At 69.3% G+C, this 57,671-nt stretch carries 49 protein-coding genes, 2 tRNA genes and 1 riboswitch (1 of these 52 running past the window's edge); of the genes, 24 read left to right on the forward strand and 27 right to left on the reverse strand.

What is annotated here, in order from left to right; all coding sequences use genetic code 11:
• Both TN53_RS18345 and TN53_RS18350 read right to left on the reverse strand, forming a co-directional pair.
• Positions 1–572 (reverse strand): AfsR/SARP family transcriptional regulator (locus tag TN53_RS18345; protein WP_046259620.1); only part of this gene is annotated, 572 nt, incomplete at its 3' end.
• Between the two features lie 353 nt (positions 573–925).
• A complete protein-coding gene (locus TN53_RS18350) occupies positions 926–3,025 on the reverse strand; it encodes an asparagine synthase-related protein (protein ID WP_046259621.1) in 2,100 nt (699 codons plus the stop codon).
• 683 nt (positions 3,026–3,708) lie between these two features.
• Here TN53_RS18350 and TN53_RS18355 point away from each other — a divergent pair.
• The 4 genes from TN53_RS18355 (at position 3,709) to TN53_RS18370 (ending at position 8,953) form a co-directional block, all read left to right on the forward strand.
• On the forward strand, positions 3,709–5,133 hold the full coding sequence (locus TN53_RS18355) for a hypothetical protein (protein WP_046259622.1): 1,425 nt from the start codon (positions 3,709–3,711) through the stop codon (positions 5,131–5,133).
• Positions 5,134–5,233: 100 nt separating this feature from the next.
• Positions 5,234–6,475, forward strand: a complete 1,242-nt coding sequence (gene lhgO, locus TN53_RS18360; RefSeq protein WP_234441626.1) for an L-2-hydroxyglutarate oxidase — start codon at positions 5,234–5,236, stop codon at positions 6,473–6,475.
• 242 nt (positions 6,476–6,717) lie between these two features.
• Complete coding sequence (trmB, locus tag TN53_RS18365) at positions 6,718–7,530, forward strand: tRNA (guanosine(46)-N7)-methyltransferase TrmB (protein ID WP_095046571.1); 813 nt, start codon at positions 6,718–6,720, stop codon at positions 7,528–7,530.
• Positions 7,531–7,642: 112 nt separating this feature from the next.
• Positions 7,643–8,953 carry a PrsW family intramembrane metalloprotease gene (locus TN53_RS18370; RefSeq protein ID WP_046259624.1) on the forward strand — a complete coding sequence of 437 codons (1,311 nt, stop codon included), beginning with the start codon at positions 7,643–7,645 and terminating at the stop codon, positions 8,951–8,953.
• Positions 8,954–9,190: 237 nt separating this feature from the next.
• Here the strand turns inward: TN53_RS18370 and TN53_RS18375 are convergent, their stop codons facing one another.
• From TN53_RS18375 to TN53_RS18400, 6 genes are all read right to left on the reverse strand, one after another.
• Positions 9,191–10,138 carry an aldo/keto reductase gene (locus TN53_RS18375; protein WP_046259625.1) on the reverse strand — a complete coding sequence of 316 codons (948 nt, stop codon included), beginning with the start codon at positions 10,136–10,138 and terminating at the stop codon, positions 9,191–9,193.
• Positions 10,139–10,293: 155 nt separating this feature from the next.
• Positions 10,294–11,352 carry a M23 family metallopeptidase gene (locus TN53_RS18380; RefSeq protein WP_046259626.1) on the reverse strand — a complete coding sequence of 353 codons (1,059 nt, stop codon included), beginning with the start codon at positions 11,350–11,352 and terminating at the stop codon, positions 10,294–10,296.
• An 11-nt stretch (positions 11,353–11,363) separates the two neighbouring features.
• Positions 11,364–11,521: riboswitch (cyclic di-AMP (ydaO/yuaA leader) on the reverse strand.
• A gap of 243 nt (positions 11,522–11,764) precedes the next feature.
• A complete protein-coding gene (locus TN53_RS18385; RefSeq protein ID WP_046259627.1) occupies positions 11,765–12,850 on the reverse strand; it encodes a PP2C family protein-serine/threonine phosphatase in 1,086 nt (361 codons plus the stop codon).
• 107 nt (positions 12,851–12,957) lie between these two features.
• Positions 12,958–13,031, reverse strand: a tRNA-Met gene (locus TN53_RS18390).
• Positions 13,032–13,107: 76 nt separating this feature from the next.
• Complete coding sequence (locus tag TN53_RS18395; protein WP_046259628.1) at positions 13,108–14,331, reverse strand: alginate lyase family protein; 1,224 nt, start codon at positions 14,329–14,331, stop codon at positions 13,108–13,110.
• A 112-nt stretch (positions 14,332–14,443) separates the two neighbouring features.
• Positions 14,444–15,559: a dihydrofolate reductase family protein gene (locus tag TN53_RS18400; protein WP_046259629.1), complete on the reverse strand. Its 1,116-nt coding sequence runs from the start codon at positions 15,557–15,559 to the stop codon at positions 14,444–14,446.
• Positions 15,560–15,628: 69 nt separating this feature from the next.
• On the opposite strand from TN53_RS18400, the gene TN53_RS18405 reads away from it, so the two are divergent.
• Together TN53_RS18405 and TN53_RS18410 are read left to right on the forward strand one after the other, a co-directional pair.
• Entirely contained in the window at positions 15,629–16,141 is a 513-nt protein-coding gene (locus tag TN53_RS18405) for a MarR family winged helix-turn-helix transcriptional regulator (protein WP_046259630.1), read from the forward strand.
• 121 nt (positions 16,142–16,262) lie between these two features.
• Positions 16,263–16,898, forward strand: a complete 636-nt coding sequence (locus TN53_RS18410; protein ID WP_046259631.1) for a GTP cyclohydrolase II — start codon at positions 16,263–16,265, stop codon at positions 16,896–16,898.
• A 23-nt stretch (positions 16,899–16,921) separates the two neighbouring features.
• Here the strand turns inward: TN53_RS18410 and TN53_RS18415 are convergent, their stop codons facing one another.
• Complete coding sequence (locus TN53_RS18415) at positions 16,922–17,575, reverse strand: response regulator (RefSeq protein WP_046259632.1); 654 nt, start codon at positions 17,573–17,575, stop codon at positions 16,922–16,924.
• On the reverse strand, positions 17,563–18,717 hold the full coding sequence (locus tag TN53_RS18420; RefSeq protein WP_046259633.1) for a sensor histidine kinase: 1,155 nt from the start codon (positions 18,715–18,717) through the stop codon (positions 17,563–17,565). Before TN53_RS18420 ends, TN53_RS18415 begins: the two co-directional genes overlap by 13 nt.
• Positions 18,718–18,923: 206 nt before the next feature.
• Between TN53_RS18420 and TN53_RS45195 the strand changes: the two genes are divergently transcribed.
• Positions 18,924–19,550, forward strand: coding sequence for a restriction endonuclease (locus tag TN53_RS45195; protein ID WP_095046572.1), 627 nt, complete (start codon positions 18,924–18,926; stop codon positions 19,548–19,550).
• Between the two features lie 510 nt (positions 19,551–20,060).
• Here the strand turns inward: TN53_RS45195 and TN53_RS18430 are convergent.
• Positions 20,061–21,134: a hypothetical protein gene (locus TN53_RS18430; protein ID WP_046259634.1), complete on the reverse strand. Its 1,074-nt coding sequence runs from the start codon at positions 21,132–21,134 to the stop codon at positions 20,061–20,063.
• Positions 21,135–21,429: 295 nt separating this feature from the next.
• Here TN53_RS18430 and TN53_RS18435 point away from each other — a divergent pair, with 295 nt between their 5' ends.
• The 3 genes from TN53_RS18435 to TN53_RS18445 all read left to right on the forward strand — a co-directional run bounded on the left by TN53_RS18435 (position 21,430) and on the right by TN53_RS18445 (position 23,730).
• Positions 21,430–21,651, forward strand: coding sequence for a hypothetical protein (locus TN53_RS18435; RefSeq protein ID WP_159038151.1), 222 nt, complete (start codon positions 21,430–21,432; stop codon positions 21,649–21,651).
• Between the two features lie 420 nt (positions 21,652–22,071).
• Positions 22,072–22,575 (forward strand): hypothetical protein, encoded by a 504-nt coding sequence (locus TN53_RS18440; RefSeq protein ID WP_234441627.1) that lies wholly within the window; start codon positions 22,072–22,074, stop codon positions 22,573–22,575.
• A gap of 66 nt (positions 22,576–22,641) precedes the next feature.
• The gene (locus tag TN53_RS18445; RefSeq protein WP_046259637.1) at positions 22,642–23,730 is read left to right on the forward strand and encodes a helix-turn-helix domain-containing protein; all 1,089 of its coding nucleotides are present in this window, start codon (positions 22,642–22,644) and stop codon (positions 23,728–23,730) included.
• A gap of 150 nt (positions 23,731–23,880) precedes the next feature.
• Here TN53_RS18445 and TN53_RS44120 read toward each other — a convergent pair whose 3' ends face one another.
• The gene (locus TN53_RS44120; protein ID WP_159038152.1) at positions 23,881–24,834 is read right to left on the reverse strand and encodes an RNA polymerase sigma factor; all 954 of its coding nucleotides are present in this window, start codon (positions 24,832–24,834) and stop codon (positions 23,881–23,883) included.
• A gap of 487 nt (positions 24,835–25,321) precedes the next feature.
• Between TN53_RS44120 and TN53_RS47315 the strand changes: the two genes are divergently transcribed.
• Complete coding sequence (locus tag TN53_RS47315; protein ID WP_159038153.1) at positions 25,322–25,771, forward strand: phosphoribosyltransferase; 450 nt, start codon at positions 25,322–25,324, stop codon at positions 25,769–25,771.
• On the opposite strand, the gene TN53_RS47320 is transcribed toward TN53_RS47315, so the two are convergent.
• Complete coding sequence (locus tag TN53_RS47320; RefSeq protein WP_159038154.1) at positions 25,746–26,228, reverse strand: hypothetical protein; 483 nt, start codon at positions 26,226–26,228, stop codon at positions 25,746–25,748. The genes TN53_RS47315 and TN53_RS47320 overlap by 26 nt on opposite strands.
• Before the next feature lie 24 nt (positions 26,229–26,252).
• Here TN53_RS47320 and TN53_RS45200 point away from each other — a divergent pair, with 24 nt between their 5' ends.
• Positions 26,253–27,317 (forward strand): serine/threonine protein kinase, encoded by a 1,065-nt coding sequence (locus TN53_RS45200; protein WP_095046573.1) that lies wholly within the window; start codon positions 26,253–26,255, stop codon positions 27,315–27,317.
• A 198-nt stretch (positions 27,318–27,515) separates the two neighbouring features.
• On the opposite strand, the gene TN53_RS47325 is transcribed toward TN53_RS45200, so the two are convergent.
• From TN53_RS47325 to TN53_RS18470, 3 genes are all read right to left on the reverse strand, one after another.
• Entirely contained in the window at positions 27,516–28,142 is a 627-nt protein-coding gene (locus tag TN53_RS47325; RefSeq protein ID WP_159038155.1) for a hypothetical protein, read from the reverse strand.
• A gap of 93 nt (positions 28,143–28,235) precedes the next feature.
• A complete protein-coding gene (locus tag TN53_RS18465; protein ID WP_199924604.1) occupies positions 28,236–28,775 on the reverse strand; it encodes a GNAT family N-acetyltransferase in 540 nt (179 codons plus the stop codon).
• The gene (locus TN53_RS18470) at positions 28,772–30,055 is read right to left on the reverse strand and encodes a Tat pathway signal sequence domain protein (protein ID WP_095046574.1); all 1,284 of its coding nucleotides are present in this window, start codon (positions 30,053–30,055) and stop codon (positions 28,772–28,774) included. The genes TN53_RS18465 and TN53_RS18470 overlap by 4 nt, the downstream gene beginning before the upstream one ends.
• Before the next feature lie 241 nt (positions 30,056–30,296).
• On the opposite strand from TN53_RS18470, the gene TN53_RS18475 reads away from it, so the two are divergent.
• From TN53_RS18475 to TN53_RS18505, 7 genes are all read left to right on the forward strand, one after another.
• On the forward strand, positions 30,297–30,743 hold the full coding sequence (locus tag TN53_RS18475; protein WP_046259640.1) for an ATP-binding protein: 447 nt from the start codon (positions 30,297–30,299) through the stop codon (positions 30,741–30,743).
• Positions 30,744–30,970: 227 nt separating this feature from the next.
• On the forward strand, positions 30,971–31,162 hold the full coding sequence (locus TN53_RS18480) for a hypothetical protein (RefSeq protein ID WP_046259641.1): 192 nt from the start codon (positions 30,971–30,973) through the stop codon (positions 31,160–31,162).
• A gap of 188 nt (positions 31,163–31,350) precedes the next feature.
• Positions 31,351–31,530, forward strand: coding sequence for an FxLD family lanthipeptide (locus TN53_RS18485; RefSeq protein ID WP_046259642.1), 180 nt, complete (start codon positions 31,351–31,353; stop codon positions 31,528–31,530).
• Positions 31,531–31,747: 217 nt separating this feature from the next.
• Positions 31,748–34,702 (forward strand): lantibiotic dehydratase, encoded by a 2,955-nt coding sequence (locus TN53_RS18490; RefSeq protein WP_046259643.1) that lies wholly within the window; start codon positions 31,748–31,750, stop codon positions 34,700–34,702.
• Positions 34,699–35,973 carry a lanthionine synthetase C family protein gene (locus TN53_RS18495; RefSeq protein WP_046259644.1) on the forward strand — a complete coding sequence of 425 codons (1,275 nt, stop codon included), beginning with the start codon at positions 34,699–34,701 and terminating at the stop codon, positions 35,971–35,973. The genes TN53_RS18490 and TN53_RS18495 overlap by 4 nt, the downstream gene beginning before the upstream one ends.
• Positions 35,974–35,994: 21 nt before the next feature.
• Positions 35,995–38,076, forward strand: coding sequence for a methyltransferase, FxLD system (gene fxlM / locus TN53_RS18500; RefSeq protein ID WP_046259645.1), 2,082 nt, complete (start codon positions 35,995–35,997; stop codon positions 38,074–38,076).
• An 88-nt stretch (positions 38,077–38,164) separates the two neighbouring features.
• A complete protein-coding gene (locus TN53_RS18505; protein WP_095046575.1) occupies positions 38,165–39,298 on the forward strand; it encodes a hypothetical protein in 1,134 nt (377 codons plus the stop codon).
• Between the two features lie 7 nt (positions 39,299–39,305).
• On the opposite strand, the gene TN53_RS18510 is transcribed toward TN53_RS18505, so the two are convergent.
• From TN53_RS18510 to TN53_RS18530, 5 genes are all read right to left on the reverse strand, one after another.
• Positions 39,306–41,012, reverse strand: a complete 1,707-nt coding sequence (locus tag TN53_RS18510; RefSeq protein WP_046259646.1) for a relaxase/mobilization nuclease domain-containing protein — start codon at positions 41,010–41,012, stop codon at positions 39,306–39,308.
• Complete coding sequence (gene mobC / locus TN53_RS18515; RefSeq protein WP_046259647.1) at positions 41,009–41,656, reverse strand: plasmid mobilization relaxosome protein MobC; 648 nt, start codon at positions 41,654–41,656, stop codon at positions 41,009–41,011. The genes TN53_RS18510 and mobC overlap by 4 nt, the downstream gene beginning before the upstream one ends.
• Before the next feature lie 126 nt (positions 41,657–41,782).
• A complete protein-coding gene (locus TN53_RS18520; protein ID WP_234441628.1) occupies positions 41,783–42,553 on the reverse strand; it encodes a DUF2637 domain-containing protein in 771 nt (256 codons plus the stop codon).
• A 193-nt stretch (positions 42,554–42,746) separates the two neighbouring features.
• Positions 42,747–44,027 (reverse strand): DUF3631 domain-containing protein, encoded by a 1,281-nt coding sequence (locus tag TN53_RS18525; protein ID WP_199924605.1) that lies wholly within the window; start codon positions 44,025–44,027, stop codon positions 42,747–42,749.
• 233 nt (positions 44,028–44,260) lie between these two features.
• Positions 44,261–44,491 carry a hypothetical protein gene (locus tag TN53_RS18530; protein ID WP_003999991.1) on the reverse strand — a complete coding sequence of 77 codons (231 nt, stop codon included), beginning with the start codon at positions 44,489–44,491 and terminating at the stop codon, positions 44,261–44,263.
• Between the two features lie 94 nt (positions 44,492–44,585).
• Here TN53_RS18530 and TN53_RS18535 point away from each other — a divergent pair, with 94 nt between their 5' ends.
• From TN53_RS18535 to TN53_RS47335, 4 genes are all read left to right on the forward strand, one after another.
• A complete protein-coding gene (locus tag TN53_RS18535) occupies positions 44,586–45,272 on the forward strand; it encodes a helix-turn-helix domain-containing protein (protein ID WP_046259650.1) in 687 nt (228 codons plus the stop codon).
• On the forward strand, positions 45,269–46,789 hold the full coding sequence (locus TN53_RS18540) for a site-specific integrase (protein WP_046259651.1): 1,521 nt from the start codon (positions 45,269–45,271) through the stop codon (positions 46,787–46,789). The genes TN53_RS18535 and TN53_RS18540 overlap by 4 nt, the downstream gene beginning before the upstream one ends.
• Before the next feature lie 67 nt (positions 46,790–46,856).
• Positions 46,857–47,825 (forward strand): hypothetical protein, encoded by a 969-nt coding sequence (locus TN53_RS47330; protein WP_159038156.1) that lies wholly within the window; start codon positions 46,857–46,859, stop codon positions 47,823–47,825.
• Positions 47,826–48,036: 211 nt separating this feature from the next.
• Positions 48,037–48,411 (forward strand): hypothetical protein, encoded by a 375-nt coding sequence (locus TN53_RS47335; RefSeq protein WP_159038157.1) that lies wholly within the window; start codon positions 48,037–48,039, stop codon positions 48,409–48,411.
• Positions 48,412–48,522: 111 nt separating this feature from the next.
• On the opposite strand, the gene TN53_RS18550 is transcribed toward TN53_RS47335, so the two are convergent.
• From TN53_RS18550 to TN53_RS47340, 6 genes are all read right to left on the reverse strand, one after another.
• Positions 48,523–49,155 carry a suppressor of fused domain protein gene (locus TN53_RS18550; RefSeq protein ID WP_234441631.1) on the reverse strand — a complete coding sequence of 211 codons (633 nt, stop codon included), beginning with the start codon at positions 49,153–49,155 and terminating at the stop codon, positions 48,523–48,525.
• 265 nt (positions 49,156–49,420) lie between these two features.
• Positions 49,421–49,493: transfer RNA gene (locus TN53_RS18555), tRNA-Lys, on the reverse strand.
• Positions 49,494–49,602: 109 nt separating this feature from the next.
• Complete coding sequence (locus TN53_RS18560) at positions 49,603–51,156, reverse strand: amino acid permease (RefSeq protein ID WP_046259653.1); 1,554 nt, start codon at positions 51,154–51,156, stop codon at positions 49,603–49,605.
• Between the two features lie 63 nt (positions 51,157–51,219).
• Complete coding sequence (locus TN53_RS18565) at positions 51,220–54,249, reverse strand: FG-GAP repeat domain-containing protein (protein ID WP_234441629.1); 3,030 nt, start codon at positions 54,247–54,249, stop codon at positions 51,220–51,222.
• 305 nt (positions 54,250–54,554) lie between these two features.
• Complete coding sequence (locus tag TN53_RS18570; RefSeq protein ID WP_046259654.1) at positions 54,555–56,717, reverse strand: DEAD/DEAH box helicase; 2,163 nt, start codon at positions 56,715–56,717, stop codon at positions 54,555–54,557.
• A gap of 262 nt (positions 56,718–56,979) precedes the next feature.
• A complete protein-coding gene (locus TN53_RS47340) occupies positions 56,980–57,498 on the reverse strand; it encodes a hypothetical protein (RefSeq protein ID WP_046259655.1) in 519 nt (172 codons plus the stop codon).
• Between the two features lie 127 nt (positions 57,499–57,625).
• Between TN53_RS47340 and TN53_RS18580 the strand changes: the two genes are divergently transcribed.
• Positions 57,626–57,671, forward strand: the 5' end (the start) of a protein-coding gene (locus TN53_RS18580; RefSeq protein WP_046259656.1) for a metallopeptidase family protein. The gene runs 305 nt beyond the window's last position; only the first 46 of its 351 coding nucleotides appear in the window; it begins with the start codon at positions 57,626–57,628; its stop codon lies off the right edge, out of view.

Here is a 57,671-nt window from a genome sequence, read left to right on the forward strand (position 1 = left end):
CGGATGAGGAGGGCGTGCAGCGGCTCGTCGTACGGGTGCGTTGTCGTCAGTTCCGGTACGGCGTCCTGGGCTCGGCCGAGTCGCAGGGCCGCGTCGGCTCGGGCGCGGAGCGCTTCCAGGCGCCGTGTCTCCGGGCGGGTCGCGGGGGTGCGGTCGGGGAGGTCGGCTAGGGCGGGGCCGCGCCACAGGGTGAGGGCCTCGTCCAGGGCGTGGGCGGCGGCTCGGGGGTCGTCCCGATGGAGGGCTGCGGAGCCTTGGCGGGTGAGCCGTTCGAAGACGAAGAGGTCTACGTCGTCGCGGGTCGCGGTGAGGCGGTAGCCGCCGGGGGCTGAGGTGACCGTGTCCTTGCCGAGGGTGCGGCGGAGGCGGCCGACGAGGGCGTGGAGGGCGGCCGGGGCGTCGTGGGGTGGGGTCTCGGCCCAGATGTCTTCGATCAGGGTGTCGGGGGCGGTGACGGTTCCTGGGCGGAGGGCGAGGGCGGTGAGCAGGGCACGTAGGCGGGGGCCGCCGAGGGGTACGACGGTGCCGTGGTCGTCCTCGGCCTGGGTGACGCCCAGGATTCTGTACCGCACCGGGTCATTGTCGCCGGGGTGGCTGCGGGGGGCACGGGTTTTGGGGACGTGGGCGTGGGTGGGTGCGGGGTGGTGGGGGTGCGCGCCGGGCTGTTTTCGCCCCCGCCGCCCCTACCCGTCCCATCCCTGGGGGCTGCGCCCCCAGACCCCGCTTCGGCCCTGAACGGGCCTCGTCCTCAAACGCCGGACGGGCTGACATTGCCTGGACCGGCGTGGTGAGGCGAAGCCCCAGCGGGTGGGTGGGGTCCGGGACGGGGCGCCCTTGTCCTCGGACGCCGGGCAGGCTGAGATCGGCCGGACCCTCGTCCTCGTCCTCGTCCTCGGGCGCCCGGACCGCAGCAAGCGGCTCGTCCCTAACCCCTCCGCGCCGTCGCCCCTGCCCCCAGTGCCCCCCGCTGGGGCGTGATGCCCGCCGGTACCGCGCGTGCGCGTGCCGGGGTTCCCGTCCAGCAGGTTCCGCGGCGGGCCAGCAGGCGGCGGAGCCACAGTTCCAGGGAGACCAGGTCGGCGAGGCCGTCCAGGGGGAGGGGCTCGCCCTCTGCCGCCGCGCGGAGCGCCTTGCGGACGACCCTTGCCTCCACCAGGCCCGCCTCGGCGAGCAGCGGTGTGCCGAACAGGGACATCAGGGAGTCCGCCGCCACCCGAAGGCCGGTGCGCGCGGCCACCGCCGCCGAGGCGTGGGACGGTGCGCCCCAGCCGGGCGGGAGGTCGGTGATCCCCGCGCCCTGCAGGACCGTGCGCAAGATCGCGGCCCGCGCGCCCGGTTGGACCCGCAACGCCTCCGGGAGGGCTCGGCAGGCGCGGACGACCTGGTTGTCGAGGAACGGGGCGTGCAGGCGTTGGAAGCGGATCTCGGCGGCCTGCTCCAGGATCCGCACATCGGCGGCGGTTCGCGCCAGAGCCGCACGCGCGCGGTAGTCGCCGGGGCGTTGGCCCGGGCCGACCCCGGAGCGGCTCGTCGCACCTTGCAGGCGAACCGATACTTCAGCCAGCGCCTCCCCCGTCAGCCAGCGTGCCGCGGGGCCGGGTCTGGCCCAGGCGAGGGCGGCCAGTGACGCCCCCACGGCACCCCCCGGCTCGTCGAAGCGGCGGTCCATCAGCCGGTCGGCGAGGATCTCCAGTCCCGTCCGGTACGGCGTACGGGCGAGGCGGCGAGCCGCTCCGTACACGCGCGCGGGGACCATCACCGAGCCGTCCGCCTTCGCCAGCGCCGCCACCGGACGGACCAGATGGCGTCGCTTGCGGTCCATCAGGAGGTCGGCCAGGCGGGCCGGGTGTGCGTCCAGGACCTGCCGGGCGCCGTATCCCGTGAAATGGTCCGCGCTGCCCGACGCCAGGCGCGCGCGGTGGCGGGCTGCCGTCACCAGGGACGGGCCCGGCTCGTCCGTCAGCGGGCCGTCCAGGTCGGCGTACGGCAGTGTCTCCTCGCCGCCGGCCACCACCACGTGGTGCAGCCGCGGGTTGGCCGCCAGCGAGCCCGCCCGCTCCACCTCGGCCTCCCGGCCGCGTACCGCCAGGTCGTTGAAGGTGACCGCCAGCAGTCGCTCGCCCGCACCCGTGCCGTGCCCCAGCACCGTCCCCGGCATGCCCGGCAGGCCCGCCGCCAGCAGCGCCAGCGTGCCCGACGCCGGCCCGCCCGACAGGTCCGCCCCGATTCCCGGGACCGGCATCCCGCGCGCGGCACGACGTTCGGCGGGGCCCATCCCCGGGACCGGGCCCGGGTCTATGTCGGCGCCGGGCACGTGCCGAGGAGCCGACAGACGCGCGCGTACCGCCTCCACCAGCGCGTCCCGCACCGCGTCCACCGCGCTGTCCGGGTCGGCCGAGGGTGCCGCGACCGCGAGGGAGGCGACCGCCTCGTACCCCGCGATCTCGCGCGCCCCGTTGCGCAGGATCAGCGCATGCCCCGGCGGAATGCGCCGTACGCCGTCGTACGGAGTGGAGTCGTGCAGCGCGGCCGGGACGTCGGGGGCCGCCAGGAGGGCGGCCAGATGCCCGAAGTCGAGGTTGGCCTCGATGAGGTCGGCCAGCGGGAGGGCCGCCGTCGCATAGGCGGTGCCGCCGGCCCAGGGGGTGTAGAACACCGGGCGGGCGCCCGCGAGATCGCCGCAGACGGTGATCCGGCGGCCCACCTGGACGACGGCCGTGTAACTGCCGGACCAGGCCGTCAGATGCCGAAGGGCGCCTCCGCGCGCGGCGAAGAGACCGACCCGCAGTTGTTCGTCCGTCGCCCCGCAGGTACCGAGGACGGCGATTCGATTCTGCGCGTCGGCCTTCACCACCCGCACCTCGTCGGGGCGCCAGTCACCGACCGCCCACAACGGATCAGGGTCGCCCCACAGCAAGTGGGACCCCACCGGATGCACGGTCTCGCCGTCGCCGCCGGTCGCCCCCGCGGAGCCGGTCACGGCTGCGCCCGCTGCGGTGCTGCTCCACCCCACCAACCACCGCATCGACGCCTCCACAGGCTGTGGACAACCAGTGCACCGTACGAACCGGTTCCCCATGCTGCCATGAAGGAGGCGCACCGGAGAGGCACCGGAGCCGCTTGAGCTCCGTCGAATGCGCCCCCGTACACATGCCAGTGAAGAGGCGAACGCCCGTACAGGGCAAGGCGACTGCGGCGCGAATGCGCCCCCGAAACGCTCCCCCAAGACGCCCTTCGCGCCGTCAATTTCCATGGTAGGAGCGGTAATTGCCCTGGAGATGGGGGGTCTGTTTTCAGCCAACTTGGCGGAGCGGGGACAGGCTCGCGCACGCTCCGTACAGGCTCTGCGCACCGCATCGGTAGCGCGCAGTCCGGGGAACGGAGTTCGCCCCCCGGACCGTTCCGCCACCCGCGGGGATGTAGGTGGCGGAATCCCCCAGCCCACTGGATCCAGTACAGCGGGCCGACCCACGCACGATCCATGGAACCGCTCCCGCGATGGCCGGAGAAGAGCGCACGCACGGGCGCACGGCCACACATCGGGGGCACGTCGCGACGGTGCGTAGGGAGCCCGTACGTGCGTACGGACCACAATCCCGCCATCCGGAACAATGCCTCTTAACGCATGGGATGCGGCGAACTACGCTGGGTTTACGAATGCCGGGTGGTTATGCCAGCACGGCAGCCGTCTGTGTCGAGGGGTGGCTCATGTCCAGGGAGCAACGCGGGCCGAACGAAAAACTCGGCGCCGTTCTCGCCCTCGCGGGAATCAGCAACGCAGGGCTCGCACGACGCGTCAACGATCTTGGCGCTCAACGCGGGTTGACTCTTCGCTACGACAAGACCTCGGTGGCGCGCTGGGTGTCGAAGGGCATGGTGCCGCAGGGCGCCGCGCCGCACCTCATCGCCGCCGCGATCGGCCAGAAGCTCGGCCGCCCGGTGCCGCTCCACGAGATCGGTCTGGCGGACGCGGATCCCGCACCCGAAGTGGGCCTCGCCTTCCCCAGGGACGTCGGACAGGCCGTCCGCTCGGCGACGGAGCTGTACCGGCTCGACCTCGCCGGCCGCCGTTCGGGCGCCGGTGGCATCTGGCAGTCGCTGGCCGGATCGTTCGCAGTAAGCGCATACGCAACGCCTGCCTCACGCTGGCTGATAACCCCGGCCGACAGTTCGGTCGCGCGTGAGGTGAACTCCGCGGAGGCCTCGGGCGCACCGCTCAAAGTCGGCCACAGCGATGTGCAGAAGCTGCGGGAGGCCGCCGAGGACGCCAGGCGCTGGGACTCCAAGTACGGAGGCGGCGACTGGCGTTCGTCCATGGTGCCGGAGTGCTTACGGGTGGAGGCGGCACCGCTGCTGCTCGGCTCGTACTCCGACGAGGTGGGCCGGGCTCTGTTCGGCGCCTCCGCCGAACTGACCCGTCTCGCGGGCTGGATGGCCTTCGACACCGGTCAGCAGGAGGCCGCGCAGAGGTACTACATCCAGGCGCTGCGACTGGCCCGCGCGGCAGCCGACGTGCCCCTCGGCGGGTATGTGCTGGCGTCGATGTCCTTGCAGGCGACCTACCGCGGGTTCGGCGACGAGGGCGTGGACCTCGCGCAGGCCGCGCTGGAGCGGAACCGGGGTCTGGCGACCGCCCGCACCATGAGCTTCTTCCGGCTCGTCGAGGCACGTGCGCACGCGCGTGCGGGTGACGCGCAGGCGGCGGGGGCGGCGCTGAAGGCGGCGGAGGGGTGGCTGGAGCGGTCCCGGGACGGGGACCAGGATCCGTCGTGGCTGGGCTTCTACTCCTACGACCGGTTCGCCGCGGATGCCGCGGAGTGCTACCGCGATCTGAAGGCGCCCCGCCAGGTGCGGCGGTTCACCGAGCAGGCCCTGTCGAAGCCGACGGAGGAGTTCGTCCGGTCGCACGGGCTGCGCCTGGTCGTCTCGGCGGTCGCGGAACTGGAGTCGGGCAATCTAGACGCGGCGTGCGAGCAGGGGGTGCGGGCGGTGGAGGTCGCGGGGCGTATCTCGTCGGCCCGCACCACCGAGTACGTCAAGGACCTGCTCCACCGGCTGGAGCCGTACGGTGACGAGCCGCGCGTGGTGGAGCTGCGGGAGCGCGCACGGCCTTTGCTGATGGCTCCGGCCTAGGGCCCTTCTGACGGATCAGCGCGGCCGCGCTGATCCGTCAGAAGGGCCCCGGAGTGGGTCCGCCCGCATCCCCGCGTTTGAAGGCACTGTCAGTGGCGCAGTGCACTATCTGAAGCGGGAGGTGGTGCAGGTGCGGGCGGAGGTCGCTTACGACTGTGACGTGCTCGTCATCGGGGGCGGGATCGTCGGGTTGTCGACCGCGTATGCGATCACTCGGGCCGCGCCGGGGACGCGCGTGACCGTGCTGGAGAAGGAGCAGGGGCCGGCCCGGCACCAGACCGGGCGGAACAGCGGGGTCATCCACAGCGGGATCTACTACCGGCCGGGGTCGCTGAAGGCGCGGTACGCCGTCAGGGGCGCGGCCGAGATGGTGAAGTTCTGCGCGGAGTACGGGATCGCGCACGCCGTCACCGGCAAGCTGATCGTCGCCACCGAACAGGCGGAGCTGCCCCGGTTGCACGCACTGGTCCAGCGGGGGCGGGAGAACGGGATTCCGGTGCGCGAGCTGGGACCCGCGCAGATCACGGAGTACGAGCCGCAGGTGCGTGGCCTCGCCGCCATACACGTCGGGACGACCGGCATCTGCGACTTCGTCGGGGTCGCCCGGCAGCTGGCGGAGGCCTCGGGGGCGGACATCCGGTACGGCGCCCGGGTCGTCCGCATCGACCGGCGCCCGGAGCTCGGGGTGGCCGTGCGGACGGCCGACGGGGACGTCGTGCGGGCGCGGGTGCTGGTGAACTGTGCCGGGCTGCACTGCGACGAGGTGGCGCGGCTGACCGGGGACGAGCCCGGGATGCGGATCGTGCCGTTCCGGGGTGAGTACTTCACGCTGGCACGCCCCGAGCTGGTGAAGGGGCTGGTCTATCCGGTGCCCGATCCGGCGTTCCCGTTCCTCGGGGTGCATCTCACGCGCGGGATCGACGGCGGCGTCCACATCGGGCCCAACGCGGTGCCGGCACTGGCCCGGGAGGGGTACGGGTGGGGGGTCGTACGACCTCGGGAGCTGGGCGCGACGCTGGCCTGGCCGGGGTCGTGGCGGATAGCGCGGCGGCACTGGCGGTACGGGGCGGGTGAGCTGCGGCGGTCGGTGTCCAGGGCGGCGTTCGCGGATGCGGTGCGCAGGCTGCTGCCGGCGGTCGAGGACAGCGATCTGGTGCCGTCGGCCGCGGGGGTGCGGGCGCAGGCGGTGCTGCGGGACGGGACGCTTGTCGATGACTTTCTGATCAAGGAGGGGCCGCGGACCGTGCATGTACTGAACGCGCCGTCTCCGGCTGCGACCGCCTCGCTGCCGATCGGGCGGGAGGTGGCGAGGAGGGCGCTGGCGTCGCTGGGGGGCGTGTGACGGGGCGGGGTGGTTGCGGTCCGGGGTTCTCGCCCCCGCCGCCCCTACCCGTCCGGTCCGGTCCCGTCCCGTCCCCAGGGGCTCCGCCCCGTCGACCCCGCTGGGGCTCCGCCCCAGACCCCGATCGGCCCGAAGGGCCTCGTCCTCAAGCGCCGGGCGGGCTGAAATGCCTGGACCGGTGTCGAGAGGCACAGCCTCCCCCGGAATGTGCTCGCCCCCGTCCCCGTAAAATCGACCTCACTGTGTCTGACTCCCGCAACGCACCCGACGCGTCCCAGCCCGCCCACACCCCCGGTGTGCCCGTCCGGCACAGCCGGGCCAAGGGCGAGCCCCGCTTTCCCGACGGGCCCAAAGCCGATCCCGCCGGGTCGCACTTCGAGCGGCGGATCCGGAGTTTTCAGCCGCGGCGGAGCAGGGTGACGGCGGGGCAGGCCGACGCGTTGCAGCGGCTGTGGCCCAAGTGGGGGCTGGACATCGACGGACAGCAGGTCTTCGACCTGGCCGAACTGTTCGGGAACGACAACCCCGTCGTGCTCGAGATCGGGTTCGGGATGGGCGAGGCCACCGCGCGGATGGCGGGTTCCGACCCCGGCACCAACATCCTCGCCGTCGACGTGCACACCCCCGGTCAGGGCAACCTGCTCAACCTCGCCGACCAGAGCGGACTCTCCAACGTCCGCGTCGGCAACGGCGACGCCATCATCCTGCTGCACGAGATGCTGGCCCCGGACTCGTTGGACGGGCTGCGCGTCTATTTCCCCGACCCCTGGCCCAAGAAGCGGCACCACAAGCGGCGGCTGATCCAGCCGGAGTTCCTCAGCCTCGCCGCGACCCGGCTGAAGCCGGGGGCCGTGGTGCACTGTGCCACCGACTGGGAGCCGTACGCCGAACAGATGCTCGAGGTGCTCACGGCGCACCCGGACTTCGAGAACACACAGGCCGACGGCGGTTTTGCGCCGCGTCCGGACTACCGGCCGCTGACCCGTTTCGAGGGCCAGGGACTGGACAAGGGACATGTCGTGAACGACCTGTTGTTCCGCCGCGTACAGCGGTAAGGACAGCAGTAAGGGCAGGAGCAGGAACCGCACGACGACCAACCCCCCACCGGCGCCCGAGACCACCTCGCCCACCTGCGGGCGGCGCCCCTGACTCGTTAGGGTCAATGCCGTGGCCACCTTTCCCCCGTACCCGACGCATCCCACCGGTCCCCCCGGCGGCGGTGTGCTCCGGCACGCGCACTGGTGGCAGCGCAAGGGGATCCGCTACGGCGCGCTCATCACCCTGCTGGCGCTCTCCGGGCTCGTCATCCTCGCCCTGGTGCGCGAACAGACCGGCACCGAGGGCTTCCTGGTCGGGCTCGGTCTCGCGATCCTGCCCGTGCCGCTGCTGATAGCCGCCTTCCGCTGGCTCGACCGGGTCGAGCCGGGCCCCTGGCGCAATCTGCTGTTCGCGTTCTCCTGGGGCGCCTGCGCGGCGGCTCTGATAGCGATCGTCGCCAACAGCTTCGCGACCAGATGGATAGCGACGGCGACCGCGGATCCGTCCAGCGCCGACACCCTCGGCGCGACCGTGATAGCGCCCGTCGTCGAGGAGACGGCCAAGGCCGCGGCCGTCCTGCTCGTCTTCCTCTTCCGCAGACGGGACTTCACCGGGATCGTCGACGGCGTGGTGATAGCGGGGGTCACCGCCACCGGTTTCGCCTTCACCGAGAACATCCTCTACCTCGGCACCGCCTTCGGCACCGACCAGCTCAGCGGCGACAGCGGCATCGCCTCCGTCACCGCGGCCACGTTCTTCGTCCGCGTCATCATGTCGCCGTTCGCGCACCCGTTGTTCACGGTCCTCACCGGCATCGGCTTCGGCATCGCGGCGCTGTCGGCGGACCGCCATCACGTACGGCGTGTGCTGCTGCCGCTCTCCGGTCTGCTGCTCGCGATGGGCATGCACGCCGTCTGGAACGGCTCCTCGACCTTCGGCGAGTACGGCTTCTTCGCCGTGTACGCGGCCTTCATGGTCCCCGCGTTCGGCCTGCTGACCTGGCTCGTCATCTGGACCCGGCAGCGCGAACTGCGCACCGTGCGCGAGGAACTGCCCGCCTACGCCGTCGCCGGCTGGCTCACCCCCGCCGAACCCTTCGCCCTCGGCTCGATGCGGGCGCGCCGGATCGCCCGCCAGTACGCCCGCGCCCACGCCGGGAAGCCGGCGGCGCGGGCGGTCGCGCAGTACGAGGCGTACGCGACGTCCCTGGCGTTCCTCCGTCACCGGGGGCGCCGCGGCCGGGCCGGCGCCGACTTCGTCGTACGGGAGCGGGAACTGCTGCACGAGTTGTGGCTACGGCGGGAAGCGGCGCGTCCGGCCCTGGACCACGCGGCCCGGATGACGGCCCCGCCGATCCCGGTCATGATCCCGCCGACGCACTGGCCCGTGCACGGGCACCCGGCCGTGCAGTACCCCGGCTACAACCCGTACCGGACCTGAGAACCGAGGCACACCGGCGCCACTCCCCGGCCACGCACCGCGACACACCCCAGCGAGCCGCACCGGCGCCACTCCCCGCCGACGTACCGCGACACACCCCGCCGAGACGCTCCACCGGCACACACCGGTGCCACTCCCCGGCCAGGCACCGCCGAACCGCACCGGCGCCACTCCCCGCCAACGCCGCGACACGCCCCGCGAGCCGTACCGCGAGCCGGACCGCCGGCCCCCGAAGGACTACGCCGACGCCTGCGTCAGCCGCGTCACCTCGTCCTCCGTCAGCCGGACCTCCGCCACCTTCACCAGCGCGGGCAGCTGCTCCACCGTCCGTGCGGACGCGATGGGTGCCGCCACCGTCGGCTGGGACGCCAGCCACGCCAGGGCCACGGTCGCCACCGGCACGCGGTGGGCCTCGGCGATGTCGTCGAGGGCGGCGAGGACCTTGCGGCCGCGCTCCGTCTCCAGGTGCTTGCCGGCGCCGGCGGCGGCGCGGGCGCCCTCCACCGCTTCACCGTCGCGGTACTTGCCGGTGAGGAACCCGGAGGCCAGCGCGAAGTACGGGACGGCGGCCAGTCCGGTCCGTTCGGCGAGATCCTGGAGCTCGCCCTCGTACGTCTCGCGCGAGACCAGGTTGTAGTGCGGCTGGAGCGCCACGTACCGGGCCAGTCCCTCGCGCTCGGAGAAGGCGAGGGACGCCTCCAGCCGCTCGGCGGAGATGTTGGACGCGGCGATGTGCCGCACCTTGCCCGCCTTCACCAGCTCGTCGAGCGCGCCGATGATCTCCTCGACCGGCACTTCCACCTTGTCGAAGTGGGTGTAGTAGAGGTCTATGTGGTCGGTGCCGAGGCGGCGCAGCGAGGCGTCCGCCGCCGCCTTGATGTTCGCGGCCGTCAGGCCCTGGAAGTCGGGGTGCTGGCTGACCTTCGTGGCGATCACGACGTCGTCGCGGTTGCCGCGCGCCTTGACCCACTTGCCGATGATGGTCTCGGACTCACCGCCGACGTTGCCGTCGATCCACGCGGAGTACGAGTCCGCCGTGTCGACGAAGTTGCCGCCCGCGGCCGCGTAGGCGTCGAGTACGGCGAAGGACTGCGTCTCGTCGGCGGTCCAGCCGAAGACGTTGCCGCCGAGGGAGAGCGGGAAGACCTCGAGGTCGGACGTGCCCAGCTTGCGAAGAGAAGTCATGTACGGGGTCAACGCCGGTACGGAGACCGCTCTTCCGGAGCAGCCGCAAAGTTCCCGTAAACAAGCGGAGGCAGGCATTCCCGAACCGGTGACACAAAAACCGGCGGCCCTGACGTCGGGGGGTGTGCGTCAGGGCCGCCGGTGGATCAAGAACCTCAGGGGGTGAGCCCCTTGCTCCGCAGCCACGCCATCGGGTCGATCCCGGTGGACGCACCGCCCGAGTGGACCTCGAGGTGCAGATGCGCGCCCGTGACGTTGCCGGTCGCACCCACGCGCCCGATCACATCGCCGGTGCTGACCTTCTGGCCCACGCTGACGCTGATCGACGACTGGTGGGCGAACCACAGCTCGGTGCCGTCGTCGAGGGTGAGGACGGTCTTGTAGCCGTACGAACCGTCCCAGCCGGCCTGCGTGATGGTGCCGCTGTGGATCGCCTTGATGAGCGTGCCCGTGGGAGCGGCGAAGTCGAGGCCCGTGTGGTACCCGGAGGACCACAGGGAGCCGGCCTGACCGAAGGTCGAGGTGATCGTGTACGAGGAGGTCGGCAGCGTGAACTGCTTCGCCAGCTCGGCGAGACGCTTGGCCTCGGCGGCCTTCTTGGCGTCCGCTTCCGCCTTCTTCTTCGCCTCGGCGGCGTCGTCCGCGGCCTTCTTCAGCGCGGCGGCCTCGGCCTTGGCGGCCTCGTCGGCGGCGGCGCTCTGGGTGGCGAGCTGCGTCTTGTTGTCGACCTGCGTCTGCTGGCTCTCGGCCTGGGCCATGATCCGGTTGCGCAGCGTCTCGCCGGCGTCGGAGGCGGTGGTCTGGATCGTGTCCGTGGGGGCCGTGGGGGCCGTGGGAGCGGCCGTGGGGGCCGCGGCGAGGTCGCTGAGCGCGGTGGCCGAGCCCTGCGGCGCCTGCTCCTCGCCCGACACGAACGGAAGGTCGGGCATCGAGATGGAGACCGGCGGCTTGCCGGTATTGGCGCTGGCCATACCGGCCCCGCCGACGGCGGCTATGACACCGACGCCCAGGACGGTGGAGCTGCGGGCGAATCCCCCGCTGCGCTGCTTGGCGACCCGATGCTTGCCACGGACCGGGCGGATGGAGTCCTCGTTGGGATTCCACTCCTCCCGCGGACCCTCGTCGTGGTGGTAGCTGCCGTAGCCGAAGACATCGGTGGTGCTGCGCTGGCTCGGCACGTACGGGGCCTCGGGGGCAGGCCGGTTTGACGCCACGTGGGCGTGCTCCTTTCCTTCCTTCTCGCCTACCGGGTTAGCTGACGGGTTCGGAGCAGGAAGGTCTCCTACGCGCGTATACCGGCCGTGAGTTCACGGCGGCATGAGCGCGATTCACCCCAGGGTGGTGGTTCCCCGGCTCCCTTGCGGGATTAAGCGCGTGAGCACGGAGCCGTCTCTTGTGACGGCTGGGACGACCGCGCTGCGTTATCGAACGTTAATAGACGCGGACCATGGATTCCAAGCTGTTCCGCTTGATCATTAACCTTTCTCCGCTGGACGTACGGGTCCATGAGCGGTGAAAAACGGGCGAGTTGACCGCGCTTCGGTAAACTCACAGGTATTGACTGTATGTCAGTTGTTATGCGGAGGGCGCTCGCCCGATCACCCCACGTGATAAAGCCCCCTGTGGTCACGGCCGTCGTACGGCGAGCAGCGCCATGTCGTCCGTCATGCCGCCCCCCGTGTGCCGACGCACCTCCACGGCGAGCGCGGACAGCAGCGCCCCGGGGACACGGAAGGCGCGTCCCGCGAGCCGCGCCGCCGGATCGTAGAACTCCCCGTAGCGGTCCCGCGCCTCGGACAGCCCGTCTGTATACAGCAACAGCGTGGCCCCGCCCGGGAAAACCGCCTCCTCCGCACGGTCGGGCCGGCTCCCCAGCTCGCCCATGCCCAGCGGCAACGCGGGCTCGGCGGCGGGCAGCGCCCGCACGGTGCCGTCGGTACACAGCAGCAACGGCGGCGGATGGCCGCGGTTGAGGACCCGTACGACCCCGTCGCCGTGCGGCAGTTCGGCGAGGACGACGGTGGTGAACCCCTCGATGGCGTCGAGCCCCTCACGCCGCGTGCCCTCGCGCGCCAGCGCCCGCTCCAGCCGCCGCGCGACCGCCTCCAGCGTCGGCTCCTGCTCGGCGGCCTCCCGGAACGCCCCGATGACGACGGCGACCGCGGCCACCGCCCCCATGCCCTTCCCCCGCACGTCCCCCACCACCAGCCGTACCCCGTACGGACTGTCCTGCACCGCGTACAGGTCCCCGCCGATGAAGGCGTCCCGCTGCGCCGCCTCGTACCGCACCGCGATGTCGAACCCGCCGATCCGGTCGTCGGGCTCGGGCAGCACCGCCCGCTGGGCGGCCTCGGCGATCTGGCGCTGGGAGGCGAGCCGCTGGTCACCGCGGAGCACGACCCGGTTGAGGACGGCGGCCAGCACGGCGACCACCGCCACGGTGAGCGCCTCGGTGAGGGTGTCGGCGTCCAGCCGGAAGCCGAACCGCATATGGACGGCGAAGGCGGCGATCAGGGCCACCGCCCCGGCGACGACGGTACCGAGCAGTGGATAGAGGGGAGCTGCGACCAAGGGAGCGGCGGTGAAGAAGGGGATCGCGGTGAAGTCCCCGGGGGTGAGGACGTCGTAGAGGACGCCACCGACGATCAGCAGGGCGGGCAGCACCCGCAAGAGGGCGGAGACACGCCGTCCCGCCACCGCCGCCTGATCCACATGCCCAGGTTTCCCGGACCGGACCCGGGCGGCGAGCCGTATGGCCCGACCGGGGGAAACACTCAGGGCCGGAGTCCAGTGACTGGACTCCGGCCCTGAGCCGTGAGTAGCGGGGACAGGATTTGAACCTGCGACCTCTGGGTTATGAGCCCAGCGAGCTACCGAGCTGCTCCACCCCGCGTCGGTGAAACCAGCATACGCCATCCGCGGGACGCTCAGCACCACGGTTTGTTCGCGGCCCTGCTGACCTGCGTTTTTCAGCTGGCCGGGTTGCCCGCGTGGGTCAGGGTCTCCCAGGACACGAACAGGTTGTCGGTACCGGCGGGCCTGGTCTCCTCGGCGAGCTTGTGGGCGGCCGGGACGGAGACGTCGAGGCGGTTCTCCAGGTGATTGAGGGCGACCTCCAGGTCCGGGCCCATGGTCCGGACCACCTTCCCGCCGCACAGCCACGCGGGCGCGGGCTCGCCGGCCTGGTACCGGGCGTGGAAGGCGAGCGCCGACTTCAGCCGGTCCTTGACCTCGCCGTACAGGTCGACGCCCTGGTGCCAGGCGGTCTCGGCGATGTGGGCGGTGGCGGCGATGGAGTAGCCGACGTGCTTGAAGTTGCGGCAGGTCTCCTGGGAGACGCCGTCCTTGTACGTGTTCTGCCCGAACCAGTACGTCGTCAGTTTCGTCGGTGTGTTCACGCCCGACCCGGCCGGGGTGAGCGGCACCCGCCCGTCCTTCTCCAGGTAGAAGTAGGCGGGGACGCGCTCCCGGAAGCGCTGGAGCGCATGGTCGAAGGCCTTGTGGTCGTCGAGGAAGACGGCCATGCCGATGGCCGCGTCGGTCATGACGAGGTCCCAGTTGCCGTTGTAGGCGGGGACCTTGCGGGTGACGGCGGGCAGATACGCGGCCCGCAGCATGTCCTGGAACCGCGCGACCCGGTCCTGCGGCCACCCCGCGCCCGCACTGTGCCGCACGATCTCCGCGGCCCGCGCCCAGGTCGCCCCGGCCCACCCCGTCTGGAGCCCGGCGTCCTCCTCGGTGTGCTTGCGCATCCTCGCCGACCAGGCGTCCATGATCTCCCGTGCCTTGACGGCATGCTGCTGCTTGCCGGTGACGCGGAAGAGGAGCGCCTGCGTATAGGCGGCGATCGCGTCCTCACGCTCCTGGACACACCCGTGAGCGGGCCGGTCGGCGTGATCCCCACCGGGACAGTCCACGCTCGCGTACGGCTCGGCCCGGTACTTGTACGCCCCGTACTTGCTGTCCCGCATGTCGAGGTACGCCTTCAGCCACGGCTGCTTCCCCGCGGTGACCTTCTCCCGTACGGCATCCAGCTGGGCGTCGCTCACCAGCACGCCGGGGTGCGTGAACGCCGCGTCGGGGGGCAGCGCACGGGCCATGGTGCGGGTACCGGCGTCGGTGGTCGCACAGGCGGTGGCGAGAAGGGGGGCGAGCAGAAGCGCGACGGCGGCACGGAATCGGGCTGACCTCATGGTGGCAGCGTCACCCTCCGGGGAGCGGCGCGCAGGAAATGTTGGGCTGATCGGTCCGTCACCCGGCGTCCGAGCGGGCCTCGTCCTCAACCGCCGGACGGCTGGCTGATGCTCACCCCGGCAGATGAAGATTCGGCCTCTTGGCCTGCTCCTCGAACTCCGGCAGCACCACGACGGACACCCCGGCCGCCGCCAGCAGCCCACTCCCGTCGGCCCCTTCCACGAACGTGTCGGGCTCCCGCCAGGCCGTCACCACTCGCCGCACCCCCGCCTCCAGAATCAGCCGGGCACAGGGCGCGGGGCGCGAGGCCCGCCGGGCGCACGGTTCCAGGCTGCTGTAGACCGTCGCCGAGGCCAGCCTCGGATCCCCCGCGTCGATCTTCGCCAGCGCCGCCTCCTCCGCGTGGACCACGGAGTCGCCCCCCTCCCTGGAGTGCCCGCGCGCGAGTTCCGTGCCGTCGGCGGCGACCACCACCGCGCCCACGCTGAACGCGGTCCGGGACGGCGGGCACAGGGCGGCCAGTTCGCAGGCGAGGCGGAGCCAGTGGCGGTCGGCGGTGGGGACGCCGGGTGCGGTGGGTTCGTAGCGCATGAGGACGACGTCCTCGATCTGCCGGGTCTCGACCAGGCGCAGGCGTCCGCCCTGGTAGGCGCCGGGGCCGAAGAGGCGGGGGGCGGCCGCGTCGCCGACGAAGAGGGGGGCCAGGACCAGTTGGAGCTCGTCCGCCAGGCCCTGCTGGAGGAGCTGGGTGTGGATCTTGCCGCCGCCCTCGACCATGAGGCGCCGCACGCCCCGGGCCGCCAGGTCCGCCAGGAGGCCGGGCCAGTCCAGGTCGGCGCCCAGGGGGACCACGTCGGCGGCCAGACCCGCCGCACGGGCCCGCTCCGCTCCCTTGTCCGTCGTATAGACGACCTTGTCGCCGCCCGTGTGCCAGAACTTCGCGTCGGGGTCCAGGTCGCCCGAGCCGCTGACCGTGACCTTGAGGGGGTACTCCGGCTTGCCCGCCGCCACGCGGGCCGCGCGTCGCTGTGGGGAGTTGACGAGCAGGCGGGGGTTGTCGGCGCGGATCGTGCCGGCGCCGACGAGGATCGCGTCGACCGAGGCGCGGACCTCGTCGACGCGGTCGAAGTCGGCCGGGCTGGAGAGGAGCAGGCGGTCGGGGCCGGTGTCGTCGAGGTAGCCGTCGAGGGAGACGGCCGCGGAGAGGAGGACGTACGGGTGAGACATCGGGTGCGGTCCCTCTCACTGTGACGGGCGGGGCTTGGTTCAAGTTTGAAACAAACCTACACTGGAGGCATGACGACTCGCTGGCTCACTCCCAAGGAGCAGCGCGCCTGGCGCGCGTACCTCGCCGCGTCGCACCTCCTCGAGGACGCGCTCGACCGGCAGCTCCAGCAGGACGCCGGCATGCCCCACCTCTATTACTCCATCCTCGCCAACCTCTCCGAGGCGCCGGAGCGGCGGATGCGCATGACCGAGCTCGCCGAGGGGCTGAAGATCACGCGGCCCCGGCTGACGTACGCCGTGACCCGGCTGGAGAAGGACGGGCTGGTCGGGCGCGAGAGCTGTCGGTGGGACAAGCGCGGCAGCATCGCCGTACTGACCGCCGAGGGCATGGCCGTGCTGGAGCGGGCGGCGCCGGGGCATGTGGAGACGGTGCGCGCCGCGCTGTTCGACCGGCTCACCGCGGAGCAGGTCGAACAGCTGGAGGAGATCTGCGCGAGCGTCGCCGACGGGCTCCAGGGGGACGAGGGCGCCGCACCCGAGGACGTCCCGTGGCGACGGCGATCCTCTCCTTCCTGCTCGTGACGGACGGTTCGTGACGAGCGCCATATATCTGTTGCTTCAAATTTAAAACACGGGGTAGGGTCTCGAACCGTAGACCTGCTTCAAATCTGAAGCAGATATGCCTGAGGACCGGAGTACCCGCATGACCGACATCCCCGCCGCAACCCAGCGCTCCCGTGTCCGCGTGCCGCTCCGCTTCGGGGACGGCTACAGCGTCGACTCCGAGCTGGTCACCTTCCACGGCCTGACCGACGGCCAGGAGCACGTGGCGGTCGTCCTCGGTGAGCCAGGACCCACCCCCCTGGTGCGGCTGCACTCCGAGTGCCTCACCGGTGACGTGTTCGGCTCGGCCCGCTGCGACTGCGGCCCGCAGCTGCGCGAGGCGGTCGAGCGGATAGCCGAGCGCGGCGGCGTCCTGCTGTACCTGCGCCAGGAGGGCCGCGGCATCGGCCTCTACAACAAGCTCGACGCGTACGCCCTCCAGGACCAGGGCCTGGACACCTACGCCGCCAACATCGCGCTGGGCCTGCCCGAGGACGACCGCGACTACACGGCGGCCGCGCAGATGCTGAAGGCCCTGGGGATCGACTCGCTGGACCTCCTCTCCAACAACCCCGACAAGGCGGGCCAGTTGCGCGACCTCGGCATCGACGTCCACGACCGGGTGCCGACCGGCGTCTTCACCACCGCCCACAACGTCCGTTACCTGCGTGCGAAGGTCCTCCAGACCCAGCACACGCTGCCGCTGGGCGAGTTGACGGAGCTCAACGCCGGCTGAGGGTGCAGCCCCGTCGTATCGCGCTATGCCTGAGGTGTGTGCGCCAGGTACGCCAGCACGGCCAGCACACGGCGGTGGCCGCTGTCGCTCGGCGGGAGGCCCAGCTTCAGGAAGACATTGCCGACGTGCTTGTGGACGGCGCGTTCGGTGACGACCAGGGTCTTGGCGATGGTCGCGTTGTCGTGGCCCTCCGCCATGAGCTTGAGGGTCTCGCGCTCGCGGGGGGTGAGGGAGTCCAGCGGGGTGTTCTTGCGGCGGGTCAGCAGCTCGGTGACGACCTCGGGGTCCAGGGCCGTACCGCCGCCCGCGACCCGCTCCAGCGCGTCGAGGAACTCGTCGACCCGGCCCACCCGGTCCTTGAGCAGATAGCCGACCCCGCTGGTGCCGCCGCCCAGCAGCTCGGCGGCGTACGACTCCTCGACGTACTGCGAGAGCACCAGCACCGGCTGCCCGGGGAACTCCTTGCGGGCCTCCAGCGCGGCCCGCAGCCCCTCGTCGCGGAAACCGGGCGGCATCCGCACATCCAGGACGGCCACGTCCGGCCGCTGTTCCCGCAGGGCCGGCATGACCTCGGGCCCGGTGCCGACGACGGCCACCACCTCGTGCCCGGCCGAGGTCAGCAACAGGACGAGGCCCTCCCGCAGCAGGGCGTTGTCCTCGGCGATCACCACACGCACGGCAGCTCCACTTCGATCACGGTCGGCCCCCCGACGGGGCTCGACACGTCCACGGTCCCGTCGAGCGCGGCGACCCGGCGCCGCATGCCGAGCAGCCCGGAACCGGAGCTCTCGTCGGCACCGCCCCGGCCCTCGACATCACTGACCCGCACCCGCAGTCCTCGCTTCGTGCGCACGAGCCTGACGTCGGCCCGGGGAGAGCCACTGTATTTGGCGGCGTTGGTGAGGGATTCGGCGACCACGAAGTAGGCGGCGGCCTCGACGGCGGCGGGCGCCCGTACGCTCTCGTCCATCCCGCCGTCGTCGACGGTGACCTGGAGCCCGCTGCCGGCGGCCAGCGCGCGCACGGCGCCCACGAGTCCCCGGTCGGTCAGGATCGGCGGGTGGATGCCGCGCACGACGTTGCGCAGCTCCGTCAGCGCCTGCTCGGCCTGGTCCTGGGCCTCGTCCAGCAGCTTGCGGGCGGTGTCGGGGTCACGGTCGTAGGCCCGCTTGGCAAGCCCGATGCGCATGGACAGCGCGACGAGGTTGGCCTGGGCGCCGTCGTGCAAGTCCCGCTCGATACGGCGGAGTTCGGCGCCGTGCGCGGCGATGGCGTCGGCACGGGTGGCGGCCAGCTCCTCGACCCGGCGGGTCAACTGCGCCTTCGGGGACGGCTTGAGCAGGACCGTCGACCAGTCGGCCTCCAGATCCGCGACCTTCACGATGAGCGGCAGTACGACCGGCTCCCGGCGCAGCAGCCCGCTCCACACACCGTCGACGACGAGCCCGACGGGCCACAGCGGCAGCGCGACGAAGAGCAGGGCGCCGTAGAGGTAGTACGCCACCATCCACCGGAAGTCGGTCAGCGTGCCGGGGTCCTCGACGGCCGTCCGGAACCTCTCCCGGACGGTCCCGGTCAGCGGCTGATACGCCTCGGGGATCCGGACGCCCGTCCACGAGGCCGTCAGCTGCCGCTTGGCCCCGGCGATCCGCCGTATGAGCAGCACGGTCTCGGGCAGCAGCCAGGCGCCGACCACCGCGAGTGTGCCGATGGCGGTGATCAGCAGCACGGTGACAAAGATCCACACCCCGAACGCCATCGCGGCGGCCAGCAGGAGGTGGCCGGTGGCCCTCGCGGCCCGCCGCACGGTCTTCCACATGGGGGCAGGCTAGATGACCAGGGCGGCGGGAGACGGTGGCACGGGCTCCACTTCCCAGGTGTAGCCCGCTCCACCCTCCCGGGCGGCCGGCAGGCGCACGCCCCGGGCGCGCGAAAACACCAGAACGGGCTGTTCACCGACATAAGGGCCACCCTCCCCGCCTCCCGCTGGTAGATCTCTCCACCTGGCACACCTTGGGGGGATCCATGCGCGCGCCCACACGCGACCTCGTCCGACCGTCCGAACCGATCGGAGTCGCCGGCTGCCTCTACGCGGCCGCCGCCCTCGTCCTGCTCCCGGCGGCGTTCCTCGCCTGGGCCGACGGCAACGGCGCGGGCGCCTTCTTCGTCCTTCTGCTCCTCGCGGGCGGCGGCCTCGCACTCGGCAAACGCCGGGCCCGGCAGGCCGCGGAGCTCCACCGCGTGCGCACCCTGCGGTCCACGGAGGTGGTGCGCTACCACGCCATGGGCCCAAGGGAGTTCGAGCACGCCGTCGCGTTCCTCTGCGAACGCGACGGCTGTCTCGGGGTCCGGGTCGTGGGAGGCGCCGGCGACCTGGGGGCCGACGTCGTCGCCGACGCCCCGGACGGGCGCCGCGTCGTCATCCAGTGCAAGCGCTACGGCCCGACCACCAAGGTGGGCAGCCCGGACCTCCAGCGGTTCGGCGGCACTTGCTACAGCGTCCACGGCGCCCAGGTCGCCGCAGTCGTCACCACATCCGTGTTCACGAAGCCCGCGGCCCAGTACGCGTCCGGCACCGGGATCCGCCTCTTCGACGAGTCCGCCCTCGCCGCCTGGGCCACCCGCACCGGCCCGCCGCCGTGGGGTCCGTAGCGGCGGACAGGCCCTCCGGGAACGCCGAAACCCCCACCTCAGAACAGTCTGACGCGGGGGCTCCCGGGTAGGCCCTGTGGGACTCGAACCCACAACCAATGGATTAAAAGTCCTGGCCAAGGCTTGCTGGGTGGTTCCGGATGCTACTTCGAGGTCCGGAACTACCTGGTCAGGCAGGGTGGTACACCCCGTCGAGTCCACGCCGTGATCGCTTGTGCCCCACCATCCGCTCACGCATCGCTCACGCATGGCGGGTCGCTGAGCAGGCGTTTTACTCCGAAGGGCCGACGCCACGAGACCGTCGCGGGCGGGCATGCACGCGGCAGCCAGCGTTCAAGTCGGGCGCCAGACCATGCGGGCGGCGGGGAGCGCGGAGCCCACAGGAGTAGGCCGGCGATCAGGGCAATGGAGAGCTGGCTGGGGTCGATGTGCTATGCAGTGTGTGCCGCCCAGCCGCCGGGGCCAACCCGCTGTGGGAGACGGACCAGCGGTCCAGGCGCAGCGCCCGCCTTAGTCGTCTCCCGACACCATTCGGAAACGGTCGAACCGTTTCGGGGTACTGAACATAGGGCGGCCCCAGAATCCACCGGTGTCACGCCGCTGCAGTACGTCCTCCACGATCGTTCCCGCATCACGGTCGAAGCCAGCCGGGGCGAGCGAGACACGGTGGCAGAGCAGGTCTGAGTCGTCCTTCGAGTACCCCTCCCACTTGCCCGAGTCGTAGCGCTTCTCGGGCCGGATGACGTCGAGGAGCTGATAAGCGTCAAGTGCCTGGTGGGTCTCATACGCCTCCCGTCCCAAACCGTAGAGGCCCTGCCTCACATCGCCCGAGACGTAGGTGACCGTGACTGGGTCGCCTTCATCGGCGCCGACCACGACCCCGGAGTACTTGAGGCGGTCGAACCACATGAGCAAGGCGGCGATCTCACTGTTCGTGAGCACGTGTACCCAGCCGCAGGTGAAGAACTCGACCGGGATCTCCACGTACATCTCGGTGTCGTCGGGCACCGTGTACGGGATGGCCGAGCTGACGGTGCTCGTTCCGTTCTCGCAGAGGAGCTGCAACCCGGCGGTGAACCGGCCAGGTTTGGTGTTCGCCCGCACGAGAGCCATCCCCTCCAGCGTCTTGAGGGCCGCCATGATCTGACGTCGACGGTTCACGTCCTGAGACGCCAGCTGGATGCCGGGACCGGCGTACTGGCTGATGGAGGCCGACAAGCTCATCCACGACAGTGGCTGCTTCGCTGTCGACTCCACCGGGTAGGGGGCGTCCCACTGCTTCCCTGGCCCCACGGCGCACTGCGCGGCATACAGCATTGTCAGTAGAAGCCGGAGGTGGAGTCCCTTGGGGGTGACCATGCGGGCCGCGAACGGCTGCTCTTTCGTCGGAAGCGGCTTCCGCTCGTCCTTCAGGACCTTCATCTCGTCAAGCCGGTAGAAGGCCGAGCGGACTCGGATGGAGCTGGGCTTCTGCCCGCTCGCCCAGATCTGGCGCATCACCAGGTTGACGCCGCCGAGCATGCCGCTGCGAAGAGTTTGGAGGTGCGCGAGGCGGGTTTCGACCTTGCCGTCCTTGGGGCGCAAGTTGATCTACCTATTGGCCGCTACGGATTGATCTGCATGCCACCTTGATCCATTAATTTCTCAACTTAATCGACTTAATCAAGTGGGACAGCATGAGGATCAAAGCGTAGTCGAGCGTACCCGATGACCCGTCAAACGGGCTAGATGATTAGGGGGTGAGGTGCTGAACAGGCTCTCGCAGGCGGCCCGGAGGGCTTCTCCGGCCGCGTCCGATCGGGAGGGCCCCGGAGCATCGACGCCGGCAAGCACTTGGTGCTCCGGGCCCTCCAATCTCAAGGAGGCGGTACCTCTCTACATGGAACGTACAACAGAACAGCAGATGCAGCCCAGCCCGCAGGCTGGGTCGGAGGTCGGTACGAATCCCAGCAAGGCTCTGGGGTGGGCGACCTTCGGCCTCACGGCGACGTGCGCCGTGGGAGGGACGGTGATCGCCCTGGCGATCTCCGCGCCGGTCGGACTGGCCGTGCTGGCGGTGGCTGCGGCCCCCGTCATCACTATCCAGATCATCCGCCGGTGAATCGCGGAGGGCCGCAGTCCGACGCTGCGGCCCTCCGGGGCCACTTCCTGCATGTCCAGACGCAGAGCGCGCGCCATGAAGCTGTTGAGCCTGGCGCCCGGGTGCCGTACGACCGCCGAGAACACGAGCTGGCGATGGGCCTCGCGGTGGACGACATCGGACGGCGGCGAACCTTATAAAATTCCCACCACGGGTGAGGTAGAGTCTTTATAAGCCTGCTGCCAACCCTCGGAGGTCCCTTTGGCCTTGTCCGTCGCGACGCCGTCCCCTGAACCCGATAACGTACGGGCCCAGTTGGGCGGTATGGGAACCCGACTGGAGTTCCTGCACGACGTACTGCGTGCAGGCGAGGCAGCGCGGCGTACGGCCGTTCCAAATGACCCGACGGGAACGGCTGGTCGACGGGCCTATGAGGCGCATGTGAGGACCATCCGCGAGCTGCACATCGAGCGGGAGGGGTGGGCCCGACTCATCCACGGTCGTCTCGAACTTGTCTGCAACGCGGACCGATCGATCGCGATGGGCGTGATGGTCGGCGACGCCGCCACGGGGCAGGCAAGTCTGTTCCCGAAGAACGCGCGTCGACGCGGACCTGCAACCGGCATGGTCACTCGCGCCAATGCCGGCGAAGGCGCCCCGCACGTACAGACAGCTCTGTTCGTAGCCGGTGTCGGACCCGACGGGGTTGCGCTAAGCGAAGAAGAAGCATGCGCCCTGAAGACGTGGTTCCTGCTGTCCTTTCGCACCAAGATCGGCGAGACAGTGCGGATCGACTGTGAGCTGTCGCAGCCTAAGACCTTCGAGGACGGCTTCGTGATCGAATGGGGTAGGCGGATTCCGCTCCCGGCTCTCGTGATGGACGGAATCGAACCTACGAACGATGATGGGCCCGAAGAGATTGACATCCCCGTCGACTTCCGCTGAGGCCCATCGGTGGGGTGGCGAACCTTGTCGCCTCACCGTGCACCACCAATAACTGAGGCAGCCCCCATGGTGACCCCGTCCCGTATCACACTGGCCCGCAAGCGCAGGGGCCTCACCCTTGCCGAACTCTCGGGCCGGGCTGGGGTGTCACTTCAGAGCCTCTCGAACTACGAGACGGGGCGCACTGCGCCACGTTCTGACACGCTCGACAAGATCGCCTCGGCGCTGGACTTCCCTGTTGCCTTCTTCGGCGGCCCCGCCCTGGACGAGCTCCCGGCGGAAGGCATCTCCTGGCGAGCCCGCAGTAAGACGTCGGCACGGATACTCGAAGCCGCTCGGGCCGCCGGCACGTTGGGCGCAATGTTGTACGACTGGATCGACGAGAGATTCCGCCTGCCAGCAGCCAACGTGCCCTCGCTGGGCAAACCCGACCCTGAGACCGCCGCTGGCATGGTCCGCACCCGCTGGGATCTGGGAGAAGCGCCGGCACCCAACATGGTGCACCTACTGGAGGCGCACGGAGTGCGGGTGTTCTCGCTGGACCCCGCTCATGCCGAGGTCGATGCATTCGCCGTATGGCGCGACGGCGTTCCTTTCGTGTTCCTCAACACGCTCAAGTCAGCTGAGCGAGGACGATTCGACGCAGCGCACGAGCTGGGCCATCTCGTCATGCACGGCACGGAGCATGCCTGCTCAGGGCCCGAGGCCGAACGACAAGCGAACGAGTTCGCCTCCGCCTTCCTGATGCCTCGGGCGAGCGTTCTCGGGCACATGCCGTCGGGCGCACACGTCGACCAGATCCTTCGCGCCAAACAGATCTGGAACGTTTCCGCCATGGCCCTGACTTACCGCATGCACGACTTGGGTCTGCTCTCCGACTGGCAGTACCGGTCCACATGCGCCGAGCTGAGCCGATTGGGGTATCGGTCCGGCGAACCGCGGGGCATGGGTCAGCGCGAAACGTCGCAGGTTTTGACGAAGGTCTTCACCGCGTTGCGTTCGAAGAGGGTTCGCCCCTCGGCCATCGCGGCTGAGCTCGGGCTCACAAGTGAGGAAATGAACCGGCTCCTGTTCGGACTCACCCTCACCACCTTCGAGGGTGAGGGCCGATTTGCGACGGCCTCGGTGAAGCGCAGTCTGTCAATCGTCCCCTGAGGAGCGGCAAGAGTTGGCTGGGTGATTCCGGACGATTCTTCGGTGTCCGAACTCCCTGGTCAGAGCATGTACGCCGTCACGGACGATCCACCGCCTCACAAGTCATGCCACACCGTCCGCTCACGCACACCGGGGCGCTGACCAGCGGGTTCACTCCTCCTGATGTTGGCCAGCCGCCCGCACAGGCTCAAGGCTGGTGGCAGATTCATGCCCCCAATCGGCGTCCGACAGGGGCAGTCGGGTTCGCGTGTATCCGGTGGTGTCATGGCGAACCCGTCCTCGCGGCGAGGACCAACTAACCGTCGTGTCCCACCACCACTGCCTAAGTCCAGCCCGAATCTGTTTGACCACTGGTTGCCGCGCGAACGTCCCGGAGTCCTCGAACGCCGACTGGCGCCGACGCCACGCTCTGAATCCCCAAGCAGCGAGGGCTATTCCCAAGAGCGCGGCCCCTGCCAGGTACATCAGTCCATCGGTAGCGAGCCCTTGCGGCTCGTGCTCCTTGTCCCCACCCGATGCTGGATCCACTTGCCAGGTGCGCCCAACTGCAAGCACCAGCCCTGTGGCAATCGCTGCCAGAACGGCAACGAGACTGGCACGAATCGCTGCCACAGCGCGCAAGACGTGGGTAGCGATGGTGCCGGGCGCCTTACCCATGAACTCAGCCGTCTCGGCCTGCGTGTAGTCCAACGCTTTGGTGGCCCACACCGCGGTGCGCTGCTGTGGAGGCAGGCGGTCCAGGGCCTTGTATACAGCCATACGGTTGGCGATGAGATCGCTGAAGTCAGCGACGTGCACCTCCCCGTGTGCCTGCCCATGTTCAACACCTGATGCGAGCGTCTCCATCCGCGCACAGACCTGGCGCCCCACCGCCCGCACGTCGTTGCGGATCACCGCATACAGATAAGCACGAGGCTCGCGGATGTTCTCGGGCGTACGAAGGGCCTTGGCGAAGGCCGACTGCACAACGTCCTCGGCCCCAAGAGCAGACTCAGGGACTCCTTCCTCGGCCAGCAGCCGACGGGCAAGCCCGGTCATCTCCGCCCGATGATCTGCGTATAGGGCGGCCAAGGTCACCGCTGAGCCATTCTGCTGCTCAGTCAAGGCTCCTCCCCCGCTCTTCGCCCGGCTCCAAGCCGCGCTGTCTCCTCTCCTCACTGCGCCGTGCCCGGATCAGGGCCGCCCTGCCCTGAGCCCGGTTACGGTAAGCAACACTGTCCACCAAGTCCTTCATGGCAGGGACCAGAACGACGGCAATGGACAACAACGCGCCGGCAACCTCCACCGGACGACCTCCTCCGATCAGCGACCCTCCCCCTTGCCCTGCGGTTCCAGGACGTGGGCCGTACATCTTTGAAGAGGCGCAACGCGGTCATCCTCATGACATGCCATCGCGAGTTGTTGGTCGATGCCTTCGGCGCGTGTCTCCATCGGGACGGACGGCAACATCAGATCGACGCCCCAACTGGGCGCATCCAGGTCAACTGCAGAGGGAAGGGTCATCGGTAACGAAATCGGTATCCGTGTTGGCACGATCTTCGTTCGGACTAAGACTGAACCCGTAAGCCAGGGAACCGATGGGGGTGTATCAGTGAGCGATCTCTTGGATGCAGTGGACACGGCTCACAGCAACATCGAGCGCTTGGCTGATCCGAGTTCCTTTCGCCTAGCCACCGATCAGGTGATGGAAGTCGTGCGTCAGTGTGGCGCTCAATCAGTCCTCGCAGCCAGCGCGGCCGCAGAGCGGTTGGTGGGAGCACTGCTGTCCTCGTGCTCCCACCTGGTCAGTTTGTCTTCCAGGTCAATCGAAACGTCGTCCAACGTATTGATCATCGACATCAACCTGGCCAGCGGCACCACCGTGGCAGAGGCTGCTCGACGAGCGCGCGGTCTAGGCGCGCAGCATGTACAGGCCGTCGTGCTTCATCAGGTGACCGCTGCCACCGTTCAAGCCACAGACTGCGGTGTGGAAGCACTGACAGTGCTCGGACCACGGCCCGCGACCCGGCCTTCCTCTACGACGGATTCGGGCCTGTGGTGAATTCAGTCGGCAGAGAAGTAAGAGCAGCCGCAGCGGCTGCGGCACGTTTGGGATCCAGTTTCTTTCCCCGCGCCAAGGCATCAGCCTTGGGCAGGCCAAGTACCTCACCTACCTCCTTGCCGTTGCGGTAGGAGACCTTTTGGATCTTGTGATCTCGGCAGATGTACCCCAGAGCGCCTTCAATCATCAGGCGATGCCGAGGTGCAGCCTTTCGGTTCCCGGTCGGGCTGACGTCGGCGGTGCAGATGACTACCGCGTCGGGTTTCAAGGCCGACAGCTTGCTACTGAGCTTGCGCCCCAGATCTTCCACTTGATCAATGGGCTCTGACGCCGCTGTCCGAAGCTCACACGCTTCGACCAACTGTGCCTGATCTTGCTGGCCTTCCAGCACTGCACAGACAACGACAGGTCCACGCCCGGCTGTTGGGAAGCCCACACTGATCCCGAGTACCACCATGCTCAGCACTATAGGGTGTCGGGCATGTCGGGAACGGTGATAGCCCAGGTCGGTCAACGACAGATCGGGAACCGCATCAGCAACCGCTACCAGGTACTGGAACGCCTTGGGCGTGGGTCCACCGGCGAGGTCTACCGTGTCGAGGATGAGCACCTGCGCATGGAGGTGGCGCTAAAGCTCTTCGAGCCCATGCCTGGCCAGCCTGCGACTTGGGACGAAGCTCAGGCCCTAAAAGAACTACAGAGCGAATATCTGCTTACCGTATACAACGCAGATATCGCGGCCGGGACAGACATTCGCTACCTCACCATGCCCGTCATGGATAGCGATCTTGAAGCAGCTGCGACACCCTTTGGGGTAGAAGCAAAAAAGGCCGTCCACTGGGGCCAGCAGATGGGCTACGGACTCGAACGCATCCACGCTGCCGGCCTGTTGCACCGTGATGTAAAGCCTGGAAATGCCTTCGTTGACGGTAGCGGTGACGTGTTACTCGGCGACCTCGGCCTAGCCGTTCAGATGGGCTCGGATGGCCACTCACCGATGGCTGGGACGTTCGCCACCGTTGCTCCTGAAGTGCTGGCCACGAGAACGTGTTCCGTAGCGTCCGATGTCTACTCTCTGGCCGCAACAGTCTTCTATCTGCTATCTGGCCAGTACCCAAACGGCCCCCTCAGTCTCGGGCTGGCTGCCCGTCGGGATCGAATCGTCAACGGCCAGTTCGACAAGCTGCGCGACATCGCCCCGCAGGTATCACAGAGCCTTGGTGCGGTCGTTGAACGCGGGCTATCCCATAACCCCGAAAAGCGCCCGAAAAGCGCGCAAGAATTCGCCAATCAGCTCGCCCGTTGCTCACTCCACCGTCGCTCCTGGCGGCGCGCCGCACCCCATAATGGACATGCCCGGTGCTTCGAAGGCGGGGCCACCAGGTCAGCAAAGGAAGTAGCCGTATGCGTGCTGCTTGACGCGCGCGGCCGGGGCGGAATCGAAGTGCGATTGGCCACGGGGCGACGTTTGCGCCAACACGAGAAGCATGGAATTCCGCGAGACCAGGTAACCGCCGCTTTGCGTTCCCTGCTGCGCCGCCTCTAACTCCACACTCCCACACCTCCGTTTTTTGGTTCAGCGGGCTTGCCGAGCGTTTCGGCGATCCGGTCCGGGCAGGCGGTGGAGTTCACTGAAGCGTTAGCCGATATCGGGTTAGGCGTGATCGCTCTTGGATGCGCGAGCGATCTGGTTGCATTGAGGCCGACCCGGATGATCGGTCAGGCATCCAGGAGGTCATAGCAGTTACTGCAACGCATCGATGGTTTTAGCTAGCTGGTAGATGGACTCCCCGCTGTGCCTCTTGGCCACCATGCAGCCCAAAACGGTGGCCCGATCCAGACGCCCTTGGTCGCGCATCTCTCGCAAGGTGTCACGTGCCCGGTCCTGCCCAAAGCCCCTGGCCCATCCGTTGTTGCCATTGGCGTGAATGAACTCCAAGTCCGTGAGCTCAGATGCGGTTCGTGTGTCCACGGTCGATTCGTTGATCAGTAGGTTTCGGGCACCGACTTCCATCGCCCATCCGATCAGAGGGTCCATCCTGTGCTCGACCTCAACCGGGGACGAGCCCTGGGCGTAGTCCGCAGCCATACCCATGAGCTTGTAGTCCGGGAGGTAAACCAACACAGGACCGCTACCGCTCCTGGGATTTCTGGCGCGCGCCGTCGTTGCCGGATAGTTGCTGGCGAACCAAGTGATGGGAGCCACTCCCATTGTCCATGGACTCTTGTCTGGAGTGAGCAGTAGCGGTTCAACCCCACAGCGCTGCGCTTCCTCCAGCACCCAATCGACCGCCAGCTGGGCGGCATCGTCAGGGGCGGTCAAAGGAGCTTCGTCAGGAACCCATGCGGTGGCGTAGGACACATCACTCATAGAGCGAGAGTATCCGGCGCTACTGACATGGCCCCTCTCACGACCATGCTCACCAAAGGGGCGATTACAGCAAATGCACGTGGGTGTGGCCAGTCAGCGGGTGGCGCGGAGCATCACGGTGAGGACTGGCGAGGCGGCCGACGGCTGGCTCTGTCCAAGGTCCTCGTACCCCCACGACTTGTACAGCGCGTGGACCTTTCCGCCGCCGGCAGCCGGGTTGACCATGAGTGTGACGTACGGCTCGTCGCGGGTGGCGAGGAGGGCGTCGTGGATGCGGCGGGCGGTGCCGGTCTTCCGCCAGGTCGGTCGGACGCCGATCTCCTTGAGGGCCAGGGCCGGTCGCTCGGTGTACTTCTCCGTCGGCGTCGGGCTGGTGCGCTGCCAGTAGCGGTCGCCGTGCTCGATGGTGTTGCCGTAGGCGTAGCCGACCGGGTGCTCGTCCGCGTACGCGAGGACGGCCGTGAACCCCGGCTCGGTGCCATGCCGGTCCAGGCGCTCGCCGAACGCGGTGACCGCGTAGTTCGGCAGGTGGAGGAGCGGGGCGCGTACGTCGGCGTACACGTCGAGGAGGTCGCCGCGGGCGGTGTCGAGGGTGGTGAAGGTTCGGAGTTCAATGGCGGGTGCCGTGGTCATGCGGCCATCCTCCAGGTGGCGGTGTGCTCGGTCCAGGTCTGCACGGTGGAGCTGCCCGGCTCGGTGGCGCGCAGTGCGGCCCCGAACTCCTGCAGCATGCGCGTGACCCGGGCGTGCTGGGTGGCGGCTTCGGCGGGGACTTTCATCGCGGTGATTGTGGCGGCGTCGGGGGCGCCCTGGGCGAGCTGGGCGTGGGCGAGCCTGGTCGAGGTGATGGCGCGGGAGCGGATCATGTGGGGTCGGAGGGCGGACAGGCAGCGGTGGGCGTGGTACTCGGCGGTCGAGTAGTCGCCGAGCGCCAAGTTCGCCGACAGGGCCAGGGAGTCCAGTTCGGCCTGGTCGTAGAAGGCGAGCATCCACACCGGCCGGTAGTCGGCGGGGTCGGCGCGCAGCATGGCGTCCTGTGCCTGTTCGAAGGCACGGCGGGTGCCGGTGCGGTCCTGTGCTGCGCCGTGGATGGCGCCCTGGCGGGCTAGGCCGAGGGAGGCGAACAGGGGGTCGCGGCGGGTGAGGTGCAGGTTGCGGGCGACGTCGTTGGCGGCGAATGCGTCGGCGGGACGGCCCATGTGGCGGTACATGGTGCCGGCGTGGCTCCAGATGCGGAACTTGATCGCCTGGTCGCCGGACATCTCGGCGAGAGCCTGGGCCTCGCGCATGTGGGCCTTGGCGACGTCATAGCGCCGGCCGTCGATGGCGGCCCACATCGCGGAGGAGCGGAAAGCGGCTGCTGAGGCGTAGAGGTTGCTGCGTACGCGCTGGGTGGCGCTTCCGGCGTTCTGGAGGTTGAGTGCCTCGTCGGCGAGGGCGGCGGCCCGCTGTTCGATGCCGAGTTGTCCGCCGTGGCGGTGGTCGCTGGCGATGATCTCGGCGAAGCGCTTGTTGAGGCGGTTGACGTCGCTCATGCCGATACGGCGCTGCGATGCGGTGCCGGGTGCGGCTGCTGCTGCGGCAGCCGCCGCGATGCTGCCGACGAGGGTGCGGCGCTTCATGTCGAGGTCCTCCTGCTGCGGTGGGGCCGGGGTGGACGAAGGTCGGCTCCGTGGCACGAACCCTAAGGCGATGGCGGGTAGTCCGGTGACGTCCTCAAGTGCCGTGCGGGCGGCTGACTTTGGCCAGGTGACCCGGCCCGCTTTCCATGCCCGGACCGATGAGCCGTCGAGTCCTCCAGGGCGCCCGGTCAACCGTTCAATGGCCCTGTTCACGGCCTCGGCGAGGCTATTGGAGCTGTAGCCGTGTTCGGTCATCCACGCCTCAAGAACGGTGTTGCGGGTGGTGTCCATGCGGGCACGGTAGTGCGCGCGATCCTCACTCGCCAGGTAAAGGAAAGGTCAAAACACCCTAGGCCGGTCCGTCGGCTGAGCCCCTGAACGTCCTAACCAACGTGCTGTGAAAGGGAGTTGTCTGGGTGCTGGTCGCCCGCCGCGCCCCACCGTGCGGGTGGCTGTTGACGGCCCGGCCCGCCCCTGAGGTTCCCCCGCGGGGGCGGGCCGGGCGCCGAGACGACACGAAGGCTCCACCCCAATGACGAGTCTGAGAACAGCAGTTGAGGCCCTGTCCGTCGGCCACCCCACATACAGCCAGACCTTCCCGTGCGAGCCATCCACGGCCGAGCTCGGCCGCGAACTCGTCCGGGACGTCCTCGGCGTGTGGCACCTCGACGGCCTCGCCGACCGTGCCGTGCTGATCATCACGGAGCTCATCGCGAACGCCTCCAGGCACACTCCGTGTCCCGAGATCCGCCTCACGGTTGGGCGGCCGAGCGCGACTCGACTGCGTGTCGGGGTCGTGGATCGGGAACCATCGCGTCTGCCCATACTCAGCCAGGTGGCTGACGACGACGAGTCGGGGCGCGGGCTGCTCCTCGTCGACGCTGTCGCTGACCGCTGGGGCTACGACCTGCACGGCTCGGGCAGATGCCCTTGGGGCAAAGAGGTCTGGGCGGAACTCCGCACCAAGGGTGGCAAGTGAGCATCCCGGCGACGGCACCGTCGCCCCTTCCGGATCTTGCCCGACTTCGGCCCCGCCAGCAGATGGCCATGGACTGCGCCCTCTGCGCTCGGCCACTGGGAGCGAGCGGTCGACTGCTGGGCGAGATACGCCACCGGGGCCTGCCGTTCCAGCTCTGGGCCTGCGCTCCCAACTGCCAGGCCGCCAGATCGACTATCCCGACCAGCTGAGAAAGGGGGCGTCCTTCCGTGGAGGAGTGGCCGTGGATCACCGGTGATTGCTGGCTCGGCTGCGGCCGGACCGGAGTCCTGGTGATCTGGCTCGGCCCGGTGCAATGGGACGGGCAGCACGCCCCCTTCTACGCGTGCGAGCCGTGCCTCGATCGCCTCAAGGCCCAGGCGCTCGCCTACTTCATGGAGCGGCGACCGGCATCCGCTTGATCAGAATCCCGGCACACGACTTCCCGGCGTGAGGCAGGCAGCCCGCAAGGACCTCCTACGCGGAGCACGCCCCTCGTGCCGGGCGGCCAGGAGCCGTCCGCGGAGCAACTGTGTGGCAACGCTCCCGTGACGGCACCTGGTGGGCGATCCGGCCCAGTAACACCACAACGATTACGAGGAGTTGAAGCATGAAGCGCAGCACCGTAGTTCCCAGCCGCACCGAAGTACGCCCGCAGATCCCCGGGGCATCGGACGGCTTCGACCTGGACGTCTCCCTCGTCGAGGTCGCCGACCCGGCCGGCCTGGTGAACCTGACCGACGACAACTGCGGGTCCACCTGCGGCGCCTGCACCACCAACGTCGCCTGACCCGGCCCTCAGATCACCCCGGTCTGGTGCCGCCGCGTCTCCGCGCGGCGGCACCAGCCGCCCGTCCTCTCGCTTACGGAGGTCCTTGGTGGTTGCTCCTACCGCAGCGTTCAGCGCCGGTTCCACTGCTCTCGTGCGCGCCGTGCCCCGGCCCTCGCTGCCGTTTCCTCCATGCCCTGACCTCGATGACCGCTCGCCCAGTGGTTCGTCTGCCCGTGTGGCGTGGCTACGCACGGTCTGGGCGGACAAGGACGTCGCCGAGGCACTCCAGCACTCCAGCCCGGTCCTGGCCGCGCAGGTAGAGGCGCTTTGCACGGCTGAGCATCCCGCCCTCCGAGATGTGCGGCGCGCGGCGCTGTCCGTGGCCCGCTACCTGCTGCGTGCCCAGCACCGCGCGACACCCTTCGGCCTGTTCGCCGGCGTGGCCATCGCGGAGTTCGGTCCGCAGGCGCGGGCCGACTGGGGCGAGGAGCATGTGGCCGTCGGCCGCGCGGGGGCAGAGTGGCTGGCGGCCGTGGTCGAGCGGTTGGAGTCGTGCCCGGACCTCCTCGATCGGCTGCCCGTCGTCGTCAACAACACCGTGACGTGCCGGGGAGACCGGCTCGTCGTGCCGTTCCAGCCCGATGTCCAGGACGACCGGATTCGCGCGGTCGAAGCGTCTCTGGCCCTGACCGGACCGGTGCACGCGGTCCTTGCCGCGGGCCGACTGCCGATCCGGTTCGGCACCCTCGTGGACAAGCTCCAGGCGGAGTTCCCCGAGGCCGGTCCCGAGAAGGCGCGTCAACTGCTGGCGGAGCTGATCCGGCGGCGGGTACTGATCACGGGCCTGCACGCTCCGAGCACCGAGACCGATGCCCTCGGGTATCTGGTGAGCCAGCTCGACGCGATCGACGCTGGAAGTCTCGCCCCGGTCGCGGAGACCGTACGCGAACTCCACGCGGTCCAAGCGGGCCCGGAGGAGTGCGCCACGCACGGCGGCCGGGACAGCGTCGCGGCGCGGATGCGAGACCTCGTCCCTGGTCTGCGTCGCCACCCCGTCGCGCTCGACCTCCGCCTGGACGCGCAGATCGTTCTGCCGGAAGTGATCGCCCGAGAGATCGAGCGCGCCGCTCTCATCCTGACCCGCTTGAGCAGCCGTCCGTATGGGACCGCCGCCTGGAACGAGTACCACCAGCGGTTCTACGAGCGGTACGGCATCGGCACGATGGTGCCGCTCGCGGAGGTGGTCGCGGACAGCGGCACCGGCTATCCCGACGGCTACCCAGGCGCTCCGGCCGGCGTACGCAGGCCCCGCGTCTCCGCTCGTGATGACGCCCTTGTACGGCTGGCTCAGGCAGCCGCGCTCGACGGCCGTGACGAAGTGATCCTCACGGACGAACAGATCGAGGCCCTGGACGTGGGTCCCGACGAGCCTCGGCTGCCGCCGCATTTGGAGATCGGGATGCGGGTGCGGGCGGCCAGCCTGGAGGAGTTGCAGCACGGGCGATTCCGGCTGGAGGTCGTGAACGTGTCCCGTGGCGCTGGCGTCTCCACGGGCCGATTCCTCAGCGTGCTGGCCCCCTCCGACCGGGAAGCTGTGGTCGCAGAGCTTGCCGACCTCCCGGCCGCAGACGGCAACACCATGCCCGCGCAGCTGTCTTTCCCGCCCCTGCGCCCCGAGAGTGCCCACGTCACCCGCTCCCCACAGGTTCTACCAACCGTGATCAGCCTTCAGGAGCACCGCGCCTCGCAGGACACCGTCCTGACCCCCGAGGACTTGGCTGTGGGATGCGACGGCCGCCGCATGTACCTCGCTGTCCCCGAGCGAGGCCACCGTGTTGAGGCCGTCGGGATGCATGCGTTGAACCTGCGCGCCCACACCCCGCCGCTGGTGCGGTTCCTCACCGAACTGTCCCGCGCCCAGTGCGCGCAGGTCACCGTCTTCGACTGGGGCGCCGCAGCGGCGATGCCGTTCCTTCCTCGTCTGCGGTACGGCCGGACCGTGCTGGCCCCGGCACGCTGGCAGCTGGAAGCGTCCGAACTTCCCGGCCATGCCCGCCCTCGGGCCGAGTGGGACACCACGCTCAGCGACTGGCGTGCCCGGCGAAGGCTGCCGCGCCGCGTCTACCTCGTAGAGGACGACCGGCGCCTCTTCCTCGACCTCGACGAGGCTGGCCACCGTGCGCTCCTGCGCAGACACCTCGACCATTCGCGCCTGGCCGTGATCGTCGAGGCCCCGGAACCGGAGGCGTACGGCTGGTGCGGCGGGCGAGCCCACGAGGTCGTGGTGCCCCTCAAAGCAACCGGGCCGTCGGCATGGCCGCCACTGCCAGCCCCCACCCGGGCTCGTGCCCTGTCTGCGACCCAGATGCAGACGCCTGCCGCTTTCCCGGTTCTTCTGGCCGCCCTGTACGGCGACCCCCGCCGCCAAGATGTCTTGCTCTCCCGGCACTTGCCCGGCCTACTCCAACAACTCGGCAACCCGCCATGGTGGTTCATCCGCTTCCGCGACCCGGACCAACACCTCCGCGTACGCATCGCCCTCCCCGCGCCGGAAGCCTTCGCCGACACGGCCCGAACGGTGAGCGCCTGGGCCGACGAGCTACGAAGCGTCGGCCTGCTGGCCGACCTGCGCTATCCCACCTCCTACCGCGAGATGGGCCGCTGGGGCTCCGGCACCGCATGGGAGGCGGCCGAGGAGGTGTTCCGGGCAGACTCGCGCGCCGTCTTGGCCCAACTTGCGCAGCCACAGCGTCCGGGCCAGCGCACGCTGGTGGCGGCCCACACGGTCGCCATCACCTCCGCCTTCCTCGGCACCACTGAGGCTGCGATGCAGTGGCTGATCGACCATGTCTCGCCGACCGCACCGATGCCCGTTCCACGCCCGCAGTTCACCGAGGCCGTACGGCTCGCCGACCCGAGCGACGACTGGTCGGCCTTGCGCATGGTCCCGGGCGGGGGCGCCATCGTGTCGGGATGGGCAGACCGAGATACGGCGATCGCCGCGTACCGGCCGCACCTGCCCGGCCCGGAAGCCCAGGGCATCGCCGTCGACGACGTCCTGACCTCCCTGCTGCACGTCCACTTCGTGCGTCACGTCGCCGTGAACTTCCCAGAGGAAGAGGCGTGCCTCTACCTGGCGCGCGCGGCCGCCCTGGCCTGGACCGCCCGGACCAAGGGGAGGGCCTCGTGAACGCCTACCCTGCGCTCGGCCTGGTCGACGCCATCGCCGCCCAGCTCGCCGATCCCGAGACCATGCCCCGAGGCCCCAGGACGCTGTCCTCGGACCGGCAGCACCTTGCCTACGGGCCACCCGGCATCGCGCTCCTGCACATCGAGCTGGCCGCGAACGACCTCGGCCCGTGGCACCGCGCCCACGACTGGCTCGCCGCAGCCTCCCGACAGCCGCTCACCAGCGGCCCAGACAGTCACCCCTTCTACGGAGTACCCGCCTTCGCTCATGCCCTGACCTGTGCGGCCGATCACCTTCCCGACTCCTACCAACGCGCTCTCGACGTGATGGACGCCCAGATCGCAGTCGACGTAGGACGCCGTCTCGACGCCGCACACCGCCGCATCGACGCCGGACGCCTGCCGCAACTCGCCGAGTTCGACGCCATCCGGGGCCTCACCGGCTACGGCGCCTACCTACTGCGCCGAAACCCCAGCAGCTCCGCGACGCGCGCCGTTCTCGAATACTGCGTGCGCCTCACCGAACCGATCACCCACCACGGTGAGACCCTGCCAGGCTGGTGGGCGGAGACCGGGCCCTCGGGCAGCCCGGACGACCGATTCCCCGGCGGGCACGCCAACACCGGTATGGCGCACGGCATCGGCGGCGTGCTCGCACTCCTGGCCCTCGCCGCTCGGAACGGCTCCGTCACCGACGGGCACCACGCAGCACTGCGCACCATCCTGACCTGGCTGGACCGCTGCAAGGAGCAGACCGACGGCGCACCGGTCTGGCCGTATTGGGTCACTCAGGCAGAGATGCGAAGCGCGCGTCTCACCCCGTCCGCGCCCCGGCGACCCTCCTGGTGCTACGGCACCGCCGGCCTCGCCCGCGCCCAGCAACTTGCCGCGCTCGCCCTCGGCGACACCTGCCGCCAAATCGACGCGGAGAACGCACTCGTGGCCGCCCTCACCGACCCCGAACAGCTGAAGGCTACGACGGACAACGGCCTCTGCCACGGCTTCTCCGGCATCGCCCACGCTGCCGCGCGCACGGCCGAAGACGCCCACCCCTCGACCGCGGAGAAACTCCACGCCGCGATCCCGGCCCTCCTGGCTGCGGTCATCCCACCGGACACCGACCCCGAACTCACGGCGACGGTGCTGATCCAGGACGAGAAAGGCGGCCCCGGCTTCCTCGACGGTGCCGCCGGCATAGCCCTGGCCCTGCTCGCGTCCAGCACCGCCGCACCACCCCGGTCCGCCTGGGACGCCTGCCTCCTCATCGCTTGATCCACCGACCGAAGGACCTCTATGCCTCCCGACCGCTGGCAGCAGCACAACATCACCTTCGTCGACCGCGAGACTGCCCTGCGCACCATCGCCGAACGCCTCGGCCCCACCCTGATCGAGGCCGAGGCCGACGGGCAGCTCACCGGCTGGTGGTTCATGAACAAGCAGCCCTGGCCGCTGCGTTACCTCGCCGACAAGCCCTCACCCGCCATTGAGTCACTCCTGAGCGATCTCATCGGCGACGGCGTGGCCGTGTCGTGCCTGCCCTGCGTCTACGAACCCGAGACCAACGTATTCGGCGGACCCGAGGCTACGGACGCAGCCCACGAACTGTTCCACAGCGACTCCCGCCACCTGCTCACCTACCAGCCGAGCCCAATGCACCTGGGACGCAGGGAGACCGCCGTCCTGCTGGCGAGCGCCATGATGCGCGCTGCTGGACTCGACTGGTTCGAACAGGGCGACGTATGGGCGAAGGTCGCGGCCCTTCGACCGGCCACCGCTCCACAACCGCCCGAACAAGCCACCGAACTGGCCCCGGCCATGCAGAAGCTCATGACCACCGACGCCCACAGCCTCTGCCGCCCGGGTGGCCCACTTCACTCGCACGAGGAATGGGTGACCAGCTTCGAACGGGCCGGCGCCACGCTCGCAGACCTCGCAGGCCGCGGCGCCCTCACCCGCGGCCTGCGAGCCGTCATCGCCCACCACGTGATCTTCCACGCCAACCGCGCTGGTCTCCTCCGGGACGACCAGAGCGCCCTGTCCCACATCGCACGAGAGGTAGTCATGGGAACGAGTGACCACACCAAGTCGCCCACCGAGGGGACGGCCGACGCCGATAGCGTCAGCGCGGTGAACACCGACACGATCACCACCCCCACGGCGGACGCCGAGCGCCTCCGCAACGCCTTGGTCGACCAGCTCCGCGCGGACGGACACGCCCGCACACCCGCCGTCGAGACTGCGTTGCGGACCGTGCCCCGCCACGTGTTCGTGCCCGACGCGTCACTCGAAGACGCCTACGCCAACGCACCGGTACACATCAAGTACGACACCGACGGCACCTCCATCTCCTGCGCCTCCCAGCCGGGCGTCGTCGCCCTCATGCTGGACCAGCTCGACGCCCAGCCCGGCGAGCGCATCCTCGAACTCGGCGCCGGCACCGGCTACAACGCCGGTCTGCTCGCCCATCTGGTTGGCGAGAGCGGACACGTGACCACCCTCGACGTCGACGACGACCTCGTGGAAGGCGCCCGCGCGCACCTCGCCGCCGCCGGAATCACCAACGTCGAGGCCGTGACCCGCGACGGAGCACTCGGCTACGCCGAAGCAGCGCCGTACGACCGGATCATCGCCACCGTCGGCGCGCACGGCGTACCGCACGCGTGGTTGCAGCAGCTCGCGCAGGGCGGCCGACTCCTCGTCCCCCAGCGCCTCAAGGGCACGGTGTCCCGCTCCATCGCCTACGAGCAGCGCGACGGCCGATGGGTCTCCCTCGGCAGCGAGATGAACACCTTCATGCCTCTTCGGCGAGGCATCGCCGACGACGACCGCCGAGTGATTCCGCTCAGCACGGACGGCGCCGTACGACTCCAGGCCCCCGCCGGGCTCGGCATCGACGCCGATGCCCTCGCAGGTGTACTCGACCAGCCGCGCGCCGAGGAGTGGACCGGCATGACGGTCCGCGCCATGGAGTCGCCGGAGTGGATGGAACTGTTCGTCACCTGCTCCCTCCCCTCTGGTCTGATCCGGATGCTGTTCCCCCAGAGCGCCAAGGGCACGCTGCTCACTGAGGACCCCTACCCCTCCTCAACTGCGGTCGTTGACAAGGGTGCCGTCACCTACCTCGCCCGGCGCGTGTCCAAGGAGAAGACCCCCGAGGGCGACAGGCTCTGGGAGTTCGGCGTCATCGGCCATGGCCCCGGCAGCGACGAGCTGGCCGCGAAGGTCGCCGACACCATCCGTACTTGGGACCGCGATTACCGCGACCGTGAAGCCACGTTCGAGATCCAGTCCCTCGAAGCCCCCGAGAGCGAGCGGCGCCCTGGTCTCTTCGCCCTCGACACGCCGCTGAACCGCATCGTCGTCGACTGGCGATAACACCCCACGCGTAGCGGACGGTGCCCGTCGGCGTACGGCTGGCGGGCACCGTCGCCTCAGCAGTCCTCTCTTTCGACCTGGGGGATCCATGGACCCGCACGGCCCCATAGCCCAGCGTTTCCCGCTCGTCGCCCGATTCCGACCGGCCTGCCTGCCCCTGCCTGAACGTGTACGCGCACTTGTCGACCTGGCCGACGCTGCGGTGAAAGAGACCGACCAGGGGCTCGCATCAGCCGTCTACAACCAGGCCGCGCTCATCGCCTCCGACCTCGACCTCCCCGACCTCGCCCGCGAGATGTGCCACCAGCACGCCGCCGCCTACCTACACGCCAGCCCCCTACCCGGCATGAGCGCCATCCGCGGACTGGAACCAGTCGTCAACCTCGCTCGCCTCCAGATCCGCGCCGGCCACCCCGCCGAGGGTCGTCAGCGACTCCTCAACCTGTCCAAGGCCGTCGAGGCGGGCGCAGCCGCCCGGTTCGAGGGCGTCAACGTACCAGCGGACCTCACTGCGACCGGCGAAGACCTCCAGGAGGTTCGCGCGTGGCTGTGGCGCGTCCTCCTCGCGGACGGCACGCGCACCTTCACCACCGAGGGGCAATGGGCCGAGGCTCTGGCGCACATCGAAGCCCACCGTGGCATCGGAAAGCGGATGCTCGATGGTCGGCAGGTCGCCGTACTCGCCGCTCTCGTTGCGGGTGACACTGCGTGGGCCGCTGCCCTCCTTGCCGACACGATGCCCGGCGACGCATGGGAACAAGCCGTCACGACATGCCTGACCGTCCTGTGCCGCCGCTACACCGGGCAGCCGATCGACGGGCACCTGGCGGACCTGGTGACGGTCTACTCCGGACGGAAGAACGAACCTGGGATGACTGTCTTCGACACCCGGCTCGGGCTCACGGTCCTCGACGCGATCGGTTCCGCCGAGGCGCTCGCCGCGCACCGCATCGTCGAGGAACTCCACCGCAGGACGACGCACGCCGAAGACGGCTATGCGGCCCGCGAGGCCCTGGCTCACCCTCTGTTCACCGAGATCGCCACGGACCGGCAAGCGCAGGAATGTCGCGCGCTGGTGCGCGCCTGCGCCCTCGGCGCAGGGACCCTCCCGAACGAGCTGCGAGAAGACCTGACGGCGGCTCTGCGCACCATCGACCGCGTGATCCAGGAAAGCCTCGCACGTCCCTCAGATCCCGGAGGGACGCAACCCCTGCGGCTCTGACGCTGTTTTACCGCCGCCGTCCTCGCGGTGCTTGTGGAACAGCTGGGGCAGCCGTTGCCGTCGTCGGCAATGGCGCAGCGGACCGTTGTGCTGCGCTCCGGGCCTGCGCTGCCAGGGCTCGTGCAGTGGGCGCCGGCCTTGCGCTGAGGCGTTCAATGCGCCAGGCCAGGGTCCTTGCAGGGGATCGGGCGTCCTCTAGGGTCCGCTGGTCGGCAGCTTGCTGGAGAAGCTGCTCCGGGTTGTGGCCTGCTGCCTCGGCTTCGGCGAGGGCAGTGGCGAGGGCGTCGAAGGCCGGATCTTCGGTGATCTGCTCGACGTAGTCGGGCACGGCCTGGTGCAGGTGGTGGATGTGCCTGTCCACCGCCTGCTGGAGCGGTCGGCGCTGAGCCAGGGCGGCCAGTGGTGCGGCGGCTGCCTGGTCGTAGGCCGCCTGGAGGTGCAGCAGGGTCTGCTGGGCGGCGACAACCTGCTGGTCGTGGTGGCGGAGCCGGTGCCAGCGAGCGGCGGCGATGACGACGAGGATCGCGGCGTCAAGGAACATCGCCAGCGCGGCACCGTCCCTGGGTACGGGATCACGGAGCATCGCCCGCACGGCACCACGCAAGGCGCGGGCGTGCTGGTGTTCGGCCCGGATGCGAGAGCGTGTGGCGCGCTCGAACGCCGTTGCCGCCTCTCGGAGCTGAGGCCGAAGGGTCTGCGGCGCGAGGAGAGGAAGGGCGTCGAGGGCTTCTCCGAAGGCGGCGAGGTGGGCCTGGGAGGCTTCGTCGTCGGTGCGGTCGAGGTGGCGCGGGATGCGTTCCGTGGAAGCGGTGGCCTGGTGCCACGTGTTCGGCCTGCGCCGACTCGGCTGGTCGCTGGCCTGCGGCTCGGTGTTCTCAAGGCGCTCGCGGATCTTGGGGAAGGACAGGTCGGGGGCGAGTTCGGAGCCGGAGTACCAGACGGGCCTGTTGTCGGCAGTGGTGGTGTCTTCGGCGGCGACCTTGTAGCCGCGGATGTCGCCGGAGGGGAAGTGCACGATCTCGACGAGTACGCCGTCGATGTGGCTGAGCAGGTGGACAAACTCCTCCATGTTGGAGGCAGCGGCCACAGCGGTGCGCACGGTGGCACGCAGGCGCTCGCGAGCGGGCATGGCCTGGCCGGTACGGCGGGCCTTCTCCTGCTCGGCGCGGGTGCTCCGCTTGGCGGCGGTGCGGTCGCCGCGGGCGACGCGGAAGAGGCCGTATTCCTTCTCGATGGCGGCGAGTTCGCGGTCGGCGGTGAGGTAGTCGTTCCAGTGGCGTGCGGTGCGCAGATCCGCGCGGACCTTGGTGGCGGCGATGTGGATGTGGTCGGGGGCGTGGCGGACGGCGACCCAGCGGCAGCCGTCCGGATCACCGGCGGGCGCGATGCCCGTGGCCTCAACGACCCGGCGGGCGACGGCGGCCCACTCCTCGTCGCTGAGGTGGCGGTCGCTCTCAGCGGCCCGGATCGAGCAGTGCCACGTGTGCCGCTCCGGGGCACGGCCGAGCCGCTCGGCCTGCTTGACCTGCAGGTCGAGGTCGGCCACGAGGAGTCTCCTGGTCGCGTCAGGGTCCTCGGCGCGGCCGGGGTCGGGGGCGAACCCGTCCCAGGAGGCGACCAGGTGCGGGTCAGTGTGGTCCGTGGCCTTCTTCGTGTCGAACAGGTACCGGATCAGGCCCGCGGTCTCCTTGCCGCCGCTGATCTTCGCTATCACCGGGCCGCCCGCTTGCCAACGGCCTGGTTCGCGGCTGCCGCGATGTGGCGGACGGCCGTGCCGACCGCGTCCAAGGTGCGCTCGGTCTGGGCCAGGACTGCGGTGTCCCCAGGGTGCGAGTGGCCGCCAGAGTTGAGCTTCTTGGTGATCTGGTTGAGGTTGCGGCCGATACTGGCGACCTCGTTACGCAGGGCGGTGAGCTCGTCGATGTAGTCGTCGAGTTCGGTGCGCTGGCCGGGCAGGGCGAGGTCGCCGTGGACATGGGCCATGACGACGGCTCCGACGTAGTGGGCGCCGGCGATGTTCAGCGAGTGGGCCATGCGCTGGATGTCGGCCTTCTCCTCGACGCTGTAGCGGGCGTCGACACGTTCCTTGCGTTGGCCGTTCGGATCGGGCTTGCGGCGTCGGGCGACGCGGTGCAGCGCGGCGGCTTCGGCGGCACGCGGCAGCGCGACGGCGGAGGTGTCGACCGGCTGTTCCTGCTCGGGCACCCCCTGGTGCCCGAGTGCCTCCGCCACCCCCGGGGCGGAGGCATCCCCGCTGCGGCCGTCCCTGGACGGTCCAGCGGGATACCTTGCTGCGCGGTTGAGGCCGGTGGTCATCTCCTGCTTGGGGGTGAGGAGTTCGCTGTGCGGATCGTTCATGGCGTGGTTCTCCGTGAAGTGCTGGTACCGGGAGCTTCGCTGTACGCGACCCCGACGCCCCCGTGCCTGGCTGCACGGGGGCCCGGGGTGGCCCGGGAGGGCGGGGCGGTCAGCGTGAGCGCAGGGTCAGGCGGCCTTGGCGGGGGTCGTGTCGCGATCCCTCTGCTGCCGGGAGGCGGCTTCGTCGAGTTCGGCCTGAAGGACGTCCTTGAGCCTGTCCGCCTCGGTCCTGCCGATGGTCAAGTTCCTGCTGCGGAAGGTGGCTTCGATGTGGCGGCGCGAGGCACGCCCTTTGCGTCCCAGCGGCGCGGTGCGCGCGAGGGCAAGCCGTTCCGGAGAGATTTCGCTGGGCTCGTGATCCTGCGATTCGGCGGAGGATTGCGAGTCCTCAGCCACTTGGGCAGTGTCCGGAGCCACGTCGGCAGCATCCCGCGCCACATCGGCAGGGCCGTGAGCAGTGGGGTGGCGGTGGATGACGATGTAGAGGTGGACGGCGCCGGCGAGAGCGAGTGGCGCGATGGCGGAAAGGGCGCCAACAGTGAGGTCGTCGAGACGGAGCCCATCTCCTGGGCGGGTCTGCTGGTTGAGGCGAACGGCATGCAGAGCGTTGGCCCAGATGCTCGTCACCGTGGCGACGCCGACGAGTATCCATACGTAGACGCGGGACCGCGTCGGGGCAGCGCGCAGCATCACTAGGGCGGCGACGCCGATGGCGATGAACCCGTCGATCACGAGAGGGAACGCGTAGGTGAGGAGCCAGCGGACGTGGATGGCGACGGCCATCTGCCGCAGGGCGTCGTAGGAGAGGGCGAAGGCGAACACGGCGAGCAGGGCAATGCCCAGGCGTATCGCTGCGGCGCCCGATACGGCGGGGAATTTGATGCTGGGGAAGGTCAAGCGCGGCACTCCAGTGCGGTCGGGCGGCAGGGCGTGGGATGGCCGCCGGGAGGTGCGGTGTCTCGTACCACTCGTTGCATGCCTGGTCAGAGCCGGTACGAGTGGCCTGGTGATGTCGAGATGACTCGTTGCGGGTCATTCACTCGTCCCCGCGCTGACCTGCGCGGGGACGAGTGCGACGAGTCGAGTCGGGTCAGGCTGCGGTGCCGGGCAGAGGCTCACCCGGCGGCTGGACGGGCTCGACCGCGGGCTTCGGCTCTGGGCAGTAGCGGGCCCAGGTGTCGAGGAATTGGTTGCGGGCGAAGCCCTTGGCCTGGGTGCCGTCGGGGAAGCGGCGGTTGGACGAGCTGATGCCGTAGGGCTTCAGCAGCAGTTGCAGGCCGCGCGGGGTCAGACCGCCCGCGCCGTACTCAGCCCACGGCGCTTCCTTGTCCGCGTTGAGGTGCTCCAGCAGGCGCCTCGTGCCCAGCACGGCCGGGTCGTTCTCGGCCGCGAAGGCCCGGCGGATGCCGGTCAGGAGGCGGGTGGGCAGGCCGCCTTCCTCGTCCTGCCCGGCCTCGTAGCCGGTCATGACGCGGCAGGCGGTGCGGGCAAGCGCCGGCCATTCGCCTCCGGCGAGATCGGCGATGACCACCAGGGGTTCCCAGGTGTCGGCCGCGCGGTCCTCGACCGGCATGGGCGGCTCCATCTCCAGCGCCTGGGCGTACAGCGGCTGGAGCCAGGCGGAGAGCCGGTCGCGGATCGCGTGCAGGGCGGGGGTGTCCCTGGTGGTGCGGAAGGCCGCCACCTTCTCGCCCGTCACGCGGCGCCGCATCCGGATGACCACCGACCGGTCCATCACCGTGTCCGGCAGACCACCGATCCCGGCGAGTGCCGCCATGGCGAACGTGGGGAACGCGGTGGGCTTGTGCTCGGGCCCGGTCACCCTGAGCGTGGGCCGGTTGCGCTGGTGCCCGGCGTTGATCAGGCCGCGCACCTCCTCGTTCTTCTCCGCCGCCCTCACGGTGCTGAAGAGGGTGTCGGCCTCGTCGACCAGCAGAGTCGGCGGGTCCTCGTCGTCGATCGAGCGGAAGATGGCCGCCGGGCTGGCGTTGACCGTGATCAGCGGGTTGCGCACCGTCTCGGTCACGATGTCCAGCAGCCGTGACTTGCCGCATCGCTTCTCCGGAGCCACGATCGCCAGACGCGGCGCGTGCTGCCACGCGCGCTGCAGGTGCGTCGCCGCGATCCACAGCGTCACGGCGGTGCGTGCCTCCTCGCTCGGCATCACCACATACCGCTTGATCTGCGCCCGGAGGTCGGCCAGGACCTGCGCGCCCTCGGAGGCGGGCGACGGGGTCGGCGCCTCAACTGGGCTTGCAGGTACATCCGGTGAAGGCAGCGCAGCGCGGTCGACCGGCTGTCCGGGGACGGCGACCGGCGGCCACGAAGCCGGGTTGGAGTCGGAATAGGGCTCAGCTCCCGCATGTTCCACAGGGCAGCTCCTCGTCTGGCGGTGGCGGGCTTGCACGCCCTTGCCGCCGGGTTGGTAATTCACAGGCCGTACGGGGTTGCTGGGGCCTCCGGCGTTGCACCGCCGGGGGCCCGTCCCGTTCTCGCGGGCACCAGGCGACCGCGAGGGAACACGGACCGTACGTCCACGCCCGGCAACAGTCCAGCATTTCTGTGTCAGCTCAGCGCAGAACGGTCTGCTATAGCTCCCCGCCCTCACGCGGCCAGCCCCAAAAGGGCCAGCAGGTCGGCGGTCACCACCCGGTAGGCGTTGCCCAGCCGCAGCACCTTGCACGGGTACTGGCCGCGCTTCGCCAGCTCGTACCCCTTGCTCCGCCCGAGCCCCAGCGCCCGGTTGCCCGTCTCCAGGTCAACAGCGGCGGGAAGCTCCAGCAGCTCCTCTCGGCTCATGCCCTTCACTCGGCCAGCGAGTTCGTTCTCGCGCATACGCGCTCCATCCATGACTGAGCCCTCGGCGAACACGGCGATCGCGCTCGTCTCCAAGCCATGGAATCAACGTTAGGGAAGCTAATGTGTCTGCATGACACAACACGGTTTGGATGCTGGAAGGGATGAGGACGACGTCCCGGAGTGGGTGGACCAAGTGATGGCGACAGTGGCCGCCGAGGTCCGCAGACGAAGGAAGGAGCTGCGCATGAGCGCCCAGGACCTGGCTGACCGCTGCGAGGAGATCGGCCACCCGATCCCGCGCAACGTGATCGCCAACATGGAATCCGGCCGCCGCGCCAACCTGCCCCTGGTCGACGTCATGGTCCTCGCCGAAGCCCTGCGGACCTACCCGATCTGCCTGCTCTACCCCGTCGGCTACGTCGACCGAGTCCAGCGCCTCCCCTTGCAGCACTCCGAGCGGACCTGGGATGCCATGCGCTGGTTCACCGGCGACACGGAGGACTTCGGCATGGAAGACGACATGCTCCGTTCCTTCCGTGCCCACATTCACCACCAGCGCGCCGCCCTGGCCGCTCTGAAGGGCGAGAAGCACGAGCTCTGGAAGGCCGAGACGGCACCCAACCGGGCAGAACGCGAGGAAGCCGTACTCGCCCAAGCCGACTACGCAGAAAGGGCATTGGAAGCCAAGTACCGGCTCCGCAGTGCCCGCGCCTTCATCCGCGAAGACGGCGGCACCCCACCGCACCTGCCGCCGGAACTCGCCGACGTCGACCCACCCGAGACCGACCCCAGCACCACCGAGGAGAACGATCTTTGAAGGGTTCCACCCACCGCCGCTGCTACTGCCGAGACCCCCACACCGGCAAGCCGCTCGGCAAGAAGTGCCCCAAGCTCTCCAGCCGCAAGCACGGCTCGTACTCCATACGCCAGGAACTCCCGCCCCGCGAAGACGGCACGCGCCGCTCCTTCAGCCGCGCCGGCTACGAGTCCCTCAAGGACGCGCAGGCCGACCTCGACCACGTCCGCTCCCTGCTCACCCTCGCGGAGAAGGACGACCCGGACAGCCTTCAGCGCCTCGTCGACATGCTGGAGGAGGTCGCGGTCGAGAAGGCCCCGCTCCCGGCCATCGAGGAGACCCGACGCCGCCTGAGGGCGGGCCTGGCCCTCCGTGGCAGCCTCACCGTCGGCGAGCGGCTCGACCAGTGGTTCGCCGCGAAGAAGCGCCGCAAAACCACGCTCAACGGCTACGCCTCCCACATCCGCGTCCACCTGAAGCCGCGCATCGGCCACGTACGCCTCGACCGCCTCAACGTCGGCCACCTGGTGGAGATGTTCGACGGGATAGCCGACGACAACGAGGTCATCGCGGCCGAGAACGAGGCCCGCCGCGAGCAGATCGCCCGCTGCAAGCCGAGTAAGCCCGGCCGCCCCGTAGGAGCCGAGCGGAAGCTGCTCGCGGCCGAACGGGCCAAGCTGGCGGAGATGAAGCCGTTCCGGAAGATCACCGGCCCGGCATCCCGTCAGGCGATCCGCCGCACACTACGCGCTGCCCTCAACTCCGCGATCGCCCAGCAGCTCATCACCTTCAACCCGGCGTCCCATGTCGAGTTGGAGTCCGGCAAGCGCCCGAAGCCGCTTCTGTGGACCGACGAGCGAGTCCGACGCTGGCGTGAGACGGGCGAGGTCCCCGGCCCGGTGATGGTGTGGACCCCGCAGCAGTTCGGCGCCTTCCTCGACGCAGCCGAGGGCGACCGCCTGTACGCGATCTTCCACCTCATGGGTACCCGCGGCCTCCGTCGCGGCGAGGCAGTCGGCCAGGACTGGCACGAGATCGACCTCGGCGCCGGCCTCATCACGCCCGCCAAGGAGATCGTGGTGGACGGCTGGGACCCCTACGAGTCGGAGCCCAAGACGGACGGCAGCGCGAACACGATCGCGCTCGACAGCACGACCATCTCCGAACTGCGCGACCACAAAGCCCGCCAGGAGAAGGAGCGCGCGAAGTGGGGCGAAGCCTGGCAGGACACCGGCAAGGTCTTCACGAAGGAAGACGGCTCGTGGCTCCACCCCGGGACGGTCTCCGAGACCTTCCGCTGCATCCTCGCCACGACCGACCTGCCGCCCATCACCCTGCGGGACCTTCGCCACGTCGCCGCAACGCTCACGCACGGAGGCGGCGGCGACATCCACGCGGTGAAGGAGACCCTGCGGCACTCCACCATCACGCTGACCTCGGACACGTACACGAGCCTGCTCCCCGAGCTGGACCGTGAAATCGCCGAGAAGGCAGCGAAGCTGATCCCTCGGTCACGTCCGGCCGCTAGCACAACCTGAGAAGCACCGCCCCCCACCAGCGGCCGTTCCGTTTGCGTCTCAAGGCGGCGCGGCGCACGCTGGAAATGTGACTTCCTTCGAGCTGCTGGCAAAGAAACACCCTGATCAGGCCGCACTCATGGAAATGATCCGTGACGCGTTTCCTCCAGGACAGTTCTTGCTTTCCAAGAACTTGCAACACTGGGATTGGGAGAAAGTCACCACGGGTCGCTGTCTGGGAGTGGGCCTAGTGCGCTTCGACGAGCACCCTCTACACCCTGCAGTTGTCGTGTCTCTGCAGACCGACAAGAAACATAAATTGCCCCTGGGGTCAATCGGTCCGTTTCACGATACAGATGATGTCAGCAGAGCTTTGAGGGAGGTAAGCTTCACAGTCGCCGATGATTACTTTAATAAAGATACGGCGAACAAAATTTCAATCATCGGAATGCCTTCGCCGAGATTGCTGTCACTCCCTGGCCTTGAAGCCAGGTGCGGAGCAACGCCAGGAACATATGGCGCCCGAATCCTCATCAACGACAGCCGACATGGCATTCTCACGGCAGGTCACGTGGCCCCCAATGAAGGCGCTCCAGCCTATGAGGGCCCCAGATTGATTGGCACAGTCTCAGCAACCAGGCACAGCAAAATTACGGCTCCCGGAACACCCACAGCCGACATCGCCATTATCGAGCTCCTGCAACAAGTCAACACCCACCCCAAAGAACAGTTCTTCCCCGAAGGCACAGGGGAAGACGGCGATCTCGTGAAGTCTTATGGGGCAGTCACTACCGGCCGTACATCCAAGATCGAAATGATCTTGCCTGCGTTCGGCGACCCTCAGGAGGAAACCGGAGTCCTGGGGAACGTGATGTTGACCACAGAGGCTATATCGACATTCGGGGACTCTGGCGCCATCGCTGTTCAGGAACCACAGGCCCGCATCATCGGCCACGTCGTGGCAGGAGTCCCGGCTACAAGCGACTACGAGGGCTACAGCGTCATCCAGGATCTTCGCTACCAATTGAACCAATTTTCCGCAAGACTGACCGAATGACCTCGACCAGCGAAGAGATGATCAAGGCTTACGCCGAGAGCCGACGGGTCAGCGGTGATCTTCTCGGCTGGACGTTCGACGCCGATCACGATCAAGCCACGTTCATAATCCCTACGGATGTGGACCCCGAGACATTTCCGAAGCAGATATCTGGAATTCGAATCATATTGCGTCGTCTACCTCGACCACTCTCCCTGTCGGGGAGGTAATCATGACAGATATAGCAGCTGCATCGGTTCAAGTGCCAGACGTAGCCACCACTGTCGTCATATTTACACTAGTCTGCGCTGGGATATGCCTTGCTCTAGCAGTCATCTTCGCTTTCCTGGATAATGCATCCAGTGCCGTCCGGAAAGCCGCTGAAGCAGCTGCGCCAAAGACGGTGACCGAGTTCGAAACAGACGAAACCGGAAGGCCGCGCGCACGACCCCAAACAACTCACGTTGATTTCTCCGGGCTAGCAAAACTTGCCGAGGGGCTGGAGAAGCTCAATCATGCCGGCCGCTTCCTTATTGTCTCTCTGGCATTCACGGCGGTCGCAGCAGTAGCGGCAGGAGCTGGATCAATCGCTGGCGCGGTGGCATAGCCTCAGAAGCAAACGACTCGTCCGTCTTTCTTGACCACGAGTGAGCCTGCATACAGGCGCTGTGCCAGGCCCCTCACACATCACGAGCGGCGACCGCCGGAAACCCGAAGCTCAGGCGACCGATGCCCGGAAGGGATCGGTGGGGAGGATCTCTGCGTGGTCGAAGAGCTGCTCCAACGCCTCGTGCCCGTGCCGCCTGCGGAACTCGATCTCGGCGGTGGTCACCGGCAGGGTCCACAGGATGCGGGCCTGTCCCCCAGGCAGCGGGCAGTGTTCAAGGTCGGGGCCGTGGAGATACGGCAGGCTAATGAGCAGGTGGTCGCAGGTCGAACCCGGCACCCACGGTTCACCGATCGGCATGCTGTGCTCCAGGTCGAGTTGATGCCCTCCGCAGTGGTAGTAGGCGGTCATCGCCATAAGCTCGATGAACCGCTGGTCGCGGACGGGCGCGGTCATGACGAACTCAAGTCCGTGACCGTGCTTCTCCATCGCGGCCCAACACCCGGCGGTTACATAGGCCCAGCTGTCGCTGCGGGGGCCGGGCTCGACCACGAGAACTCGCAGATCAGGCACTAGCTCTCGCCGTTCTGACCCGAGGTCGTAGCCGACGACCTCCACAGCATGTCCTTTGAAGAACGCTCGGACGTGTGACTCAACGGCCTCCACGGCCAGCAGCCTTGCATCACTCACCGCGCGATCGTCCCAGACTGCAATCGACCGCCCCTGACGTTCACACAGCACCATGGAGCTACGGCCCCAGCCGCTGCTACCCGACACCTCGACTTGCGGCCTCACCAGCGTCACAAGCGTAACGGGACAGCCCTCAGAGACCCTTAGAGACTGTGCACCGGCAGGCGGTCAGCCCGACAAGCCCAACTGCTGGCCATGGGCACATCCGCTCACGCATCGCTCACGCACGACCCCGACAACGAAGCAGCGCCTGACCCGACCGAAGCCGACTCAGACGCTGCACAGCAGGTCAGAGGGGATACCCCCCACCTGCAACCCGTAGGCCCTGTGGGACTCGAACCCACAACCAATGGATTAAAAGTCCACTGCTCTGCCAATTGAGCTAAGGGCCCAGGCGATGTTGCCTCCCCGAGCATAGCCGGACGCGGCCGAGTCTCCGATCGGGTATCGGTGACACGGCCGCGCCGGAAGGGGCGGGGCGAGTGGAAGTCGACCCAAAGATCACGGATCAACCGGTTCCGGCGCCCCCTTGCGTGCCGCCTCGCGGGCCCGTGTCCGCTCGTGCTCGGGGTTCAGGAACCAGTGCCGGGCCGAGGCCAGCCACCAGACCGCCGCGAAGCCCAGGACCGCCAGGACGGCGATCGGCGCGTAGTTGAAGGTCTCCCAGGTGACCGGGGAGACCTGCGGCAGCATGAACAGGACCGTGATCACGCCGACCCACACCACCGACACCACACCGATCGCCCGGGACCAACGGCCCAGATGCCACGGCCCGCGCTCGAAGGCCTCGCCCTTGCGCAGCCGCAGCAGTGTCGGGATGACGTACGCGATGTACAGCCCGATCACCGCCACCGACGTCACCGCCGCGTAGGCCGTGTAGTTGATCAGATACGGCAGTCCCAGGACCAGCGCCCCCGAAGCCGCCAGCCACACGGCCGCGACCGGCGTGCGGGTGCGCGGGCTGACCGTGTGCCAGATGTGCGAGAACGGCAGCGCGCCGTCACGCGAGAAGGCGTAGATCATGCGGCTGTTGGCCGTCACCGAGGCCATCCCGCAGAACAGCTGTGCCCCGATCACGACGAGCAGCAGCAGCTTGCCGGCGGTCGCGCCCAGGGCGTCCAGGAGGATCTGCGCCGGGGGTGCGCCCGTCGAGGAGTTCAGCGCGCCGTCGTAGGACTGGATCGCGAAGGTGAAGCCGAGGAGGAGGACGAATCCCGCTATCCACGACGTCCAGATCGACTGCACGATCCCCTTCGGGCCGGCCGTCGAGGCGTCGTGGGTCTCCTCGGTCATATGGGCGGAGGCGTCGTAGCCGGTGAAGGTGTACTGGGCCATCAGCAGGCCCAGCGCCACGACGTAGACCCCGCTCCCCCAGCCCGTGTTGTTGACGAACTCCGTGAACACGAAGGACGCGGACTGGTGGTGGTCCGGTACGAAGGTCAGCGCGCCGACGATCACCGCCACGCCCACCACGTGCCACCACACACTGACGCTGTTGAGGATCGCGACGATCCGTACGCCGAAGGTGTTCAGCAGACCGTGCAGCGCGAGGATGCCCGCGAACAGCAGGATCGTCCGGCCCGGTGTCACCTCGAAGTCGAACTGCAGGTTCAGGTACGCGCCGAGGAAGGACGCGGCGCCGAAGTCGATGCCGGCGGTCACCGCGACCTGGCCGAGCACGTTGAACCAGCCCGTGAACCACGCCCAGGCGGCCGCGGTCCGGCTGGGGGCGAGCTGATGCGCCCAGAAGTACAGGCCTGCCGACGTCGGGTACGCCGAACAGATCTCGGCCATCGACAACCCGACGAACAGCGTCATCAGCCCGACCGCGACCCAGCCCCAGATCATCACCGAGGGGCCGCCGGTGTTCATCCCGAACAGGTACAGCGTCAGACAGCCCGACAGCACCGAGATGATCGTGAAGGAGACCGCGTAGTTGGAGAACGCCGACATGCGGCGGGCCAGAACCTGCGTGTAGCCGAGCTGGGCAAGGCGTTCCTCGTCGGAGAGTCCGGAGACCTTCGACTGCCCACTCGCTATGTGGTCATCTGTCATGCCCCCAGCAATTCCCTTACCGGGGGCGTGACACACGTCACAACTTGGCCAGAAAGAGCCCTACTAGGAAAGCCCCTTGTAGCCCTGCCAGCCACTGGCGATCTTCACCCGGGCCCCGAACGACCCCTTGCCGTTGCCGTTGTTGCGCCAGACGCTGCCGCTGGAGTCCCGGGAGACCAGGTCAGCCTTGCCGTCACCGGTGATGTCCCCGACGCCGACGACCACGTTGTACGAGCCGCCCCAGGCGGTGAACAGCTTGGTGCGCGCGGAGAAGGTGCCGTTGCCCTTGCCGTAGTAGCGGTACAGGTTGTTGGACTTGTCCTGGGCGAGCAGGTCTCCGATGCCGTCGCCGTTCAGGTCACCGGCGCCGACGACCTTCTTGTACGTCTTCCAGTTGTCGTAGAGCTTCACGCGGGCGGAGAGCTTGCCCGTGCTGGTGCCCTTGTAGAGGTAGACCGTGCCGGTTGAGGCGTTGCGGGCGATCAGGTCCGGCCGCCCGTCCTTGGTCACGTCGCCCGGGGAGGTCAGCATGTCGTACTGGTTCCAGCCGGAGGTGCCGAGCGAGGTGTACGACGTGGAGGGCTTGAGCGCCGCACCGCAGCCGGGCTTGTACAGGCGCAGGGCACCGCTGCTCAGCCGCACCAGCACGTCATTGCAGCGGTCGCCGCTCAGGTCCCCGAACGGCACCGCCTTGACGGAGGTGGCCCAGCCGGTCCCGGTGGTCTTGGCACCGAACGTGCCCTTGCCCGTGCCCTGCTGGAAGGTGAGCGCGCCGGAGGCGTTGAGGGTGAGGAGGTCACCGAAGCCGTCGTCGCCCACGTGGTCGTGGCGCACCGGCTCGCCCTTCACGAGCTGGACCGTGCCGCGCACCTCCAGCGGGGCGCCGACGCCGTCCGCCGGGGTGACGGTGACGGTCCAGTCGTAGGAGCCGTTCGGCAGGAAGGCGTCCCCCGTCCTGGTGGGGTCGTCGCCGAACCATCCGACGTTGAGCTCCCCGCGTGCGTCCATGGTGCCGCGTCCGAGATTGCTGTGGACCTTGCCGGTGGCCCGGTTGCGCACGCTCAGGTTCCAGCCCGAGGACGGCTTCGACAGCAGCACGGTGGTCAGGGGATCGGGCACCGTGTCGACCTCACGCGCCTGGACGGACGACGCGTTCTGCGGCGGCGCCAGCAGCCGCAGCGGCTGCTGGGCGACTCCGGACGGGACGAGGTGCACCTGCTCCTGACCGTCCACGTAGGCCGCGTTGGCGCCCGACTCGTCCACCGTCCAGCGCACGTCCCGCTGCGAGACGCCCGTGTCGGGCAGCTCCCCGATGACCGTGCTCGACGCCGTCCCGTCGGCGACCTTGGTGAGCGTCAGCTTCCCGGCCCGCTTGTCGTGCGTGACGACGTACCCGTCCCCGAGCTTGGCCTCGTCGGCCGGGACCGGCACGGACTTCTTCGCCGTACGGTCGTAGACGCCGGCCTTGCCGTCGCAGGTCCAGTACAGGTAGCGGCCCAGCGCCTGGAGTTCGGTGGGAGCGCAGCCCGAGTCGAGGGTCAGGGTCTCGGTGGTCCTCTTCGTCGTCAGGTTGTACGCGGTGACGGTGCCGGGGGGCGCGCCGGGTGTCCAGAGGAGGTCGCCGTCGAGGGCGGCGGCGCCGGGGGCGCGGGTGACCTTGGGGCCGGCGCTGTCGTCGAGCTTGAGGACGATCTGCTGGGTCGCGGTCGTGTGGATCACGTACCGGCCGGAGACGTCGGTGATACGTCCGCCCGCGGGGACGTAGTGCTCGTCCCAGTCGTACGCCCCAGGCCCGTCGGCCCAGATCCGGTCATGCTCCTCGGTGTCCGTCAGCAGCCAGACCGCACGGTCGTCGGCCGTACCGAACACGGCGCAGCCGCCCTCCGCGGTCGGGCAGTCGTAGAGCGCCGAGTCCGTGCCGTCGTAGGAGGAGCGCGGACCGAAGGTGGGGGTGCCGGTCGCGGCGACGGTCCGGACATAGGTGTCGCGGTGGTTGCCCCAGCTCTCGTCGGCGACCACCAGCCGCCCCTGGGTCAGGGCGAGTCCCTGGATCTCGTACGGCGGCTTGGGCAGCGCCTTGATCGGCGTGACGACGGGCTTGCCGTCCTCGCCGGGATGGATGCGCTGGACGCCCCAGTCGTCGACGTCGGTGCCTGTGCCGGTGCGGCCGATGGCCACGGCGTTGCCGGACGGGGAGGCGGAGATGCCGTCGTTGGAGGAGGTGAGGAGGGTGATCGGGTCGCCGCCCGTGATCGGAACGGCGGTCACCTTGGTGCCGCCGGCGGGGCGGTGGACGAGCCAGTCACCGACCACGGAGAGGTCGTCGGCGGGGTTCACACCGTCGGCGCCGTCCAGGGTCACCTCGACGGGGGGTGCCGAGAGATCGGCACGGGAGTACACGTAGACCTTCGAGGCGGACCGGCCGCCGTACTGGACCAGGTAGTCGGGCGACAGCTCGGCGTAGGCGGTGCCGCTGGGCCTGGCCTGGGTCCAGCTCTGGACCTGGCCGGTCCGCGGGTCGATGGCCACCGACCGGGGGGTGCCGTCGATCGCGCCGCTGAAGATGAGCGAGGTGGCGTCAGCGCGCAACGGCCCTCCGAGCTTGAGCTCCTCGGGGACACCTGAGACGACCACGTCACGGGCGGTCCCGTCGGGGCCCGCGCTCAGCAGGTGGTTGACCCGCGTGGTGGTCCCGTCCTCGGCGGTGACGTTCTCGAAGGTGACGACGATGTCGCCGAACACCCCGGACCACACACTGCGCCCCTCGGGGATCCGCAGGGTGCTCATCGTCTGGTCGACGGCGTTCCACAGGTCGACGTGGCCGTCCTGATAGCGGAACGCCGCGACGTCGCTGCCCGTCCCGTCGTCGGTGGCCAGGCCCGCGGAAACCGCGGGCACCGCGAAGGACTTGCCGTCCGAGTACCGCGTCCACACCAGCCGCATGGGGTCGTAGAGCCGGTGGAAGACTCCCTGGCTGCCCGCCCCGTCCCCGCCGTTGGTCTCGTCGGAGTGCAAGAGACTCGCCCGCGTGTAGCTGGTCTCCAGCGTCGCCGGCACCACCGTCTCCTGAGCCGGGTCCGCCGTCACTGCCACCGACGACAACGGGCTCAACCCACCCGTCAGTACGGCAGACGCGGCCACGGCAACAGCCGTGCGTCTCGCGAGCGAACGACGTACGAAGACATGACGCAGCAAGGCGGATCCTCCCCGATAAGCACGAGAGGAAAGCGGGCCCCGCATCAGATGTCCCCGGCCCCGGCCGTCGCATCCCCCTCAGAAGTGCGCTGATCGTACAGCGCTTCCACCACGCCGAGAGAGCGTTTTCTGCACACGTGCGAACGACAGAGCGCCGTGGTCCCCGGAACGGGGACCACGGCGCTCGGCCTGCCTACTTACCGTCAGCCGTTGCGCTTCCAGCGCGGCTTGTCGTCACGGCGCCCGAAGGAGGAGCCGGAACCAGAGCCGGAACCGGAACCGGTGCCGGTGCCACGGTGGTCGTCGCGGCGGAAGCCCGGGCGGTCGTGGCCACCGGAGCGGAAGCCCGGGCGGTCGTCGCGGCGGTCACGGTTGAAGGGGCGGTCGCTGCCACGGTGACCGCCACGCTCGTCGCGACGCTCGAAGGAGCGGCCGGCCGGGCGGTCGGCGGGACGGTCGTCGCGACGGAAGCCGCCACGGTCGTTGTCCCGACGCTCGAAGGAACGGCCACCACGGTCGTCACGGTCACGGTTGAACCCACCACGGTCGTCGCGACGCTCGAAGGAGCGGCCGGCCGGGCGGTCGGCGGGACGGTCATCGCGACGGAAGCCGCCACGGTCGTTGTCCCGACGCTCGAAGGAACGACCACCACGGTCGTCACGGTCACGGTTGAACCCACCACGGTCGTCACGACGCTCGAAGGAACGCCCACCGCGGTCGGCCGGGCGGTCATCGCGACGGAACCCGCCACGGTCGTTGTCCCGACGCTCGAAGGAACGACCACCACGGTCGTCACGACGGTCGTCGCGACGGAACCCGCCACGGTCGCCGTCCCGACGCTCACGACGCTCGTACGAGGAGGAACCCTCCGTACGCTCGGCCTGCTGCGCCACCGGCTGCTCCGGCACGGACGCGGCCTCGGCCTCGGCGGCCACCGCGGCCTGCGCCTCGGCCACTGCGGCCTCCGGGTCCTCGCCCCGCTCACGGGCGGCGCGGGCGACGAGACGGTCGGACTCCTCGCGCAGCTCGGTCGCGCGGCGCTGCGCCCGCTCCAGCTGCTTGGTGAGGGAGGTCACCTCGCGCTCGGCCTGCTGCGCGGCGTTGCCCGCGGACTCGGCCTGGACCTCGGTCATCGACCGGGCACCGGTGATCTCGGCGACCTCGGGGTCGAAGGCGGCGCCGCCCTGGATGATGTGACGCCCGGCGTCGACGCCCGCGTCCTCCATGAGGCGGAAGATCTGGCGGCGCTGGTGCGGCAGGGACAGCGACACGACGGTGCCGGTGCGGCCGGCACGGGCCGTACGGCCGGCGCGGTGCAGGTAGTCCTTGTGGTCACCGGCCGGGTCCACGTTGAGCACCAGGTCGATGCCGTCGACGTGGATACCGCGCGCGGCGACGTCGGTGGCGACCAGCGCGTTGACGTAGCCGTCCTTGAAGTCGGCCAGGACGCGGGTACGGGCACCCTGCGTCATGCCACCGTGCAGCGCGTCGGCCTTCACACCGGCCTCGACGAGCTGCTCGGCGATACGGTCGGCGCCCAGCTGGGTGCGGACGAAGATGATCGTGCGGCCCTTGCGGGAGGCGATGGCCGCGGTGACCGGCGCCTTGTCCTTGGGCTTCACGATGAGGATGTGGTGGGACATGGTCGTGACGTTGCCCTGGGCGCTGTCGACCTCGTGCGTGACCGGGTTGGTCAGGTAGCGCTTGACCAGCGTGGAGATCTCGTTCTCCATCGTGGCCGAGAACAGCATGCGCTGGCCGCCGCCCGGGATCTGGTCGAGCAGCTCGGTGACCTCGGGCAGGAAGCCCAGGTCGGACATCTGGTCGGCCTCGTCGAGGACGGCGACCTCGACGTTGGCCAGGGAGCAGGCGCCGCGGTTGATGAGGTCGCGCAGCCGGCCCGGGGTGGCGACGAGGACGTCGACGCCGCGCTCGAGGGCGTAGATCTGGTTGCCCATGGACGTACCGCCGCAGACGACCTTCATCTTCAGGCCGAGGACGTCGCCGTAGGGCTGGAGCGCGTCCGCCACCTGCATGGCGAGCTCACGGGTCGGGGTGAGGATGACCGCGCGGGGCTTGTGCTTCTCGGTGCGGCCGCCGGCGAGACGCGTCAGGGTCGGCAGACCGAAGGAGAGGGTCTTGCCGGAGCCGGTGCGGCCACGGCCGAGGATGTCCTTGCCGGCCAGGGCGTCCGGGATGGTCGCGGCCTGGATCGGGAAGGGGGAGGTCACGCCGTTCTGCGCGAGCTTGCGCACAACGCCCTCCGGGAGACCGAGAGTGGCGAAGGTGACCTCGGGGGTCTCCTCGACGATCTCGTTCTCGCCGTTCTCGGGCATGACGGCGTGATCAGAACTGGAAATGGACATGCGAATGCGAAACCTTCCGGAGTCTCGTCGGCACGCGCCCGTCAACTCCGTGATTCGCAATACGACCGCCTCTATGCGGTCAGCCACGGCAAGGGAGAGAACGCGCCACACGGCGCGCTCTGCAATGGCGCCGGGCAATGGGATCAAACGATCTACCACCATACGCACCCAACACCCCCGAAGGCAAACCAGGTCCCATTGACGTACGTCACACCCGGTCCCCGCGGCCATTCCCGCCCACAGGACCGCCCGCCCCGCCGCCCTACGCCGGTGTCCCCGCCGCGGGCGCCGGCTCGCGCTGGACCAGTTGCGGCTCGGTCTCCTGGTGTGCGGAGGAGGACGGCTCGGCGACCGTGGGGGTCGGGGAGGGCGGGTCCGGGGTCGGAGTCGGCGTCGGGGTCGGCTCGGGCGTCTTCGTCGGGGCCGGCTGGGTCTTCGTCGGGGTCGGCTGCGGCTTGTCCGGCTTGCCGGGCTTGACGTCCGCCGAGGGCGAGGCACTCTCCCCGGCCGACTCCGAGGCGGAGGGCGACGCCGACTCCCCCTCCTTCCCCTTGCCCTTCTTCTTGCCGTGCTTGCCGTCGGCCTCGGCGGCCCCGAACCCACCCCCCCCCCCCGACACCGCCGATCCGCCGTCCGGCGCGTCCCCGCCCCGCTGCCCGGCGGAGTGCGACGGCTTGGCACTCTTGCCGCCGTCGTCGTCGCCCACACTCATACAGCCGGCGGCAGCGGCGACCGCCATCACCGTGGCGGCCAGACGGACGGGTACGTACAAGGGGCGCACGGGCAGCCACCTCCGAGGGCGGTCGAGTGAGTCAACCCGTTCAACTCCCGCCGCCCACAAGAGGACACGCGCGAGACCCACCCGCACCCGCCTCCGCTCCAGGCACCCCGTCCCCGACAATGGCCCTGTGCTGGAGATGACGCGCGAAGCCTTCGAAGAACTCGTGAGCCAGG

It is taken from the genome of Streptomyces sp. WM6386 (assembly GCF_000972385.1).
Taxonomy (GTDB): Bacteria; Actinomycetota; Actinomycetes; order Streptomycetales; family Streptomycetaceae; genus Streptomyces.

What these genes read in the sequence shown, in the direction of transcription:
- TN53_RS18350 (WP_046259621.1), bottom strand. Translation starts at nt 3,025, where the DNA reads ATGCGGTGGTTGGTGGGGTGGAGCAGCACCGCAGCGGGCGCAGCCGTG.
- TN53_RS18355 (WP_046259622.1), top strand. Translation starts at nt 3,709, where the DNA reads ATGTCCAGGGAGCAACGCGGGCCGAACGAAAAACTCGGCGCCGTTCTC.
- TN53_RS18375 (WP_046259625.1), bottom strand. Translation starts at nt 10,138, where the DNA reads ATGACTTCTCTTCGCAAGCTGGGCACGTCCGACCTCGAGGTCTTCCCG.
- TN53_RS18395 (WP_046259628.1), bottom strand. Translation starts at nt 14,331, where the DNA reads ATGAGGTCAGCCCGATTCCGTGCCGCCGTCGCGCTTCTGCTCGCCCCC.
- TN53_RS18400 (WP_046259629.1), bottom strand. Translation starts at nt 15,559, where the DNA reads ATGTCTCACCCGTACGTCCTCCTCTCCGCGGCCGTCTCCCTCGACGGC.
- TN53_RS18405 (WP_046259630.1), top strand. Translation starts at nt 15,629, where the DNA reads ATGACGACTCGCTGGCTCACTCCCAAGGAGCAGCGCGCCTGGCGCGCG.
- TN53_RS18410 (WP_046259631.1), top strand. Translation starts at nt 16,263, where the DNA reads ATGACCGACATCCCCGCCGCAACCCAGCGCTCCCGTGTCCGCGTGCCG.
- TN53_RS18420 (WP_046259633.1), bottom strand. Translation starts at nt 18,717, where the DNA reads ATGTGGAAGACCGTGCGGCGGGCCGCGAGGGCCACCGGCCACCTCCTG.
- TN53_RS45195 (WP_095046572.1), top strand. Translation starts at nt 18,924, where the DNA reads ATGCGCGCGCCCACACGCGACCTCGTCCGACCGTCCGAACCGATCGGA.
- TN53_RS18435 (WP_159038151.1), top strand. Translation starts at nt 21,430, where the DNA reads ATGGAACGTACAACAGAACAGCAGATGCAGCCCAGCCCGCAGGCTGGG.
- TN53_RS18445 (WP_046259637.1), top strand. Translation starts at nt 22,642, where the DNA reads ATGGTGACCCCGTCCCGTATCACACTGGCCCGCAAGCGCAGGGGCCTC.
- TN53_RS47320 (WP_159038154.1), bottom strand. Translation starts at nt 26,228, where the DNA reads ATGGTGGTACTCGGGATCAGTGTGGGCTTCCCAACAGCCGGGCGTGGA.
- TN53_RS45200 (WP_095046573.1), top strand. Translation starts at nt 26,253, where the DNA reads ATGTCGGGAACGGTGATAGCCCAGGTCGGTCAACGACAGATCGGGAAC.
- TN53_RS47325 (WP_159038155.1), bottom strand. Translation starts at nt 28,142, where the DNA reads ATGAGTGATGTGTCCTACGCCACCGCATGGGTTCCTGACGAAGCTCCT.
- TN53_RS18465 (WP_199924604.1), bottom strand. Translation starts at nt 28,775, where the DNA reads ATGACCACGGCACCCGCCATTGAACTCCGAACCTTCACCACCCTCGAC.
- TN53_RS18470 (WP_095046574.1), bottom strand. Translation starts at nt 30,055, where the DNA reads ATGGACACCACCCGCAACACCGTTCTTGAGGCGTGGATGACCGAACAC.
- TN53_RS18475 (WP_046259640.1), top strand. Translation starts at nt 30,297, where the DNA reads ATGACGAGTCTGAGAACAGCAGTTGAGGCCCTGTCCGTCGGCCACCCC.
- TN53_RS18485 (WP_046259642.1), top strand. Translation starts at nt 31,351, where the DNA reads ATGAAGCGCAGCACCGTAGTTCCCAGCCGCACCGAAGTACGCCCGCAG.
- fxlM (WP_046259645.1), top strand. Translation starts at nt 35,995, where the DNA reads ATGCCTCCCGACCGCTGGCAGCAGCACAACATCACCTTCGTCGACCGC.
- TN53_RS18505 (WP_095046575.1), top strand. Translation starts at nt 38,165, where the DNA reads ATGGACCCGCACGGCCCCATAGCCCAGCGTTTCCCGCTCGTCGCCCGA.
- mobC (WP_046259647.1), bottom strand. Translation starts at nt 41,656, where the DNA reads ATGAACGATCCGCACAGCGAACTCCTCACCCCCAAGCAGGAGATGACC.
- TN53_RS18530 (WP_003999991.1), bottom strand. Translation starts at nt 44,491, where the DNA reads ATGCGCGAGAACGAACTCGCTGGCCGAGTGAAGGGCATGAGCCGAGAG.
- TN53_RS18535 (WP_046259650.1), top strand. Translation starts at nt 44,586, where the DNA reads ATGACACAACACGGTTTGGATGCTGGAAGGGATGAGGACGACGTCCCG.
- TN53_RS47335 (WP_159038157.1), top strand. Translation starts at nt 48,037, where the DNA reads ATGACAGATATAGCAGCTGCATCGGTTCAAGTGCCAGACGTAGCCACC.
- TN53_RS18550 (WP_234441631.1), bottom strand. Translation starts at nt 49,155, where the DNA reads ATGGTGCTGTGTGAACGTCAGGGGCGGTCGATTGCAGTCTGGGACGAT.
- TN53_RS18560 (WP_046259653.1), bottom strand. Translation starts at nt 51,156, where the DNA reads ATGACAGATGACCACATAGCGAGTGGGCAGTCGAAGGTCTCCGGACTC.
- TN53_RS18570 (WP_046259654.1), bottom strand. Translation starts at nt 56,717, where the DNA reads ATGTCCATTTCCAGTTCTGATCACGCCGTCATGCCCGAGAACGGCGAG.